Origin of the sequence: Streptomyces sp. SD31, assembly GCF_052068475.1 — a bacterium.
Lineage (GTDB): Bacteria > Actinomycetota > Actinomycetes > Streptomycetales > Streptomycetaceae > Streptomyces.
Window position 1 is genome coordinate 227,916 of sequence record NZ_JBQHCX010000002.1, and the last position, 55,293, is coordinate 283,208.

The following is a 55,293-nucleotide window of genomic DNA, read 5'->3' on the forward strand; positions in this document are numbered from 1 at the left end:
CGCAGGCAGCGGCAAGGTGACGATCTCGGCGGACGATTCCACCATCCTAGGGATCGTCAAGGACGCCATCAAAAACGGCAGGACCGCTTCGTTCTACCTGACGAAAAGTCAAGCCGAAGCGTTCAAGCTCTGGTACTGGACGCCTGAGCGGATCAAATCTGCGGGGCTCCGGGTGGTGTCGGACGACGAGAAGGAACGGATCAAGTCCGAGTTGGGCGTCGATGTGGGCACCTTCCGGTGCAGTCGCATTGAGTGCGTCTGCGGACACACATATGGAGGTTTTGAATTTCTGCAACAGGGAATTCGCCAACATGGCCCTGACGCCGTGAGGTCTGTATTTGGGCTAAAAAACTCAAAACTCCTCCAAGTGAACACCACCCTCTTGGCGATCTGCCCAAAATGCGACGAGCTACTGGGGCGTGGCATCACGTACGAGGGCGATGAATACGCAGGGTGCTCTTGCTGCCAGGAGTAAGCTCCTGCGCGGAAGAGGGTGAGAGAGAATCCATCATTCTCGTCCAGCGAACGTGACCGGCGCAGTCGGTCCGGGATGCATCACCGGTGGGTCCGAACTAGGCTGGAACCTCCCAAGTGACGCGCTGGTTGGCTGCAACGCCTTCCGCACGGCGGACTCTAGCCGAGGTGGCTTTCTCTACCTACAGACTTGGTGGCGTCGTTCACGCACTTGAAGAACCTTAGATGCCAAGATCACGAGCACCCTCTCGTCATGGTCAAGTTCAAGCCCCCCGAGGAAGTTTCTCAGGATCTGAGCTTCCTTCTGAGCTTGTGCTCAGAGCTTCAAACTTCCTTGTCTCGCGCCGCATCCAGTATTCGGAAGTCCACTAAGGCGCGGAAAGTCAAAGAAGATGGCGTGAGCCACCCACAAGCAGACTGCCAAGTCGTGGGCACACCGGAGGGTACAGTCATCTGTTGCATATTCCCTGGCGGCACCGGCACTGACTTCGAAGTAGAGTGCACGGGAATCGCGTGAAAACCTCCAGTGAGCGCTCTAGGGGAGCACGTGGTCCCGTTGCTGCCCTATCGGGCCGTCGCCTGTACGTGCTCAAGGAGTTCCACGCGACCGTCACCGCCTCGCGAACGATCGCCGTTCCGGCAGGTGAATCGCGGCGGGCGCCGCGCTCGGGGGACTGATTCTGCCGTGGGCCGACGTGCGGGACACCTTCCTGGCCGGCGGGCTGCTGAGCGTCGGGGCCTGCGCGGTGCTGCTCGGCGGGCGGTTGCAGCGTCCTGGACCGGAGCCCACCAAGTGGTAACCGGCGTCACTGCCCGGTTGGCGGCCTCTTCGTCCACTGAGCATTTTCAGCGTTGCCTCTCCAGGTGAGTGCGGCCTTGGCGATTGACGTCATGCGGTTGGGGCTGATCCGGGGCCTTCGGAAGATTCGCCAGGACTTAGAGCTCGCGCGGATAGGCGGGATAGAACGCCCCGGGAGCAGAACAGGCATAGAGCCGGGTGATCATGAGCTGCAACGCTCTGTGATCACCAGGAGACCTGTGCCTGCACTGCGATCATGGCTGATCGATCCCCTGTGGGAGCAATTCGCGGCACTACTGCCGCAGCGCACGGTCTACGATCCGGCCCATCCGCTGGGCTACCACCGCCCGCGGATCAGCGAGACCGGATCGTCTTCGACAAGCTGCTGCAGCTCCTGCGCTTCGGCTGCTCCTACGAGGCCATAGCAGACACCACTTGCTCGGCCACTACGATCCGAGGCCGCCGTGACGAGTGGATCCGCCTGGGCGTCTTCACGCAGCTCCGGCACATCGCCCTGGAGGCGTACGACCGCATCGTCGGCCTCGCCCTGGACCAGATCGCCATCGACGGGGCGATCACCAAGGCGCCCGGAGGCGGAGAAGCCGCCGGGCGCTCGCCGGTCGACCGGGGTAAACAGGGCCCCAAACGCTCAGGTATGACCGACGGATAGATACGGAATCCCGTTGGGCCGCCTCCTGGCCGGGGCGAACTGCCACGACTCTCCGCTGCTGGCCCCCACTGCCCGACGACATCACCGTGCACCTGGATGCCGGCTACGACTCAGCCAGGACCCGCACCACCCTCAGCGAACGCGGACTACGCGGTCAGATCGCACACAGAGGCGAGAGGGCACCCGTTCAGGCCACCCAGCGTTGGCACGTAGAGCGCACGCACGCCTGGCAGAACGCCTTCCACCGCCTTGCACGCTGCTATGAACGCCGCACCAGCGTCATCAACGCCTTCTTCGACTGCGCCGATGCCATCATCACCCTACGCAGCCTCATCCGCCGCGCCTGGACCACGCACCGCTGGCACGACCGGTCCATCAGGCGACCATGCCCACGCCCTTCCGCGCGAGTTCTTAGCCCGGTTGCTTGATGCTCTCGATGATTCGGGCGAAGCCTTCCTCTCCATGGCCTGCATCAATCTGACGTTGGACGAGCCGCTGGACCATGGTGACTACCTCGGTGCTGATGCCCTGGTCGGCACTGGCGGCCAGGAGGTCACTGAGGTTGGAGAACTGGAGGCTCTGTTGCCCTTCGACGGTGTAGTCCCCGCCGTCGATGACTGCGGCGAAATCTTGGAAAGCGCCGGTCATCGCGGTCAGCCAAGGTGTGGCCTGAGCAGCGAACTCGCCCGCCGTCACTCCGGCCGGGGCGACCATGGCGGCGCCGTGCATGAATCCGGCGAACATGACGTACATGCCCGCGAGTAGGGCGAGGTCGTAGAGGGACGCCAGCCCGGCATCCTCACCGAAGTAGGTACTGGTTCCCCACAGGTCGAGCAGCGGCCTGTATTGATTGAAAACATCGGCCGATCCGCTGTAGAGGATCGATGCCCCAGGCTGGCCGATCATGTGCGGTACGGCCATGATGCCGCCGTCCAGATACGCGACTCCGGCTTGGGCGGCCCAATCCGCCAACTCCCGTGACTGAGCGGGTGACGTCGTCGTCACGTTGATCAGGGTTCGTCCGGCCAGCTCATCGGAGAGCGGATCAAGCACCTCATGGACCGAGGCGTGGTCCAGCAGGCATGCGATCACCACTCGGCTGGCCCGGACCGCGTCGCCGGCCGTGTCGGCGGCCTTGGCGCCCTGCGCAACGAGGTCGTCCGCCTTCCCCGGTGAGCGGTTCCAGCATGTGGTCGCGTATCCGGCCTTCACCAGGGCACTCGCGAGAGCGCTGCCCATAGCCCCCAGCCCGAGAACACTCACCTGGACGCTGTTGTCAGTCGTCATTTTTGGCGCTCCCCCTCATGTTTGTCCTTCGGCTCGATCCTCCCCGCAGCCAGTAAAGTTGACCAGTACGGACTAATTAGTCGGGTACTCACCCGTGAGTAAGTGCCTCTTGGAGGGCGGATGGCAACTGCAGCGCGACGTGGTCCCTACTTCTGTGGCATCGATGCGGCGATGGACGTAGTCGCCGGCAAGTGGAAGTCGCTCATCCTCTGGGAGCTCCACCACCACGGGACCCGCCGGTTCGCCGAGCTTCGACGCGGTCTGCCTGGTGTCAGCGAGAAGATGCTGATTCAGCATCTGCGGGAGATGGAAGAAGACGGGCTCGTGCATCGTGAGGTGTACCGCGAGGTGCCACCGAAGGTCGAGTACTCCTTGACGGAGCACGGCGTCACACTCAACGCGGCCCTGGCCTCCTTGGGAGAATGGGGCACCGAACGCATGCGGCGGATCGGCGCCGAAAAAGTCTCCGACGACGTTGCCGCGACAGCTCGGCGATAGAAGCGGATGAGCCTGATCGTGGATACAGGTCTCCCGGTGATCACAGAGCGTCGCAACTCCGTGATCGCTAAGCCTTGAGCCTGTCCTACTCCCGGGGTCCTCCATCACACCTATCCGCGCGACCTCTTCAGCAGTGCCATGCCCCGTTCGACTGGTGCCCGGGATGTGGCCAGTGCCCGGTTGACCGTCTGCTGTGTTGGGGAAAGCTGCCCGCCGGGCGGTCGTCTGCGCCCGGTGGTGACCCAGGGGCCGGCGCCCTGGTAGGCGCGGTCGGCCAGGACGGGGACACCTTGGCGTTCGCAGGGGTGCCTCGTGCGATGCGCTCTCGCCGCCGTCATCCCATCGGTGGCCACCCTGAAAACGCTCATTGGACGTACGACGTGTTGTTCCGCAGTCCGAGGGCCGCGCAGTCGGCGACGATCCGGGCCAGCCGCAGCGCCGTACCGTCGTCGCCCTCGGCGGGGAGGCCGGGGACGAAGACGTTGAGGGCGCCGAGGAGTTGTCGCCGACGGTGCAGGGGGACCGCATAGGTGGCGGCGATGTCGTGGACGAGTGCCCGCTCGGTGACGCGCCCCACCCCGCTCATCGGAGCCGCCGCAGCGGCTGTAACTGCTCCCCGAACCGTGGCTGTAACAGCTCCCCGACAAGGCTCGGCGACCTCGTGTGCCCCACGACAGGTATGTCAGGATTGAGACTTGGAACAGTGCACCCGAGGGGGAGCTGGATGTACCTGAAGAGGGGGGCCTGGAGGGTCGCTCGCGCGCGGACGTCCGCGGTGGTGCTGGGGGCGGCACTGCTGATCGCGGGCTGTTCGTCCTCCGGGGACGGCGACGAGCCGGAGGACAAGGCCGGCGCCGGGATCAGCCAACAGCCCAAGGAGACCGATCCGTTCTGGGTGAACCCGGACGGCAACGCGGCAGAGCAACTGACGGCCTTCGAGAAGGCCGGCAAGAAGGAGGACGCCGAGCAGATCCGCAAGATAGCGGAACAGCCGACGGGCGAGTGGATCAGCCCGGAGAGCCCGGAAGAGCAGGCGCGCGGCTTCACCGAGGCCGCCGACAAGGCGGACCGTACGGCGCTGCTGGTCCTCTACAACATCCCGCACCGCGACTGCGGCCAGTTCTCGGAGGGCGGCGCCGCCGACGGCAACGCCTACCGGGCGTTCGTCGACAGCGTCGCCAAGGGCATCGGCGACCGTGCGGCGACGGTGATCCTGGAGCCGGACGCGGTGCTGCACATGGTCGACAACTGCACGGCGCAGGAGTACCACGAGGAGCGCTACGACCTCCTCAGCGGCGCCGTCGCCAAGCTCAAGGCGCTGAAGAACACCAAGGTCTACCTGGACGCGGGCAACGCCGGCTGGGGCCACCCCGACCAGATCTTCGAGCCCCTGAAGCGGGCGGGCATCGACCAGGCCGACGGCTTCTCGGTCAACGTCTCCAACTTCTACACGACCCAGGACTCGATCGCGTATGGCAAGGAACTCTCCGCCAGGGTGGGCAACAAGCCCTTCGTGATCGACACCAGCCGCAACGGCAACGGCCCCTACACCGGGGGCAACCCGGACGAGCGCTGGTGCAACCCGCCGGGCCGCGCGCTGGGGGAGACACCGACGACCAAGACGGCGGACCCGCTGGTCGACGCGTACGTGTGGGTCAAGCGCCCGGGCGAGTCGGACGGCGAGTGCAAGGGCGGCCCGAAGGCGGGCGAGTGGTGGGCGGAGTACGCCCTGAGCCTCGCGAAAGCCTCTGAGTAACGGCAGCCCCGCGCCCCCGAAGGGGCGCGGGGCTGCGAAGCCGCGGGAGCGCTACGGCACCCGAACCCACTGCGCCTTCGACGGCGTCCCCTGATCATCCGTCACGAACACCATGTACCACCCCGACGGAACCAGGTTCCGGTTCTTCGGCACGGTCACCGTGATCTTGTCCCCGGACTTCTTGAAGTCCAGCGCCACCGACCGCTGATCCACGTCCGTGACGTGCGTCGACGCGCTCGGCCGGATCAGCCGTACGTTCTGGATGGACGAGGCGTGCTGCGAGGTGAACGTGCCCGTCCCGCCGCGCTGGATGGTCTGCGGCCCGCCCGACAGCGACGGCTGCGCGTCCCGGTACAGATACGGCGGCGTGTAGATCTCGATCCGCTGCTCGAACTTGCCCGGCTTGGTGTTGGCCGCGTCGGCGTACAGCGAGTCCGAGCCGAAGAACATCACGCGGCCGTCGGGCAGCAGGATCGACCCCGAGTGGTAGTTGCGGCCCACCAGCGGGTCGGCGACCTGGTCGAGGGTGTTCGTGTCCGGGTGGTAGATCCGCGCCTGGAGGATGTTGGAGTCGCCGCGCCCCCGGTAGTCCTCGGAACCGCCCGACACCAGCACGGTGTCGTCGGGCAGCACCGACGCCTGCGGATACCGCGTGCCCTTCTCCAGCGACGGCCCGTCCACGAACTTCGGGTCGTCGTCCTTCAGATCGATGAGCCGCGTCTTCTCGCTGGACTCCTTGGACTCGCCGACGCCACCGCCGCCGATCACCATGTACTTCTCGTCCTGCGCCGGCGGCAGCAGCACCGTGCCCGAGGTCTCCAGCAGCTTGGGGTCGCTGAGCCCGGGCAGCTTGGTGAACTTGTTGGTGTCGACGTCCCAGATGCCGGGGTCTCGGCCCACGTCGTCAGGACCGTAGCCCGCGTTCGAACCCGAGTAGAAGATCTTGCCGTTCTCCAGCGGGAACAGCGCAGGGTACGTCGGGAACTGGCGCACCTTCGGCGTGTACGTCCACTTCTTGGTCTTCGGGTCGTACACCTCGTTCTTGCCGGGCACCAGCTGGCCGATGTCGTCGAGGCCGGAGACGCTGAGGATCTTGCCGTCGCTCAGGGTGGTGAGCGTCGGGTACCAGCGGGCCTCCTTCATCGGGTCGACCTTGATGTACTTCTCGGCCACCGGGTCGAACTCGTAGGCGTCCCGGATGCCCTGGAAGTCCTTCTTGTCGAGGGCGAGCTTCTGCGCGATGCCGTACGTGTTGCGCGCGTCGGCGCCGGACAGCCCCTGGACGCGGTAGTTGTCCTGGGTGCCGGTCTCGTACTGTCTGCCCTTCTTCTGCGCCTCGACGTAGATCCGGCCGAGACCGGGGTCGTTGCGCAGGAACTTGCCGGTCGCCTTGTCGAAGACCTTCTTCGCGCGCGGCACCAGCACCGGGTCCTTGGAGACGAAGGTCTTGCCGTTCTCCTTGCCGGTGAACTTGGTGCCCGCGGGCAGCGTGATCGGCTTGTCCGGGTTCTCGTTGTGGACGATCATCAGGCCGCCGGCCTTGGTGACGTCACCCTTGAGCTTCTCGTACCGCTTCGTCCCGCCCGCGATCAGCAGGTTGCCGTTGGACAGCTGGGTGTGGCCGGTGCAGAACAGGTCGTTCGGCGTCGGGACCTTCTTGATCGTGCCCTTGACCGGGTCCCAGATCCGGGTGTCGTACTTCTTCGCGTCGAAGTTGTCCTGATCGTTGCCCGAGCCCGCGATCAGCAGCACCTTGCCGGTGTGCAGGAGCGCCGCGTGGATGGTGTTCTGGCGGTACTCCTCCGGGAAGTCGACGATCTCCCACTTGCCGTTCTCGGCTTTGTACTCGGGCTTGTTGATTTGGTACTGGTGGTATTTCTCGGTGCCGACGCGGTACAGCCACGGCCCGTTCATTCCGGCCAGCGCGAGTACCACCGCCGTACCTATCGCGAGTCGACGGGCGCGGCGGCGGCCTGCACGGTCGTTCATTCCTTACGTCCCCCAAGTCCACCAAGGGCGATCTGCATCGTCTGATCGTTACCACTACTGCCCGAAGCGGCCCAACTCGGCTTGTGCTGCGGCGCGTGCGCCGCGTGCGGGGCATGGGAAGTGTGCTGCGCGGGCAGCGGTTGCGGCTCCGGCTGGTACACGGCGGGCTGAGCCGGCGTGGGTTGGGCCGGCGCCGGCTGAGCCGGAACGGTCGCCGCGGGCTTCTTCTTCTCCTGACGCAGCATGTACCGCCAGGCGAAGATCGGCGTCGCGGTGATCAGCATGGCGAACGTCGCCCAGGTGATCATCGCGGGGTGCGCGTGCCCGTACACGAACCCGGCGGCGATGGACGCGCCGAAGATCGCGATGAAGTACCAGTGGTACCGGAAGGTCCCGAACCACCGGTCGGGGCTGGCCGAATCGCCCTTCGGGGTCACCACGAACTTGCTCTTGCGGCGCAGCGCGGAGTCCATCAGCGCCTTCGCGTACAGCGGCGCCGACAGCGCGGACATCACCATGCCGGCCACGCCGCCGGAGCCCTCCGGCTCGTGCGGCGAGACGTTGTGACGGCGGTTCCAGACGTACAGGCCGATCTGGAGCGCGGAGGCGTTGCCGTAGAGCATCAGCCAGATCGTCGGGTCGATGTTCACACCCGAGGCGCCCAGGCCCAGGAACAGCGCGCAGCTCAGCGCCGCCAGGATCCAGTTGAGGGCCGACATCGGGTAGAAGATGATCATCATCGTGTAGTTGAAGAGCTTGCTCGGCGGCAGCGAGTACCAGCCCTTCCAGTACTGCTTGAGGATCGTCTCGTACGTCCCTCGCGACCAGCGCATCTGCTGGGTGAAGAAGTCGGTCCAGGCGCTCGGGCCCTCACCGACGGCGAGCACGTCCGGCGTGTACACGGACCGCCACTTCTTGCCCGTCGCCGGGTTCTTGTGGCGGTGGATCTCGAAGCCGGTCGCCATGTCCTCGGTGATCGAGTCGTACAGGCCGCCGATCTGCTTGAGCGCCTTGATGCGTACGGCGTTCGACGTACCCACGAACATCGGGGAGCCGTACTTGTTGCCGGCGCGCTGGATGAGGGCGTGGAAGAGGAACTGCTGCGACTCGGCGGCCTTGGTGACGAAGTTGTCGTAGTTGCCGTAGACCTGCGGGCCGATGACGAAGCCGACGTTCGGGTCGCGGAAGAAGCCGAGCATCCGCTCCAGGTAGTTGGGCAGCGGCACGTGGTCGGTGTCGACCGAGGCGAAGAAGTCGTAGTCGTCGCCGTGGGCGTCGAGCCAGGCGTTGTAGTTGCCGTGCTTGGTCTTGGCGCGGTGCGGGCCCTTGGCCTGGTTCCACTTGGCGATGCCCTTGCGGGAGAAGTGGTGCACGCCGAGCCGCGCGCACACCTCCTTGACCTCCGGGTCGTCGCCCTCGTCCAGCAGCCAGACATGCATCAGACCCCGGTGACGCAGCTTGACGGCCGCCTCCAGGGTCTTCGTCACCATCTCCAGCGGCTCCTTGCCGGGCACGAAGGAGGTCAGGAAGGCCACTCTCGTGCCGGTCTCCGGCACCACCGGGATCGGGTCGCGGGCGACCAGCGTGGCGTGCGCGTTGGACAGCACGTTCATGCAGCGGAAGAACTCGATCAGACCGATCGAGACGAGCATCACGACGTCGAGCGCCGGCAGGAAGTCGTAGGCGGGATAGTCGCGTTCGGTCCAGTGCTCGGGCTGCAGCAGCCAGAACAGCAGGACCAGCGAGAGCAGCGGAGCGGCCGCCAGCATCAGGGCGACCCTGATCCGGTGCGGCTCCTGCGATATCAGCGAGCGGTACTGGACCCGGTACGGCTTGTTCGGGTCGGGCTGGGTGAGGGGACCTGCCAGTCGGCTGTAGTGCTCGTAGTCGTACTTCGGCAGCGTCTTCTTGATCCGGCGGAACGCGCCGGTCCGAGTCTGCGAAGGCACCCTGAGCTGAGTTGTCTGAGACGGGTCGTAGTTCTGCCGGGCGCCCGTCGGCGTCGACGTCATGAGTCATCCCCCCACACGCAGGTCACCGCGTGTCTGTCGGTTCCTTTACGACTGCTCCGGTCCCCCTCGACCTTCCACAGCCGTATCAGTGGTGGGCCGCAGTCACCACATCTTCTCCACCATAGACATGGAACAGCGCCCTTCCGGTTGCATCATGCCCCCCTCGGCATGCGGTCATGAACGGGGCCCCCTATGCCCCGGCGAAAACCGGCAACCGGCTCCTTGCCCCCCAACTGCCGCGTATCCGCAGCATCTTGAAAAACCAATCACTAGGGTTCTACGTCGTTCCACATGATCGCAAGATGCGAAACGAGGTGTTTACCGGTCATACGCGCTCATTGTGGCACCTGTGGGGGTGTTGTGTACCCGTTGTGGATACGCGGGCGCGGATGTTGCCGAAGTGGTCTCTTATGGCCTCCTCCGCCCGTATCGCATCGCCCGACCGCACCGCGTCCACGATCTCCCGGTGCTGCCGGCAGGTGACCAGGGGATCCTGCGGGGCACCCCCGAGGTCGGTGTGGACGCGGTGGAAGGCGTCCCAGAACGCCTCCATGACCTCGCCCAGCAGCGCGTTGTCCAGCCCTCGGTAGAGAGTGGCGTGAAACGCCCGGTCGGTCTCGGCGATACCGTCGCCGCCCTGCGCCGCCTGCTCTTCCATACGGTCGACCAGCGCGTCCAGTTCAACGAGATCGGCTTCCGGTACGCGCCCCGCGAGCCGCGACACCAGCCCCGTCTCCACGGCCTCCCGGAGCTGCACCAGCTGGAGCAGGGTGTCCTCGCCCCGGTAGTGCCCGGCGACCGTCCGGAAGGCGAGGCCCTCGATCATCGGCGCCAGGGACATCGTGCCGACGTAGGTCCCGAACCCGTGCCGGATCTCCACGATGCCCATCGCCTGCAGCCCCTTGAGCGCCTCGCGCACGGAGTTCCGGCTGGCACCGAGATGCGCCATCAGCTCGGGCTCCGTCGGCAGCGGGGCCCCGGAGGGCAGCCGGCGGTCGATGATGAGCTTCTTGATCCGCTCCTGGAGGTCTCGCGCTGCCATGGCCAGAGGGTATCCGGCCAAACACGAGAACAGCCCCTCGCTTGCACGAGGGGCTGTTTCTGTCGGTGCGCCGCCAGGGACTCGAACCCCGGACCCGCTGATTAAGAGTCAGCTGCTCTAACCAACTGAGCTAGCGGCGCGTGCTGACGGTGTTAACTCTACATGACCTCCGGGGGTGCTCCGGACCGCCGGGCGGGGGCGGGGGAGGGCGGCCGAGGTGCTCGTAAACCATTCGGACCGTCAACATGCGAGTGCGGAAGACAGTTGTGAAACTGACGGGGTGTACAGCCGCGGACATTGCCAACCGGAGTGTGAGGGGAATCGCATGGAGGCTCGGACTCCGGTATTCGAGGAATTCGATCCGGCGAGTGACTGCGACTGCCCCGGATGCGTTCACTGGCGACGCGTTCTGCCGCATTCCACGACCGGCCGACACCCTGCCGCGCACCGGGCGCTGATTCTCGCCGCAGCCGCCTCCGCCACCCTCGCCGTCGGCCACACCACCCCGGCCCTCGCCGCCCCCCACGCCCCCGACCGGCCGGGCGTTCCCGCAGGTGACGAGCCCGCGACGCCCCAGGGCGGCAAGGCCCCGCTGCACGGCCCGGGCGGCAGGCCGGCCAAGCCGGGCGACGTGGTGGAGACCCCCGCGACGAGCCGCGCGGAGATCATCAGGCGGGCCAAGAAATGGGTCGCCGCGCGGGTGCCGTACAGCATGTCCAAGTACTGGTCGGACGGATACCGGCAGGACTGCTCCGGCTTCGTCTCGATGGCCTGGAAGCTGCCCGGGAACGAATGGACCGGCAGCCTCGACCAGTACGGCGTACGCATCTCGAAGGAGGACCTTCAGCCCGGTGACATTCTGCTGTTCCACAATCCGGCGGACCCCGAGAAAGGGTCGCACGTCGTTATTTTCGGCGGCTGGACGGACTACACGCACAGCTACTACATCGCCTACGAGGCGACCCGCCCGCAGGTCCGCCGGCAGGCCACCCCGTACGCCTACTGGAGCCACTCCGACCGCTATCTCGCCTACCGGTACAAGGGACTCGTGGGCGGCGCGACCGGTGGGAAACCGGACACCGGGCGACCGGAGGGCGGGCGACCGGACGGTGGACGGCCCCATGGTGGACGGCCCGACGGTGATCCGCCGGGCGCCGGGCAGCCGGACACCGCCAGACCGGTGGACTCCCAGCGCGAGGCGCCCTACCCGGGGCGGGCGTATTTCGGCCCCGGGGCCAACAACAAGTACGTCACCCAGCTGGGCCGCATGCTCGTCGAGCGCGGCGCCGGCCGGTACTACACGGCGGGGCCGGGGCCACGTTGGTCGGACACGGACCGCAGGGCCACGCAGGCCTTCCAGCTGGCACAGGGCTGGCGGGGCCGGGACGCGGACGGGTTCCCGGGGCCGCGGACCTGGGCGCTGCTGGTGACGGGCAAGGGCAAGAACATCCAGGCGACGTGGCTGGGCGGGCACGGCGCCCCCGCGTCGCCGGTATCGCACGCGTCGCCCGCATCGACGGCGTCACCCGCGTCACCCGCGTCGCACGGGGTGCCGGGCTATCCGGGTCGGGCGATGTTCCGGCCGGGCGTCAGCAACGAGTACGTCACCCGGCTCGGGGAGCAGCTGGTGAAGAAGGGGTTCGGCAAGCACTACAAGACCGGGCCGGGACCGCGCTGGGGCGAGGCGGACCGGCGCGGCGTCGAGGCGTTCCAGCGCGCCCAGGGCTGGCGGGGCGGCGCGGCGGACGGCTATCCGGGGCCGGAGACCTGGCGGCGGCTCTTCTCGTAACCCGACATCGCGACGCTCACCGTCGTGACGCATCTGGCGCGGAGGCTGGAGGCACGCATGACCACGACCACTTCACCCACGCCCGAGCCCGAGGGGCTCGCGGGGCCGCCCGAGGGGCCTGCCCCGCGGGCCCGGCTGATCCAGAACGAGGGAACCACCGAGATCCCCGTCCATCTGCTGTTCCGTGACGGCCCCGACCCGGTGTCCGTGCCGCTCAGGCCGACGGTCGTGGCGCGCCGGCAGGGCACGGGGGAGCAGCCGCGCCTGCGCCGTCCGGTGCAGCCGAAGCCGCCCCCCGCGCCGGAGGTCGACCCCGAGCTGGTGGAGCGGCCCGCGCGGGTGCTGCCCGGGGCGGCCGGGGTGTTCGCCGGGGCCTGCGGGGCGGCCGGATGCCTGGCCACCTCGTGGTGGGCCGGGGTGCTGCCGCCGCTGGTGGTGGAGGCGCTGCGGTTGCCGGCGTCCGCGGCGGGGCTGGGGCCCGTGCAGTGGGCGGCGTACACGGGGGCCGGGGCCCTCGGGCTCGTCGGCCTCGGCGGGCTGGCACGGGGACGGACCGGCCGGGCCTGGGTGCTCGGGCTGTTCGGCGGCTACCGGGGGACGGTCCGGCGCACCGGTCTGCTGTGGGTCAACCCGCTGTTGCTGCGCCGCCGGGTCGACGTACGGCTGCGGCACTGGCGGAGCGAGCCGATGCCGGCGGCCGACGGCAACGGGGTCGCGCTGCGGGTGGTCGTACTGGTGGTGTGGCGGGTGCGGGACACCGCGCGGGCGACGCTCGGGGTGGACGACCACGAGACATATCTGCGTGAGTGCGTCGAGGCGGCGCTGGCCCGGGTGCCGGTGGAGATGCCGGGTGCCTCGCGGGGGTCCGTCGAGATGGCCGGGGACGCGTTGACCAGGCTGGTGACGCGGGACGCGGAGGCGGTCGGGGTCGAGGTGTTCTCGGTGCGCCCGGTGCGGGTGGAGTACGCCCCCGAGGTCGCCGCCGCCATGCACCGCCGCCGTATCGCCGCGCTGGACGCGCAGCACCGGGCGACCATGCTCACCTCGGTCGTCGACTCGGTGGAGGACACGGTGACCCGGCTGACCGTGCGGGGCCTGGTCGAGCTCGACGACTACGAACGCAAGGCGTTGGTCAAGGACTTGACGGTGGCGTTCTGCGCGGGCCGGGGAGAGGCGACCCCCTGACGGCCCCCCGGACGGACCTGGCGGACCCCCTGACGGCCCGTCGAACAAGTTCCTTGATTGGTATGGACATGTTCAACGATCAGCAATAATCTGGCACTTGGTCTAGACCTGCAAGCTCGCCGAACTTCCCCCACGTTCCCAGGAGCAGCAGCATGCGCAGAAAGACCAAGCTGTACGCCGCCGCACTCGGACTCACCACCGCAGGGGCCCTCGTGCTCTCCGCCGGAGGTGCCAGCAGCCACGGCTACACCGACCTCCCCATCAGCCGGCAGAAGCTCTGTCAGAACGGCACCGTGACCAACTGCGGCTCCATCCAGTGGGAGCCGCAGAGCGTCGAGGGCCCGAAGGGCTTCCCGGGCTCAGGACCGGCCGACGGTCAGATATGCAACGCGGGGCTGGGGCAGTTCGCCCAGCTCAGCGCCCCGAGGACACCATCCGGCGGCGCCTGGCCCGCCACCAAGGTGACCGGCGGTCAGAGCTACACGTTCCGCTGGCAGTTCACGGCCATGCACGCCACGACCGACTTCAAGTACTACGTCACCAAGCCGGGCTGGAACCAGAACCACAACCTGGCCCGATCCGACCTCAACCTCACCCCGTTCCTGACCGTCCCGTACGGCGGCCAGCGACCCCCGTCCACGCTCTCCCACAGCGGCACCCTGCCGTCCGGGCTGAGCGGCCGTCACGTCATCCTCGCGGTGTGGACGGTCCACGACACGGGCAACGCGTTCTACGCGTGCTCGGACGTCACGTTCTGAGCGTTCCGAACGTTCTGAGCGGACTGAACGCGCTGATCCGGCTCCGGATCTCTGAGCGTTACTTGAGACAAGTGTGCTTCCCCCGCGGGTAGGTTCCCCAAGACCAGCAGTACCTGACCTCGGGGGAAGCGCCATGGATTTCTTCTTCTACGCCGTGCCCGGCCTCATCCTGGCCGTCGTCCTCTTCGGTGCGTACCGCGTGGTGCGCCGCTCGCTGCAGATCCGCCGCGCCTGGAACAGCGGGCTGACGGCCGAGGCGCGCTGTCTGCGGATGTTCACGACGACCCACGGGGGCAGCGGCGACTCGTCCGTGAGCACCACGCTGCACCACGTCTACGAGTTCACCGCGCGCGACGGTCGCCTCGTCCGCTTCGAGGAGGAGGACGGCCCGGCGACGACGATCGAGGGCGACATCGTCACCGTCCACTACGCCGAGGGGCGCGAGGTCGTCGCGACGGCCAAGTCCCCGGGCCGCGCGAAGCTGGCGGCGTCCACCATCGCCATCCTGGGGTTCCTCGGGGTGGTCGCGGTGTTCTGCGTCGGCTTCATGGTCACGTACAGCCAGATGTCCGACGGCTTCGGCTTCGGTGAAGGCACGGACGACACCACCGACACCGTCGTCGTCGACGGCGTCACGATGACCCCGTGACCCTCCACATCTGACGCGCCATCAACTACCGTGCGCCGCCATGGAGTCCAACAGGCGTACGGTCGCGGAACTCGTCGCCGGGCGGTGGGACGACCACCGCCCGGGGCTGTGGTTCGAAGGCCAGACGCTCACCCATCACCAGGTGGCGGCGGGTGCCGCGGCCCGGGCCGCACTGCTGGCCGACCTGGCGCCGCCCCGCTCGCACGTCGGGGTACTGCTCGACAACACGCCCGAGTACCCCCTGTGGCTGAGCGCGGCGGCCCTCGCCCGCGCCGCCGTCGCCGGTATCAACCCCACCCGCCGCGGCCCCGAACTCGCCCGCGACATCCTGCACACCGAGTGCCGGGTCCTGGTCACCGAGCGGGCCCACCTGCCTCTCCTGACCGGCCTCGACCTGCCCGGCGTACGCCTGCTGCCGACCGGCACGCCGGAGTACGATGCCCTGCTCGCGCCGTACGCCGACACTCGGCCCGATGCCTCCCGTGCCACCCCGCGCGACCGGCTCCTGCTCTACTTCACCTCCGGCTCGACCGGCGCCCCCAAGGCCGCGATCTGCACCCAGGGGCGGCTGGCGGCGGCCGGGCGTTCGCTGGCCGAGCAGTTCGGTGTCCGCCCCGATGACGTGCACTACGTCTGCATGCCGATGTTCCACGGCAACGCGGTGATCGCCGACTGGGCGCCCGCGCTGGCGGCCGGCGCGGGCGTGGCGCTGCGGCGGCGCTTCTCGGCGTCGGGGTTCCTGACGGACGTACGGCGCTCTCGGGCGACGTACTTCACCTACGTGGGCCGGGCGATCCAGTACCTCCTCGCCACCGAGCCGCGCCCCGAAGACCGGGACCACAGACTGCGGCTCGGGTTCGGCACCGAGGCGGGCGCCGTGGACGCCGCCGCCTTCGAGCGGCGGTTCGGGGTGCGGCTGGTGGAGGGATACGGCTCGTCGGAGGGCGGGGCGGCCGTGCAGTGGTCGCCGGGGACGCCTGCGGGGGCGGTCGGGCGGGCGGCGCCCGGGCTCGTCGTACTCGATCCGGAGACCGGTGCGGAGTGTCCGCCGGCCGTCTTCGACGCGGGTGGGCGGCTGATCAACGGGGACGAGGCCATTGGGGAGCTGGTCAATCAGGGGCCGAACCCCTTCGAGGGGTATTGGCGCAATCCGGAGGCGGAGGCGGAGCGGCGGCGGGAGGGCTGGTACTGGACGGGGGATCTGTTCTGCCGGGACGCCGACGGCTATCTGTACTTCGCGGGACGCGGCGACGACCGGCTCCGCGTCGACGGCGAGAACCTGTCCGCAGCGATGATCGAGAACATCCTCGCCCGGTACGAGGGGGCGGCGGCCGTCGCCGTGTACGCGGTGCCGGATCCGGTGACCGGGGACCAGGTCATGGCGACGATCGCGGGAGATTTCGATCCGGACGGCTTCGCCGGGTTCCTGCAGGCCCAGCCCGATCTGGGGACGAAGATGGCACCCCGGTTCGTGCGGGTGGTGGAGCGGATGCCGGTGACCGCCACGAACAAGGTCCAGCGGGCGGGGCTGAGGCGGGAGGGGCTGCGGTGTGCCGATCCGGTGTGGTGGCGACCGCCGGGGGAGCGGGCGTACCGGAGGCTGACCGAGGCGGACGTCCTGGCATACGTCGGGGGGGATAACCCCCGGACCCCCAGCAGCCTTGCAGGACCCGCTTCAAAAAGCGAAGGCCCCTCGCTCCCACGAGAGGCCTTCACTGTCTGTGCGCCGCCAGGGACTCGAACCCCGGACCCGCTGATTAAGAGTCAGCTGCTCTAACCAACTGAGCTAGCGGCGCATGACTCCCGCCGACCGCGCTCCCAGGGGGGTTCGCGGCTGGCGACGAAGAAAATACTACCTGGTCCGCGGGGGTGCTTCCGACCACCCCGGACCAGGCCCGGAAAACACCGGGAGCACCCTAGATCGCCAGCGACAGCAGCACCGGTGCCGCGTTCCGGTTCAGGGCGTCCGCCGCCTGGCGCAGCCGGTGGGCGTGCTCGACCGGGAGCGACAGGGCGAGGCAGCCGACCGACGATCCGGCCGTGATCGGGACCGCCGCGCACACCGTGCCCACCGCGTACTCCTGGAGGTCGAGGTGCGGGACCGTCGGCGGCTGGGACTCCAGGCGGGAGAGCAGGACCTTGTCGCTGGTGATCGTGCGCGAGGTGAGGCGGGCCAGCTTGTGGCGGGAGAGATGGTCGCGCCGGCCTTTGTGGTCGAGCTGCCCGAGCAGGCTCTTGCCGATCGCGGTGGCGTGGGCGGAGAAGCGGAAGTCGACCCACTCGTTGACCACGGGGGTGCCCGGGCCGGCGGCGTACTGGTCGATCCTGACCTCGCCGTCGATGTACCGGCTGATGTAGACGGCGGCACCGACCGAGTCGCGCAGCCGGTCCAGGGTGCGTTGGAGGTTCTCGCGCAGGGCCTGTTCGCGGCCCTGCGCGGAACCGAGGCGGTTCAGGGCGTCGCCGGTGACGTACGCCCCGTCGGCGACCTGCTCGACGTAGCCCTCGCGGCGCAGCATCCGCAGGAGGCTGGTCAGGCGCTCCATGCCGATGCGGGTGTGCCGGGCGAGGTCGGTGTCGGTGACTCCGGTGGTGTGCCGTGCCACGGTCTCCAGGACGCGCAGGGCGTCCTGGGCCGAGTGGTACGGCGTCGTCGGCTCGTGCTGCAGCGCCACGGTTCCCCCTGCGGTCGCACGTCGCTTCTCATTGGGGCATTCGAGTCAGCCAATCCCCTTCACGATAACGGGCAAGAGGCCTGTAGTGAGCGGTTGTTGTCGAGATTGCGACGCCCTCAGCAGGGGGACCAGCCCTCTGGCATATGCCAAAGTCATGAGCCGTTCTCGTGGAGTCACAGCACGGCGCTGAGAAACTCCCGTGTGCGGTCGTTCTCGGGGTCGTTGAAGATCTTCTCCGGCGAGCCGGACTCGATGACCCGGCCGGAGTCGAACATCAGGACCTGGTCCGAGATGTCCCGGGCGAAATTCATCTCGTGGGTCACACAGAGCATCGTGATGTCGGTGGTGCGGGCGATGTCCCGCAGCACGTCCAGGACGCCCGCGACCAGCTCCGGGTCCAGCGCCGAGGTCACCTCGTCCAGCAGCAGCACCTGCGGCCGCATCGCCAGCGCCCGCGCGATCGCCACCCGCTGCTGCTGTCCGCCGGACAGCTGGGTCGGGCGAGCGTCGCACTTGTCGGCGAGGCCCACCATGTCCAGCAGCTCACGTGCGCGGGCCTCCGCCTCGTCCTTGGACAGGCCGAGGACGGTGACCGGGGCCTCGGTGATGTTGCGCAGCACCGACATGTTCGGGAACAGGTTGAACTGCTGGAAGACCATGCCGATCTTCTTGCGGACCTCGCGGATCTGCTTCTCCGGCGCTGGGAAGAGCTGGTCCCCGGCGACGGTGATCGTGCCCTCGTCCGGCTTGAGCAGGGTCATCAGCATGCGCAGGATCGTCGTCTTGCCGGAGCCGGACGGGCCGATCAGGGTGACGTGCTTGCCGGACTCGACGGAGAAGTCGAGCCGGTCGAGGACCGTGTTGGACCCGAAGCGCTTGGTGACGTTCTCGAAGCGGATCAGTTCGCTGCCGTCCACCGGCGGGTTGGCGCTCGCGTCGGGTTCTTTCATCAAAGGCGTGTCAGCGGACAAGGCGTCGCTCCAGGGCTCGTACGAGAAGGGAGGCCGGGTAGGCGATGAAGATGAAGGCCACCCCGATGACCGTCAGGGGCTCGGTGAACTGGAAGTTCTCCTGCGCGAACAGGCGCGCCTGGCCGAGCATCTCCATGACGGTGATCGTCATCAGGATCGGGGTGTCCTTGAGCATCGCGATGACGTAGTTGCCGAGCGCCGGGACGACCCGGCGGATCGCCTGCGGCAGGATCACCACGGTCCAGGTGCGCCGCACCGGCAGGTTCAGCGCGGTCGCCGCCTCCCACTGGCCGGTGGGGACCGCCTCGATGCCGGCCCGGTAGACCTGCATCGTGTACGTCGAGTAGTGCAGCCCGATCGCGCAGATACCCGTGGTCAGCGCCGACCACGTAAGCCCCCACTCGGGCAGCACGTAGAAGAAGAAGAAAAGCTGCACCAGCAGCGGGGTGTTGCGGATGAACTCCGTGACCACCCCGACCGGCCAGCGCACCCAGCGGCTGGGCGTGCGCATCAGCAGCGCCCACACCAGGCCCAGCGCGAAGGAGATCAGCGAGCCGAACGCCAGGATCTGCAGCGTGAGCAGCAGTCCGTCCCAGAAGCGCGGCATGAAGTCGGCGACAGCGCCCCAGTCCCAGGTCATCCGAGAGCACCTCCCGCGCCCACACCGGTCGTCTCCGGACGACGCAGCTCCTGCTCGGGCGTGCGCCCGACCGGCTTGCCCAGCCCTGCCTTGAGCTTGCGTTCCAGTCCGCGCATCCCCCGCGTGAGCAGGAAGGCGATGACGAAGTAGATCAGCAGGATGTACGTGTAGATCTCCGCGCTCTCCTGCAGCGCGAGCCGCACCAGATTGGCGCTGAAGGCCAGGTCGCCCATGCCCATGACGGACACCAGCGCGGTGCCCTTGAGCAGCTCGATCAGCAGGTTGGAGAACGGCGGGATCATCTCCGGCACCGCCTGCGGCAGCAGGACCAGCCGCATCCGCTGCCAGGGCGTGAAGCTGAGCGCGATCCCGCCCTCCTTCTGCGCCGGGTCGACCGAGTTCAGCGCGCCGCGCACGATCTCGGCGCCGTACGCCCCGTAGGTCAGTCCGAGCGCGAGGGTGCCGGCCCACAGCGGGACCAGCTGCCAGCCGAACGCGACCGGCAGTACGAAGAACACCCAGAAGATCATGATCAGGGCGGAGGTCCCGCGGAACACCTCGGTGTAGAAGCCCGCGAGGAAGCGGACGATCCACAGCCGGTGCGTGCGGGCCATGCCGACCCCGAAGGCGACCGCCGCGGCCACCAGTGCGCTCAGCACCAGCAGCTGGACGGTGACCCAGATGCCTTGAAGTACGAGTTCCCAGAGTCCCGAGGTCATCCGCCCGTCCCCCCTCCGCACAGCTCCTTCGCGGTGAGGTCGGTCATCTCGGCCTTGGTGAAGCCGAAGGGCCGAAGGATGCGGAACAACTCGCCGCTCTTCTTGAGCTTGTGCAGCTCGACGTTGAAGGCGTCCCGCAGCGTGGTCTCGGTCGGCCGGAAGGCGAAGGCGCCGCCGTCGACATGCGGTTTGCCGTCGACGAGGGGCGCGAAGGCCTTGGTGGCCTCCGCCTTGGCCGACTTCTTCACGACCTCGCGGGCGGTCAGCGCCGTACCGGCGAAGACGTCCACGCGCCCCGCCTCGACGGCGTTCAGCCCCGCGACCTGGTCCGGGACGATGAGGATGTCGCTCTCCTTGTACCCCGCCTCGACGGCGTACTGGATCTCGGCATAGCCGGTCCCGGTGGCGAACTTGGCCTTCTTCTCGACGACGTCCTTGTAGTCGTGCAGGCCCTTCGGATTGCCCTTGCGCACGATGAAGGCATCGAGCATCTGATAGTCGGGGTCGGAGAAGATGACCTGCTCACAGCGCTCGGGATTGACGTACATCCCGGCGGCGACGACGTCGAACTGCTGCGAGTTCAGCCCGGGTATCAGCGACCCGAACTCGGTGGGTACCGGCTGCACCCGGTCCACGCCGAGCCGTTTGAAGATGACCTTCGCCAGCTCCGGCGCCTCCCCGGTGAGTTCACCGTTCTTGTCGATGTACCCGAAGGGAATCTCACCCGCGATCCCGAGCCGTACCACGCCGGCGGCGCGCAGCCGGTCGAGCAGCTCGCCACCCTTCTTCGTGGAGGCCGTGGCCACGCGTGAGCAGCCTGCCGCGCCCAGCGCGCCGAGCGCCGCCACCCCCGCGAGCAGCGACCGGCGTGTAGGGGTGCCCGATCTGTGTCCGACATGTGTTTCGACATGTTCCAGTGGTGGAGCCATGGCGGCGCGGCTACCCGAGACCATGCGATGTATGCACCCTGGAATGCATGACTGAACGGTTCATCGAGGTGTCACTGGTCAAGCGGGGAATCCACTGCACGGCCAAACTCCTGGACGACCGCGCCCCGCTCACCTGCGCGGCCGTCTGGGATGCCCTGCCCCTGACCAGCGACGTCTACCACGCCAAGTACGCCCGCAACGAGATCTACGCCCTCTTCCCGCCCTTCGCGGAAACGGAGCCGCCCCTGGAGAACCCGACCGTCACCCCCATCCCCGGCGATCTTTGCTATTTCGCCTTCGCGGGCACGGAACTGGGCACCAAGTCCTACGGCTACGACCGTGAGGTCCGCCCCGGCACGACGCTGGTCGACCTGGCCCTGTTCTACGAGCGCAACAACCTGCTCCTGAACGGCGACGTGGGCTGGGTGCCCGGCATCGTCTGGGGCCAGGTCGTGGAGGGCCTGGAGGAGATGGCCCAGGGCTGCAACGACCTGTGGCGGTCCGGGGCGCTGGGGGAGTCGCTCAGCTTCCGGAGGGTGTGAGCCCGGCGATCTCGGCCTCGTAGAGCGCGTGCGCCGCCCGCAGCACCAGATCGTCCCGGTGCCGGGCGGCCACGAGTTGGAGGCCGATCGGCAGACCGTCCCCGTCCGTGCCGACGGGGACGGTGGCCGCCGGCTGCTGGGTCAGGTTGAAGGGGTAGGTGAACGGCGTCCAGCCCGTCCACCTGCGATGCCCCGAGCCCTTGGGGACCTCGGCGCCCGCCTCGAAGGCCGTGAGCGGGAGGGTCGGCGTGACGAGCAGGTCGTACGTGTCGTGGAAACGGCCCATACGGCGGCCGAGCTCCATGCGGACGTCCACCGCCGCCAGATAGTCGAGCGCGGTGAGACGGGCGCCGACGTCGCAGATCTCCTTCAGGCCCGGGTCGAGCAACTCCCGCTGGTGCGGCCCCAGATGCTGGGTCACCCGGGCCGCTCCGGTGAACCACAGGGCGTGGAAGGCGTCCACCGGGTCGGTGAAGTCGGGGTCGGTCTCCTCGACGTACGCACCAAGACCCGCCAGCCGCTCCACCGCCCGCCGCACCGCCGCCGCGACCGCCGGACGCACCGCCACCTGGCCGCCGAGGGACGGGGAGTAGGCGACGCGCAGGCCGTGCACGCCGCCGGTCAGGCCCGTCACGAAGGAACCGGGTGCCGGCGGGAGCGCCGACCAGTCGCGGGAGTCAGGGCTGCCGATGACGTCGAGAAGCAGGGCCGCGTCGGCCGCGTCGCGGGTCATCGGGCCGACGTGCGCCAGGGTGCCGAAGGCGCTCGCGGGGTACAGGGGGACGCGGCCGTACGTCGGTTTCAGGCCGAAGATGCCGCAGAACGCCGCCGGGATGCGGACACTGCCGCCGCCGTCCGTGCCGAGGGCGAGCGGTCCCGCGCCGCGCGCCACCGCGGCCCCCGCGCCGCCGCTGGAGCCGCCCGCGGTGCGGGTCGGGTCGTACGGGTTGCGGGTGACGCCGGACAGGGGCGAGTCGGTGACGCCCTTCCAGCCGAACTCGGGGGTGGTCGTCTTGCCGAGGAAGACGGCGCCGTGCGCGCGCAGCCGGGCCACCGAGGGGGCGTCCTCGTCCCAGCTGCCCTTGTCGGAGATGGTTTTCGAGCCTTTCCGCGTCGGGCCGCCGCGCATCAGCAGGATGTCCTTCACCGTGACCGGAACGCCGTCGAGCAGGCCGGCCGGTTCGCCGCGCCGCCACCGCTCGGCCGACTCGCCGGCCTGCGCGAGGGCCTCGTCGGCGGTGATGCGGACGAAGGCGTTGACCTCCGGCTGGATCCGTTCGGCCCGCTCCAGGGTCGCGCGGGTGGCGTCGACGGGGCTGAACTCTCCTTTGCGGTAGCCGTCGAGGAGTTGTACGGCGGTCAGTTCGGTGAGATCCGTCATGCGTCGGCCTCCAGCCGTAGACGTCAGCGTCCCGGTACGTACCCGCGCTGCTTGTCGACCACGTTCAGCAGCGGCCTGCCCGCCTCCCATCGCTCGTACAACTCCACGAACTGACGGCCCAGTTCCTCCCGCCAGCCGATCGTGTCCCCGCTCATGTGCGGCGAGACGATCAGCCCCGGCACCTCCCACAACGCGCTGTCGGCGGTGAGGGGTTCGTGCTCGAAGACATCCAGCGCCGCCCCCGCGATCCAGCGCTTGGCGAGGGCCTCGGCCAGCGCGTCCTCGACGACAAGCTGCCCCCGCCCGACGTTGATGAACCGGGCGGACGGTTGCATGACGCCGAAGCGGCGGGCGTCGAACATGCCGTACGTCTGCTCGGTGAGCGGCGCCGCGGCGATCACCCAGTCGGCGCGGGCAATCAGCCGGTCGAGGTCGTCGGGGCCGTGGATACCGGTGCGCGGAGTCCGGCCGACCAGCGCGGTGGTGATGTCGAGGGCCTTGAGCGTGCGGGCGATCGTACGGCCGATGGGCCCGGACCCGACCACGCACGCGCGTGTGCCGGCCACGCGCTGCCCCTCCCGGTGCCGCCACTCCCGGGAGCGCTGCAACTCCAGCGTCCTCGGCAGGTCCTTCGCCATCGCCAGCACCAGTGCGGCGACGTACTCGGCGATCGGCTGGTCGAAGACCCCGCGCGCGTTCGTCACCACCGTGTCCGACGCGGTGAGCTCCGGGCACATCAGATGGTCCACACCCGCGCTCGCCGTGTGCACCCAGCGCGGCCGGGGGCCCTCCCCGGGCCAGGCGTGACGTACGGCGTGCGAGGTGAAGTCCCAGACCAGCAGGACGTCGGCGCGTGGCAGGCGCTCGGCGAGGGTCGACTCGTCCGCGTGCTCGACGCGGGCGCGGCCGGTGAGGCGGCCGAGGCGGGGGAGGGGCTCGGCGTCGAGGACCAGGAGCGTGGGCGGGGCGTCGGAGGCGGGCGGCGGACCGGGGGTGGCAGCGGTCATACGGGGTCGTCTCTCCGGGGGGTGCGGGGGATCGTCTGTCGGGGTTTTACTGGAAGGGATGGCCGTCTGACATGCGAGGTTTGACCACGCTCGCACCCGAACCTACCTTCGTCAACACGGGCGTACGTACGGTCCGTTGCTCACCTGTTTCTCGTAGTGAGGACGGTGCCATCCATGAGCGCCATGGACATCTCCTTTCTCGGCGGACCCCACCCGCAGCGCGGCGTCGGAGTCATCGCCCCCTTCGACTTCGCGCTGGACCGGGAACTGTGGCGCTGGGTGCCGGACGAGGTCTCGCTGCATCTGACCCGGACGCCGTTCGTCCCGGTCGAGGTCAGTCTGGACCTCGCCCGGCTGGTCAGCGAACACGAGACGCTCGGCGACGGCGTCCGCACCCTGACCGCGGTAGCGCCCGAGGTCGTCGCCTACGCCTGCACCTCCGGCAGCTTCGTCGGCGGTATCGCGGGCGAACGGGCGATGTGCGAGGCGATGACACGGGCGGGCGCGATACCCGCGGTCACGACGTCCGGGGCGCTGCTGGAGGCGCTGGCCGAGCTCGGCGTACGACGGGTGGCCCTCGTGACGCCGTACACCGTGTCGGTGACGCGGGCCCTCGAGGAGTACGTGGCGGAGGCGGGGACCGTCGTCACGGGATGCGCGTTCATGGGGCTGACGCGGCACATCTGGAAGGTGCCGTACCGCGATGTGGCCGACATGGCACGCAGGGCCGTGGGCCGCCGTGCCGACGCCCTGTTCATCAGCTGCACCAACCTCCCCACCTACGACGTCATCCCCCAACTGGAGGCGGAACTGCGCATCCCGGTTCTCTCGGCCAACCAGGTGACGATGTGGGCTGCGCTGCGCAGGCTGGGTACTCGCGCCGTGGGGCCTTATCAGGCGTTGATCGATCCGGCCGCGCGGATCGACCCGGCGACCCCGAGCGGGCCCGTGCTTCCGGAGGTGCCGGACGTTCCCGAGCAGGAACAGCAGTAGAAGGACAGCAGCAGAAGGGCTGACATGACCGCACTCGGATTTCTGTACCCGGGCCACTCCGCCGAGGACGACTATCCACGCATCGAGCAGCTGCTCGCCAGCGACATCCGGCTCGACCTGGTCCACACCGACATCGGCGAGGACGCGCACCGGGTGGACGCGCTGCGCCGGATGGGCGCGGCCGAGCGCCTCGCCGAGGGCGTGGAGACGCTGCGGCTGACGGGCGCCGAGGCGGTGGTGTGGGCGTGCACGTCCGGCAGCTTCGTCTACGGCTGGGAGGGCGCCCACGAGCAGGTACGCGCCCTCGCCCGCACGGCCGGAATGCCGGCGTCGTCGACGTCCTTCGCCTTCGTGCACGCGCTGCGGGAGCTCGGGCTGCGGCGGGTGGCGGTCGGGGCGACGTACCCGGACGACGTGGCGGGGCTCTTCGCGGACTTCCTGCGTGCCGCGGGCGTGGAGGTGGTGGCGGTCCGGGGTTCCGGGATCATCACGGCGGCGGAGGTCGGGACCTGGGGCGACGCGGAGCTGTTCGCCCTGGCGGAGGCGGCGGACCACCCCGACGCCGAGGCGATCCTCCTCCCGGACACGGCCCTGCACACGGCGTCCCACCTCACGGCCCTGGAACAGCGCCTTGCCAAGCCGGTCCTCACCGCCAACCAGGTCACGGTGTGGGAGGCGCTGCGGCTGACGGATCGCCGGGTGAACGCGCCGGAGCTGGGGGCGCTCTTCACGAAGGAGCCGATCGTGCAGGTGTAGGCCTTTTCCGTCCCCCGCCGCCCGCTGGGGGCTGCCGCCCCCAGACCCCCGCTTCGGCCCTGAACGGGTTCAGCCCCTCCGGCGTTTGAGGAGCGGGGTCGAAGGGGCGGAGCCCCTTCAGGATGGGACGGGTAGGGGCGGCGGGGGCGAGGGAATAAAGCGGAGCCCCCCTCCTGTTAACGCCGAACGCACAGGGCACACCGCACGGCGAACCGCAGGAGGCACACGTGGCGGCAGATGAAACCCAGGCCGACGAGATCAGGGGCACCACCCCCGGCACCGCCCCCGTCCCCCTCTCCGTCCTGGACCTGGTCACAGTCAGCTCCGGCCACACCGCCACCGACGCCCTCCGCACGAGCGTCGCCCTCGCCCGCCTCGCAGAGACCCGCGGCTTCCACCGCTACTGGGTCGCCGAGCACCACTCCATGCCGGGCGTGGCCTCCTCGTCCCCCGCCGTGATCCTCGCCCACCTGGCCGCCCACACCACCCGCATCCGCCTGGGCTCAGGCGGCGTCATGCTCCCCAACCACGCCCCCCTCGTCATCGCGGAGCAGTTCGGCACCCTGGAGGCCATGGCCCCCGGCCGCATCGACCTGGGCCTCGGCCGCGCCCCCGGCACGGACGGCGCCACAGCAGCCGCCCTCCGCCGCACCGATCACCTCAACGAGGGCGCCGACGACTTCCCGGAGCAGCTCGCCGAGCTCACCCGCTTCCTCGACGACGACTTCCCGGACGGCCACCCCTACCGCCGTATCCATGCCGTCCCAGGCCCCGTCCAGGCGACGTCACCCGGCGGTGTCCAGTCCCCGCACCGCCCGCCGATCTGGCTGCTCGGCTCCTCCGGCTTCAGCGCCCGCCTCGCCGCCGTCCTCGGCCTGCCCTTCGCCTTCGCGCACCACTTCTCGGCGCGGAACACCGTCCCGGCCCTGGACCTGTACCGGGAGTCCTTCCAGCCCTCCGCCGTCCTCGACGAGCCCTACGCCCTCATCGGCGTCTCCGCCCTCGCCACCGACGACGAGAAGGAGGCCCGCCGCCAGATCAGGGCCGCCGCCCTCAGCATGATCCGCCTGCGCACCGGCCGCCCCGGCCTCATCCCCACCCCCGAGGAGGCCGAGGCCTACGAATTCACCCCGCTGGAGCGCGAGTTCGCCGACTCCTGGAACGCCAACGTCATCCACGGCACCCCGGACGAGGTCCGCGCCGGCCTCGACGACCTCCAAAAGCGCACCGGCGCCGACGAGTTGATGATCACCAGCAACGCACCCGGCATGGACATACGCCTGCGCTCGTACGAACTCCTCGCGGATGCCTACGGATTGCCCACGGCCGCGTAGGCCCCCGGAACCTCACACCCGTACCCCCAGCAACTCGGAGATACGGTCCGGCGGCACCGGCCGTGAATACAGCCACCCCTGGCCGGTGTCGCAGCCGATCCGCTGCAGGCGCGAGGCCTGCGCCAGCGTCTCCACGCACTCCGCGGTGACCGTCAGCCCCAGCCGGTGGGCGAGCTGGATCATCGCCTCGACCACGACCTCGTCGGCGGGGTTCGGCGGCACGGCGGTGCTGTTGTCGCTCTCGTACTGGAAGCCCCGTACGAAGGAACCGTCCAGTTTCAGGACCGACACCGGCAGCCGGCTGAGGTAGGCCAGGTTCGAGTAGCCCGTGCCGAAGTCGTCGATCGCGATGCGTACGCCCATGTCGCTGAGCGCCTGGAGGGCCTGGAGCGGCCGTCCCGCCGAACCCATCACCGCCGATTCGGTGAGTTCCAACTGGAGCAGATGCGGGGCGAGTTCCGTCTCGTCGAGGATCCGCGCCACGTCCGCGACCAGGTCGGAGTCCCAGACCTGGCGCACGGCCACGTTCACGCTCACGAAGATCGGCGGCTCGTCGGGGTGCGTGACCTGCCAGGCGCGCGCCTGGCGGCAGGCGGTCGCCAGGATCCAGCGGCCGAGGGGCACGATCGAGCCGTCCTCCTCGGCCAGTCCGATGAACCGATTCGGCGCCAGTACGCCGAACTGAGGATGTTTCCAGCGGACAAGCGCCTCGACGCCGCGCAGCCGGCCGTCCCCCATGCTCACCAACGGCTGGTATTCCAGGGCGAATTCACCGCGGTCGATGGCCGGACGCAGGGTGGAGGCGAGGGCCTGGCGGGTCATGCGGTGCGCGTTGCGTTCGGGGTCGAAGAGCGTCCAGCGGTCCTTGCCGTCGGCCTTCGCCCAGTACAGCGTCGTGTCGGCGGCCTGCATCAGGGCGGTCGGGGTGGTGCCGGCCGCCTGGCGCTCCACGACACCGATCGAGGCCGACACCGACAGGCGCCGGCCGGAGAGGTCGAAGGGTGCCCGCAGGGACTCCAGTACCGACTCGGCGAGGTCGGCCAGTTGCTCGGTGCCCGTCGAGTCCTCGACGAGCAGGGCGAACTCGTCCCCGCCGAGCCGGGCCACCAGGGGCGGGATCGACCTGGCGTGCCCCGCCTCCTCGGCGCAGTGCGTGAGCCGTTCGGCCACGGCGGCCAGCAGGTTGTCGCCGACGCGGTGGCCGAGGGTGTCGTTGATCGCCTTGAATCCGTCAAGGTCCAGGTAGCACAGGCCGATTCGGCCGGTCGTGCCGTTCTCCTCGTACGACTCCGCCGCCAGCGCCGCCGACAGCCGTTCGAAGAACAGGGTGCGGTTGGGCAGCCGGGTCACCGCGTCGTGCATCTGCAAGTGCCGCAGCTTCGCCTGGAGTTCGCGGTGGTCGCTGATGTCGGCGACGGAGAGCAGGACGCCGCCCGGCTCCTCGGCGGGTAGGGGCGCGACCGTGACCTGGACCCACAGGGAGTGCCCGTCCGGGTGCTTCAGGCGGCGTGTGCAGCGCAGTTGGGCCTGGCGGCCGCGCAGCACCTCGCGGTAGGCGTGCCAGGCGCGGGCGTCGGAGGTGAGGTCCACCAGATCGGCGGCGACGCAGCCGGCCAGCTCCGCCGGCCCCTTGCCGAGCAGCTCGGCGAAGGCGGGGTTGGCGCCGGTCACCAGACCCTCGCGGTCGACCACGGCCATCGCCAGGGGGGCGGCTGAGAAGGCGGAGGAGTAGGGGGGTGTCAGAGGTGGCGCCCCGGTACGGGGCGATGTCTGTGCGTTACTCTCTGTGACGGCCGGCCGGATGAGGTCTGCCGCAGGCGTCGGCCCTTCGGACGTTCCGCTCACCGCTCGCTCCCGCAGTGCACTCGATCTCGGATGGGTCTCATCGGAATGGCCGGCCGGGGGGCGGTCGGCCGCCAGGCCGTGTCCGTGCAGGAAAGTGTCAGGAAAGTGTGCCGATCATAGAGGCTGGTCCCGGGCCCTTCCAGCCACTGTTCAGTGTTCCCATGTGACCCGACCTTCTGACAGATCGTTTCTGCCCGCACCTGGACGGCTTCTTCGGGCCCCCGACCGATTGTGACGTTCCGTGAGCGATTCGGGGGTGTTGATTCGGACGATCCCTCGGCCCGCTCACCCATCCGGTGCAGGCAAACAGGGCGTAGTACGACAATCTGACTGAGGCTGGGTGCGGTGTCCCGTGAACCGCTCCCGGAGGTCGACGTGCCGCGTCAGTTCCCCCTGCTCCCCGGCATGGGCCGGCTGTGGGAGTGGCCCCGACTGCGCAGCACCGCCGCACTGTTCACCACGATGTCGGCACTCGCCGCGACGTCCCTGGTCGCCGACCCCTCGATCGCCGAGCCGTTCGACACGACGCCCTGCGCCCTGGAGCGCACGGAGGCCCACCACTCCGAGGGTCTGGACACCTGGAACGCCGCCTATCCGCGCCCGACCCGCGAACTCGACGCGGTCATGGTGTTCCTGTCCTTCCCCGACTCGGCACCCCGGACGACACCCGCCGAACTGACGGCCGACCACTTCCCGGCCACCACCCGCTTCTTCGAACGCGCCTCCTACGGCAGATTCACCCTGCGCCCGCATCCACTGCGGCACTGGATCCCGATGCCGAAGCCGTCCACCGCGTACGCCATACAGCGTGACTGGCGCGTCGACGACCGGGCCGCCTATCTGCGCGACGCGCTCGCCGCGGCGGACCGGAAGGTGGACTTCTCCCGCTACGACGTCGTCTACTTCGTCGCCGACCCGGACGCGCCCGGCGTCGACTCGGACGCCACGAAGGTCGTCAACCTGGACACCCCGCTGCGGGCCGACGGCACGGACATCCGGCGCGTCGTCACGGTGTTCGAGGACCATCCGCCGGACCGGCTGGTCCTCGCGCACGAGACCGGCCACGTCTTCGACCTGCCGGACCTGTACCACCGCCCGGCGGACGGCAAGGGCGACTGGGACACCTATGTCGGCGACTGGGACCTGATGGGCAGCCAGTTCGGGATGGCACCGGACCTGTTCGGCTGGCACAAGTGGAAGCTGGGGTGGCTGGAGCCGCGGCAGGTGGTGTGCGTGCGGGGGAGCGGCACCAGAGGCACGCGGCTGACACTGGAGCCGCTGTCGGTGGGGCCGGGTGCCATGCCTGTGCAGACGGGGGCGGCGGGGGCGCCCTGGCCATCGCGGGCGTTCGACGGGGTCGGTGGGCTCGGCGCGGTCGGTGGGTACGGCGGGGTCGGGGCGGTGCCGGGCTTCGGGCTGGGCAACGGCGCGAAGCTCGCCGTCGTGCGCACCGGTCCCGAAAGCGCCCTCGCCTTCGAGGTGCGCGGGCCGGTGGGCAACGACGCTCAGGCCTGCCGGCAGGGGGTGCTGGTGTACCGGGTGCGCAGCCGGGCCGACTCCGGTGGCGGGCCGGTCGAGGTGATCGACGCCCACCCGCGCAGCGAGGCGTGCTGGGAGGAATCCGTGTATCCGCCGCTCGCGGACGCGCCGGTCGGGCTCGGGGAGAGCTTCACCGTGCCCGGGGACGGTGTGCGGGTGGAGGTGGAGGGGCGTACGGCTTCGGGGGCGTGGACGGTGAAGATCACGGCGGTCGGATAGCGCCTGCGCCGGATTCGGGTGACGCTCGCGCCGGGGGGAGGGGTGCGTGACGGCCGGACGGTGCGCCGGGGCGAAACGGTACGCCGGGGCGCACGCGAAAAGCCCCCCGCTTCGGCGAGGGGCTTTCACTGTTCCGTGCGCTGCCAGGGACTCGAACCCCGGACCCGCTGATGCTGCATTCTCCGGGGGCTGACCCCCGGATCCCCAGCCGCCCCTGCGGGACCGGGAGAGTCCATCTCAAAAGCGAAAGCCCCCCGCAGTTGCGAGGAGCCTTCACTGTCGGTGCGCCGCCAGGGACTCGAACCCCGGACCCGCTGATTAAGAGTCAGCTGCTCTAACCAACTGAGCTAGCGGCGCCTGCTGACGTCGTAGACCTTAGCACCCTGGTCGGCGTGGGGAAAAATCGATATCCGAACGGCCGCGCGGGCCGCCCGCACGGCTGCCCAGAGCAGTACCTCGGGGCCCGGCAACCAGGGATTACGGGTGTCGGGGGCGACCAGCCAGCGGGAGCCGGAAGGGGCGTCCGTGTCGGACCCGGCCGGGACGGTCACCGCGTCTCCCGTGCCGTGGCACAGCAGCGGCGGGACGTCGCCCGCGCGGCCGAACTCCTCCCACCGCAGCAGCGACGGCAGGCGCTGGGCGGTGCCGGGCGCGGTGAACAGCAGCATCCGGCCCCGGAACATCGCCACCGGCCCCGATCCGGGCCCGTCCTCCCACAGTTGGTCGACCATGCGGCGCCCGAAGACCGCGGGCGCGCTCACGATGTCGAACACGGAACCGCAGGCCAGGACCACGGGGGCTGTCGGCCGCTCGTCCCAGAGCGCCCGGATGCTGCGCGGATACGGTTCTGCGGAGGCGAGCCAGGCGGCGCCGTCCGCGGTGAGGGAGGCGGCGCCGTCCGCGGTGCGAGAGGGCGGGGCGTTGCGTGTGCTGCTCATGGCAGATACATCTACCGACGGTGAGCGCGCGGTTTCCCAGAGTTCCCGGAAATCGGGACAGGGTGGGGTGGCAGGGCGTATCTTGCCCGCCTGGCATATGCCCTTGGGGCACCCGCGTCGGTCCGTGGGCCGGTCCGCGACGGTCACACCGGGTCGACGTGCCCGGGCCCCTCGACCCCCCGCATGAGATCCCTGCCGAACTCCACCATCTTCTTGGCGTAGTCCTCGGTCCATTCGGCCTGCGCGGCGATGTCGGCGGGCGTCAGCCGGTCGAACCGCCGGGGGTCCGCCAGCTGGGCCGCCGCGATGGCCTGGAACTCCACCGCACGGTCCGTCGCCGCCCGGAACGCCTGCGTCAGCTCGGTCGCCCGCGCCAGCAGCGCCCGCGGGTCGTCGATCGACTCCAGGTCGAAGAAGTGCTCCGGGTCGGCGGCCACCTCCGCGGGCTCGAAGAGCAGGGGCGCGGGGCGTAGCCGCGGTTCGTTCCGACGCGGCGTGGGCTCCGCCATGTTTTCTCCTTCTCCCGCATCACCGATCTGGTACGTCACCGATCTCATTGCTCCCCGGCGACCAACCCGCGCAACCGGGCACCCCCCGGTGAACCGGTCCACAGTCCATTGTCCCGCGCCCGCGCAAGTGGACGCCGTGACAGGTCAGCCGGGCTGCCGTCACCCAGGCCGCCACACCACCCGATGCTCCGCCAGCCGCGCCAACACCGCGTGATTCGCCTCCCAACCATCCGGAAACTTCACCACCGTCCCCAGCTGCACCGGCTCCGTCGACGGATAGTCGTCCAGCAGCTCGCTCACCCCGGCCCGGCACACCACGATGCACGCGTGGCGGTGGCGGGAGGCGAGGACGCACAGGCGGCCCGTCTCCAGGTGGAAGGCGGTGGCGTCGGGGCGGCCGGAGAGGGGGTGGAGGACGACCGTGACGTCGTACTCGCGGCCCTGGAGGCGGTTCGCGGTGTCGACGGTGACGTCCCTCACGCCCAGCTCGGCGAGTGCCGCCCGGACCGCCGCCGCCTGGTCCCGGTGTGCCGTGCCGACCGCGATCCGGTCGGCGGTGAGGGGCGCGGGGTCGGGCGAGCGCTCCGACGTCGCCGCGCCGCCGCGGTCCATCAGGCGCCGTACGACCGTCGCCACCGCCCGTACCGCCTCGGGGTCCGTGCGCGGCGTGTTCCGGGCGGGTAGTTCCAGCAGGCCCCAGCCGGACTCCGCCGCCTCGTCGATCACCCGGTCGGGGCCCGAGCCGTCCGACGGGACCGCGAAGGAGAGGTGACGGTCGCCGTGGTCCGTGCCGCTGCGGAACGGCGTGTACGGGTAGAAGGCGTCGGAGACGAGGGGCGCGGCGGACGCGGGGAGCCGCCAGGACACCGGCAGGCGGTGCTGCGGCAGCTCGGGGTTGTGGGCGAGGAGGGTGGTCACGGCGGAGGCCGAGGGGTCGTACGACAGCCCCGCCCACTGTTCGCTGCCCACGATCGCGAACGGGTCCAGCTGACCCGGGTCGCCCACGAACAGCGCCCGCTCGAACAGTCCGGCCACGGCGAGCAGTGAGTCCGAGCGCATCTGGTACGCCTCGTCGACGATCGCGTGCCGCCAGGGCTCGTCGACCTTGACGTGCCCCCACTTGGCCGCCGTGGAGATGACGACCGAGAGACCGGTCAGGTCGCCCGCCTTCGCCGACTTGCGTACGTTCGGCAGCTCGTCCAGCGCCTTGTCGTACGGGTCGGCGTCGCTGCTGTGCAGCCGGCCCACCGGCAGCTCGGGGTTCTTCTCGGCGAGCCTCAGCACCAGGTCGTCGACCTGGGCGTTGGTCTGCGCGACGACCATCAGCGGGCGTCCGGCGTCGGCGAGTTCGAGGGCCGCGCGGACGACGAGCGTGGACTTGCCGGCGCCGGGCGGGGAGTCGACGACGACACCGCGCGCGGTGCCGTGCAGTGTGTCGCGCAGGATCGCGTCGGTGGCCTCGGTCGCCGCGGCACCGGGGTCGAACACGGCGGTCACAGCACATCCTCCTCGGTCAGGGGATCGGCGGCCTCGGACTCCTGCTCCCCGGGCGGCCCGCCGTGCGTCCACGGCGTCTGCTCCGGGTCGGGCAGCTTGGCCCCGCCCCGCTGCTCGTGCTCGAACAGCGTGAAGCAGATCAGGTCGCCCTTCTCCGGCACGGACCCCGCCTCCGGCTCCTTGCCGCGGCCCATCTTGTCGAGCACGCGCAGCACGATCAGCGCGCCGCCGTCCTCGCCGTTCTCGTCGGGGGCCTCCTCGTGGCCGACGAACTCCGCCGCCTGCGGCTTCCCGCCCAGCGACCGGAACACCTTGGCCCGCTCGCCCAGATGCGGCCGGTCGTCCGTGCGGACGGTGACCAGGGGCCGCGGGCTCGGTCGCTTGCCCTCGCTGTACGCCATGACGACCTCGGTGACCTCGCCCGTGAACGCCTCCCCGGCCAGCCGCCGCCCCGCCATCACCAGCGGATCGTCGAGTGCCTCCTGCGCCTCCAGGCGGGCCTGTTCGCGCTCGCGCGCGGCGAGCTTGTTGGCGGCGGTGACCGCGTCGTCGCGGCGCGGCTGCGGGGGCTCGCCGGCCAGGACGCGGTCGCGGTGTCCGGTGAACGACCAGCGGTCGCGGGTCCACCGCTCCTCGACGTGCTGCCCGGCCTCGGGCAGCTGGGACCGCAGCAGGTCCAGGCCCCGCCACACCGCGTCCCAGGTGGGCCGGGTCCGGGTCTCGACGAGGGCGCGGATGTCCCGCTCGGCGGCGGTGAGGTCACCGAGCCGGTCGTCGGCCTCCAAGCCGTCCTCGGCGGCGGCGAGGGCGGTACGGGCACGGTCGTAGCGCTCGATGGCGGGGGCGAGCAGCTTGTTGTCGAACGCCGGGTCGGTGGCGGGACCGGCCGGCGGGCACAGCAACTGGCCCTGACGGTCCCGCGCGAGCTCCGCCCGCAGCGCCGCCTCGGCGCCCGACTCGCCCTGCGGCGGGTCGATCCAGGCGAGCAGCGCGCCCAGGTGCTGGTCCTCCAGGGTGGACTGGCCGGTCGCCCAGTGCCGGGCCAGTACGTCCGTCATGGCGAGCAGCAGTGAAGAGCCGGGTACGCGGGCCCGCTCGCCGAAGTGGGTCAGCCAGCGGCCGAGCAGCGGTACGCGCGGGGGCGCGGGATAGGGGGCCTCCGGGGCCTGTTCCGCCGTACGCCGGAAGCGCATGGAGCGGCCCAGGAGCCGTACGAAGTCGATGCCCGCGCGGCTCGGCACGATCAGCTGAGGGGCGTCCGCGCACAGTTCGACCTCGACCTTGACCCGCTTGCCGGTCTCCGGGTCGGTCTCGTTGCGCTCGGCCGCCTCGACGACCTCGGCGTGAGCGTCGATGTACGGCAGGACGACGTCCGCCAGCTCGGACAGGAACGCGAATCTGAGGTCGCGGTCGCGGGGCTGCGGTACGACCAGCAGGTGCGGGGCGTCCCGGTCGGTGCCGACCAGCGCGCCGAGCGGGGCGCCGGCCTCACCGGCGGTGGTGAGGGGCACGAAGACCAGGGGTCGGTCGGACAGGTGCCGGTGTCGGACGGTGGCGGCGGGCTGGGCGCGGCCGGTGCTGACGGCTTCGAGGCGGGCGAGGGTGGAGATCAGTGACACGGGGCCACCGCCTGCGTGCCGATGGCTTCCGGCTCATGGCCGAGGGTTTCCGCCGCACGGCCGAGCGCCCCGGCTTCCCGGCCGAGGGCCTCGGCCCGCAGCCGCGCCGCCCGGCGCAGGGCCGCCACCGCCGGGTCGTCCGGGTCGCCGGACTCGCCGCGGGCCGCCGACAGGACGTCCTCGACCGTCGTCAGGCCGCCCAGCTCGGCCCGCACGGAACGGCCCAGCGACGTCACCGCGCCGGACGCGCGGGAGCGGGCGCGGCAGTGGAAGGCCAGCTCGCAGGCGGACAGGCACTCGGGCGCGTAGGTCGCCGGGACCGACTCGACGGCTTCCGTCAGGTCGGCGGTGGGCAGGTCGGGGGAGAAGCAGGTGCCGGCGGGGAGCGTGTCGGCGATGTCCTCGATGCGGGTGAGCCGGGCCAGTTGGCGGGAGGTCACCGCGCGCTGCTTGCGGACGTCGACGGCCGAGGCGGTGGGGAGGTTGGAGAAGTCCTTGGGGCAGACCAGGAGGACGCGGTGGCGCACGCGCGGAGGTGGGTCCAGCCGGGCGGCGATCTGCTCCAACGCCAGCACGTACACCGCCGACTGCCGCGCGGCCGCGCCGACCTTCGCCGGGTCCGCCGAACCGTCCAGCATCGGGAAGGACTTGATCTCCACGACCGTCCAGCTGCCGTCCGGGTGCACGACCACCGCGTCCGGCTCCAGGAAGGCGGGCGAGCCGGCGACGTCCAGCGCGAGCATCGGATGGTCGAGCAGGGTCCACTCGCCGCGCGCCTCGGTGGCCTCCCGCAGCGCCAGTGCCGTACGGGCGGTGCGGCCCTCGGGGCCGGTCGCGGTGAGCTCGGGCACCCGCGCGTGGACGGGCGGCTCGGCCGTGCGGTCCAGTCTCTCGTGCACCAGCCGCAGCAGCTCCGCGCCGCCGTCCGCCTTGACCTTGGCCTCGAAGGCGTTGCCGCGCGTGAAGGCGAACTGCGACTGCCCGAACACCGACGGCGAGCCCAGCGCGCTCGCCAGTGCCGCCTTGTTCACCCCGGCGCCGTCCAGGATCGCGCGCCGCTTGCAGCCGGGATTGGCGGCGAGGGCGGCCAGGGCGCGCGCGTCCAGCGCCTTGGCCGGTACGTCGGGACCGCGCAGCTCAGCGAGCCGGTGCCGGAGCGCCGTCCCCCGCGTCCTGGGGAGAGGCACTCGGCTCGGCTCCCGATCCGAACCGGGACTCGCGCTGCCGTGGAATTCGCTCACCCGCGGAAGTCTGGCATCCGCCACTGACAATTGAGGAAGATGCGTCACCAGAGCCCACCGGGACGGGGTCGCCGGAGCCCGCCGGGATGGTGCCCGTGCCCGTGCCCGAGCCCGTCGCGACCGTGTCGCGGGAGGCCGTCGCGACCGGCACGACCTCCGCCCCGAACCGCGCCCGGACCCGGTCCGCGGTCCGCATGACGTACGGCGCCAGCAGCAGCCCGGCGCCCATCACGGCGGCGCCCGCGGCCGCGTCGAGGAAGTAGTGGTTGGCGGTGCCCATCACGACGATCGTGGTGATCAGCGGGTAGGCGACGGCCGCCACCTTCGTCAGGCGCGTCCCGCCGTACCGCCACAGCATCACCCCGCACCACAGCGCCCAGCCGACATGCAGACTCGGCATGGCCGCGTACTGGTTCGTCATGCCGCCCATGCCCTTCGGCGCGCTCGCCGCGCCGCCCCACCAGCCGTACGAGCTGTACTGGGCCATCGTGTCCACGAAGCCGTAGCTCTCGGCGAGCAGCCGGGGCGGGCAGGTGGGCAGCAGGGTGAAGCCGATCAGGCCGATGAAGGTCGACGTCATCAGCCAGGTGCGGGCCGCGCGGTAGTGCACGGTGCGGGACCTGAAGAGCCAGACCAGGAGCGCGGGCGTGACCAGGTAGTGCAGCGACGCGTACCAGAAGTCGGCCGGGACGCCGAGCCAGGGCTCGCGCGTGAAGAGCCGGTTGAGGGGATGCTCCGCGTTGAGGTACAGGGCCTTCTCGATGTCCAGGATCGCCAGGCCGTGGTCGACGGCCGTGCTGACATCACCCCGGGCCAGGAGTCGGCCCGCCGAGTAGCAGGCGTAGACCAGCAGTATCAGCGGCAGCTCGGTCCACCAGCGCAGGCGGGTCCGCGGCGTCGCCTCCACGCCAGCTGTCTCGGCGTGTGGCATCCGATCGCCTCCCCCTTCTTGTCGCGGCGCCCGGTGGACCGGTCGAACCACTTTACGGTGTACGCGTGCGCCTCCTTCGGGCGCCCCCGGCCCTCAAGACGCAAAGATCGCCCCCCGGGTTGCCCGCGCACAGCGTGCGCGATGATGGACGGGTTCCGCCTCTCATTTCTTCCGGAAGGTCGCTCCATGGCACCGCGCATCCTGCTGGCCCGGCACGGACAGACGGCATGGTCGCTGGCCGGCAAGCACACGGGCAGGACCGATGTGCCGCTCCTGGAGGAGGGCCGCGGCGGCGCGAAGCTGCTGGGCGAACGCCTGCACCGGGCGCCGTTCGACGGGCTGGCAGGGGTGGAGGTCCGCACCAGCCCCCTGTCACGCGCGCGTGAGACGTGCGAACTCGCCGGCTTCGGCGAACGCGCGCGTACCTGGGACACGCTCATGGAGTGGGACTACGGCGCGTACGAGGGCATGACCCCGGCGGACATCCAGGCCGTACGGCCCGGCTGGCTCATCTGGCGCGACGGCGTGCCCGAGGGCGAGAGCCTGGCCGAGGTGACCGCCCGCGCCGACGAGGTGGTGACGTGGGCGCGCGCGGCGGACCGGGACGTGCTGGTGTTCGCGCACGGTCACATACTCCGCTCCATAGGCGCGCGCTGGCTGGGCCTGCCGCTCGACTTCGCGGCCCGGATCCGGCTCAACCCGACGTCGCTGTCGGTGCTGGGATGGGCGTACGGGGAGCCGGCGATCGAGAGCTGGAACGACCTGGGGCACTTGACGGCGTAAGGGAGGGCCGAACGCCCGCAGGTTGTCGTCGGCTAGGCCGTGCGCGGCACGCTCGCGTGCCTCTCCAGGAACACCGACACTCCACTCGCCCGACGGTGCGGCAGCAGCACCCGTGCCGTTCCCGCAAGCATCGTCTGCACCCGCGAGGACTGCACCTGGTCCAGCAGGTCCAGCACCCGCATCCCGGCCGCGGCGGCCTCGTCGGGAAGGCCCCCGCGGGCCAGGTCGTCCGCCAGTTCCGCCGTGTACAGCGCGATGTTGCGCGTGAAATGCGGATCCTGCAGCTCGGCCGCGCGGCCGGCGTGCCGCGCCGCCCGCCGCCAGTTGCCCAGCGTCGACCAGCACTGCGCCTCCAGGGCCTCCAGCTCGGCCTCTCCGTAGAAGCTCATCCACTCGGGGTCGGCGTCCGAGCGGCCCCGCCCGAAGAACGCCACCGCGCGCGCGAGGGCCTGTTCGCAGCCGGTGCGGTCGGCGAGCCCCGCCCAGCCACCCGCCTCGCGCAGCGCGAGCAGCGACATCAGACGGGGGGAGCCCAGGGGACGCGCGACGCGTTGCGCGGCCTGCGCCGCCCGGACCGCCTCGCGCGGCCGGCCCGCGTCGCGCGCGAGGAACGACGTGTTGCAGAAGGCGTGCGCCTCCAGCGCCGGGTCGCCCGCCATACGGGCTGTCGCCAACGCCTCCGCGTAGTGCGAGCGCGCGTCGTCGAACCGCCCCGAGTCGTGCGCCAGCCACCCCACCGAGATGGCCAGTTCACCCGCGCCCGAGTGCAGCCGGTCGCCGGTCGCCTGCCGGGTCGTACTGGCGTCGAGCAGTGCGTAGGCGGCGCGCAGCGGGGCGGCCGCCCGTCGGTAGAGGCCGTCGGCGCCGTGCCGGTCGTCGAGCACCCGGATGCGGCGTACGGCTTCCTCGAGCGCGTCCGCCTCGTGCCCCCCGGCACGCCTGACGGGACGCGCCGCGGCCGCGGCGTCAAAGGTGAGCCCCAGGGGGCCCAGCGAGGCGGCGGCCACCGTGGCGCCCCCGCCGGTCATGAATGCGCGACGCAGCACGTCGCTCTCCTCGTGGATCTCGTCGTTCTCGTGGTTCTGCTGTGCGCCGTACGACTCGTACGGGTCCTGCGGGTCTCGTGGGACATACGGCTCGTCGGCCCCCCACGTCTCACTCGTGGTGTGCGCCGGGCTCGTGGTGTGCACGAGGGGCGCGTTCTCATCGGTGCGCGCCCGGCGTCCGCGTACGGACGAGCGGGGCGCGAAGCCGAGGTCGGTGAGCGTGCGGCCGGGGAACATGTGCAGGAACACCCGTTCGTACGCATAGTTGGGACACCGGATCTCGCCGGCCTCGACTCGTCCGACGTAACGCGCGTCACAGCTGACCCGCTCGCCGATCTCGCGGGCGGCCCGTCGTACCGCCGCGGCGAACTCGGCCGGCGAGCGCTGTCCGCGCAACTGCCGGAACGCGAGGTTCGGCCGCGGTGGTCTGGGGTACTGCTGGGACGAGGTCAGCTCTGACGACGCCATGGCCGGGTCCTCCCGTGCGAACCGTCGAACCATGCCGGAACGAGGACGAGTTGAACCGAATATTCGTGTGGTGCCCTTGTCTCCGGCGGGCAAGAACGTACCTGCTGTAGCGGAGTCGACACGCAGGGTTTAGCTACAAACCGGATATCTCATACGTGATCTGCCATGAACTGCCATCCTTTGCGGCTGACTTCCGCCGTAGCCGTTGACGTCGCGACGCGTTGAACTCTTCGGACTGCACAAGGGGTTCCGTGGTGGAGGTCGAGATGGAGACCAGCCAGAGCGTCGTTCCTCGTACGCCGTCGACAACGGTGGGGCACGCGCCGACAGCAGAGTTCAGCGAGCCGGCGGAGGTGGGCTGCGACGTGGTCACGGTTCCGGCGCGGCAGGGCCTGGAGGCGGTCGACATCCTGCGGCGGGGTGCCGGCGACGGGGTCGGGCCCGTGCTGCACGACGACGGCAGCGACACCCTTGGCTTCGTGGTCCCGCCGGGCACGGCGGCCGCCTGGGACGTGCCGGGCAGCACCTGCACCGAGACCGACGGCCGGGGACTCAGCCTGAACCTGAACCCCGAGCCGCCCGTCGAGGGCTCGGACTGGCTCCTGCCGCCCGGGGAAGCGGACCTGGCGACCGATCCCGCGGTCCTGCGGGAGGCGCTGGGAGAGGCGGCGCGGCTGATCGAGGCGGCCGACAACTGTCGGTGACGTGTGGTCGCCGGTGAGGCACGGCCGGACGGCGGGTGGGAGCGCCCGTACCCCCTGATAATGGCCTCGTGGGAAAGTCCAGGAACCCCCGGCGCTCCGGCGCGGCCGTCGCCTCCGTCGTCGAGACCGTCGACGGCGGGCTCGCCGAGCTCATACCCGACCGGGACCGGGCGCGAGCCTGGACGCTGCTGATCGACGGCGCCCCGCAGTCGCACGTCGACCTCGACGACCCCTCCTATCTCTCCTTCGAGTACCAGCGCCGCCTCGGCCACGTCATCGACCTCGTCGCCCCGCCCGGCAAACCCGTACAGGCCGTACACCTCGGCGGTGGTGCCCTCACCCTCGCCCGTTACGCGGCCGCCACCCGCCCCCGCTCCACCCAGCAGGTCGTCGAGCGCGACGCGCCCCTCGTCCAACTGGTCCGCCGCGAGCTGCCGTTGGACCGAGGCGCCCGTATCCGGGTGCGGTCCGTCGACGCGCGCGAAGGGCTCGCCAAGGTGCCCGACCGATGGGCCGACCTCGTCATCGCCGACGTGTTCAGCGGGGCCCGCACCCCGGCCCACCTCACCTCGACCGAGTTCCTCGACGAGGTCCGCCGGGCGCTGAAACCCGGTGGCTGGTACGCCGCCAACCTCGCCGACGGGCCGCCGCTGGCGCATCTGCGCGGTCAGATCGCCACCGCCGCCGCCCGGTTCGCCGAGCTGGCACTGGTCGCCGACCCGACCGTGCTGCGCGGCAAACGCTTCGGCAACGCTGTCCTGCTCGCCGCCGACGTGCCGCTCCCGGTCGCGGAACTGACCCGCCGTGCCGCGTCCGACCCGCACCCCGGCCGGGTCGAGCACGGCAGGTCCCTCACCGACTTCACGGGTGGTGCCGTACCGGTCACGGACGCGGCCGCGGTCGCGTCACCGGCGCCGCCGCCTTCAGTTTTCAGGTAGTTCGGCGTCCTTCGGGTGAGTCAGTAGTTCCCGATCTCCACCCGCGGCGGCCCGTCGTGCCATGTGCAGAACACCGACACCCGGTCCGCGCCCGAGCCGAACTCCACCCGGATCCACGTCTCCGTCTTCCACACCTGCATCGACCAGCCTGCGCCCGGAGTGGCGGAGACGAGGGTCGCGGAGGTCTCGCCGATGTCGAAGACGACGCGGCCGCCGTCGGTGTCGTAGCCCTTGACCTGGCCGGAGGCGGTGGGGGTCGGGGAGGGACTGGGGGTTCTCGGGGGTGTCTTCGAGGGGGTCGGGGTGGTCCGCGGCGTCTTGCCCGGCTTCGGTGCGGGACTCCCCGGCGGGGTCGGCCGTTGCGTCGACGAGGCCAGTGGCTTGGACTCCTGCGTGGTCGCGTCGGCCGCCGTGATGGGCAGGGCGCGCGGCCGGTCGTACACCGTGCCCGCCATCACGGTGTGGACACCCCACCATGACAGCGTGACCGCCGCGCCCGTGGCGAGCGACCAAGCCAGTACGTGTACGAGACCTCTGCGCATCGCGGGCCATACTGCCTCACGCGTCCCGGGCGTGTCGCGCGGTTGTGCGCGGGGGTGGAGTTGCCCACACGGTGCGGTTGTCCACAGCCCGCGAGTCATCCAGTCATCCAGTTATCCACAGGCCCGGACCCGGCTCGCTCGCATGGCGTAGGTTGCGGCGCATGGCAAGTGTGCTCGTGGTCGAGGACGACCAGTTCGTACGCTCGGCGCTCATCCGGCACCTGACCGACGCCGCCCACACGGTGCGCAGTGTCGGTACGGCACTGGAGGCGCTGCGCGAGGTCGCCCATTTCCGTTTCGACGTGGTGATCCTGGACCTCGGACTGCCCGACCTGGACGGCTCCGAGGCCCTGAAGATGCTGCGCGGCATCACGGACGTGCCGGTGATCATCGCCACGGCCCGGGACGACGAGGCGGAGATCGTCCGGTTGCTGAACGCCGGGGCGGACGACTATCTGACCAAGCCGTTCTCGGTCGAGCACCTGTCGGCCCGGATGGCCGCCGTCCTGCGCCGGGCCCGTTCGGGCAGCGGGGAGGCCGCCCCCTCCAGCGTGCTCCGCGTCGGCGGCCTGACCGTCGACCCGTTGCGCCGCCAGGCCGAGTTGGACGGCGTGAGCCTGGACCTCACCCGCCGCGAGTTCGATCTGCTCGCCTTCCTGGCCGGGCGGCCCGGGGTCGTCGTCCCGCGCAAGGAACTGCTCGCCGAGGTATGGCAGCAGTCGTACGGCGACGATCAGACCATCGACGTCCATCTGTCCTGGCTGCGCCGCAAACTGGGCGAAACGGCTGCCAACCCGCGCTATCTGCACACCCTTCGGGGCGTCGGCGTGAAGCTGGAACCACCCAGCGGGGAGCCGCCGCGATGAGGTGGGCACTGGTCAAGGTCTGTCTGGCGGTCACCACCATGGTCGTGGTCGCCTTCGCCGTCCCGCTCGGACTCGTCATCCGCGAGATGGCCCGCGACCGCGCCTTCTCCAACGCCGAGCGGGAGGCCGCGGCCGTCGCCCCGGCGCTGTCCATCACCACCGACCGGGACCAGTTGGAGCGGGTCGTCGCCTCGGCCGGCTCGGACGCGGGCATGGCCGTGCACATACCGGCCTCCGGTGACACGGCCGCCGTCGACCTCGGCCGCCGGCGCGCCGCCGCCGACGACATCGCCACGGTACGGCGGCTGGGGCGTGCCTCGACCAGCGAGGTGCCGGGTGGGTCCACGCTGCTCCAGCCGGTCGCGCTGAGCTCCGGCGAGATCGCCGTCGTCGAGGTGTACGTCCCCGACTCCGAGGTCACCAGCGGCCTCACCACGGCCTGGGCGGTGCTCGCCGGGGTCGGCCTCGCGCTGATCATCGGCTCGGTCGCGGTCGCCGACCGGCTGGGGGTGCGGATGGTGCGGCCCGCGCAACGCCTGGTCGAGGGCGCGCATGAGCTGGGGGAGGGCAAGCTGGGCGCCCGGGTGCCCGAGGAGGGGCCCAACGAACTGCGGCTGGCGGCGGTGGCGTTCAACTCGATGGCCGACCAGGTCGTACAACTCCTCGCGAACGAGCGCGAGTTGGCGGCCGACCTGTCCCACCGCCTCCGTACACCGCTGACCGTGCTGCGGCTGAACGCGGCCTCGCTCGGGGACGGTCCGGCCGCCGAGCAGACCCGGGCCGCCGTCGCCCAGCTGGAGCGCGAGGTCGACACCATCATCCGTACGGCCCGGGATGCCAAGCCGCAGACGGTGGCGGCCGGTCCCGGCGCCGGGTGCGACGCGGCCGAGGTGGTGCGCGAGCGCATGGCGTTCTGGTCGGCGCTGGCGGAGGACGAGGACCGCAAGGTGCGGGTGGCCGGCGTCGACCGGCCGGTGCGGATACCGGTGGCCCGGGCGGATCTGGCTGCCGCGCTGGACGCCCTGCTGGGCAACGTCTTCCGGCACACGCCCGAGGGCACGGCCTTCGCGGTCGACGTGCACAACGGCGAGGACGCGGTGATCGTGCTCGTCTCGGACGCGGGGCCCGGCATATCCGACCCCGAGGCGGCGATGGCGCGCGGGCGGGGTTCGGGCAACGCCGGCTCGACCGGCCTCGGGCTCGACATCGTGCGGCGGCTCGCGGAGTCGACGGGCGGCGACGTGCGGATCGGGTCTTCGGTGCTCGGCGGGACCGAGGTGCGGATCTGGATCCAGCTGGGCGGGGCGCCTGTGCGCAGAGGGCATCGCGGGGCGGTGCGAAGACGCCGACCCGGCAGATTGGTCTCTACCTTTAACCGTCCCCGATCCCTTCCTTAAGCGCACCCTAAGGTCCCCCATCGCCGTCCGGATCAGGCGCTTTGCCCGATTCCGAATCGCTAGCGTGCTGCCGCACCCCACCCCTGAACAGTGAAGGCAGGCACGCGAATGAGCTCCCACCGGCGCAAGCTCAGTGGCAGGAACAAGGCGATAGGCGGCCTGGTGGCCGCGGCCGTGGTCGGCGGTGGCGCGATCCTGTTCACGGGTACTGCCCAGGCGGCCGGGATCGGGGCGGCGTACACGAAGACCAGTGACTGGTCGACGGGTTACACCGCGCAGTACGTCGTCACCAACAACAGCGGCGGGGCCGAGAAGGGCTGGACGCTGGAGTTCGACCTGCCGTCGGGCTCGAAGCTGAGCTCCCTGTGGAACGCCGAGTCGAGTGTGAGCGGGCAGCACGTCACGGTCACGCCGCCGAAGTGGGACACGGACGGGCTGGCCGCCGGGGAGTCGGTCACGGTCGGCTTCGTGGTCAACGGCACGGGCGCGCCGACGGGTTGTCTCATCGACGACGTGAAGTGCTCCACGGACGACAGTGCGACGCCCGAGCCGAGCGGCCGCCCGACGTCCACCGAATCCGCCACACCGACACCGACGTCGCCGCCGAAGCCGACGGCCACGCCCACCCAGAGCGCGACCCCGACCGCCAAGCCCTCGGAGACCCCCGGCGCCGGAACGGGAACCACCGCCGGCTTCGCCCCGTACATCGACACCTCCCTCTACCCGGCCTTCGACCTGTCGGCGAGCGTCGAGGCGACCGGTGTGAAGGACTACAACCTCGCCTTCATCACAGACGGCGGCGGCTGCACCCCGAAGTGGGGCGGTGTCACGGACCTCGGCGGTGACGCGGTGGCCGCGCAGATCGGTGGCCTGCGTGCCAAGGGCGGCGACGTCCGGGTCTCCTTCGGCGGCGCGGCCGGCAGCGAGCTGGCGACGACCTGCTCCTCGGCCGACACGCTGGCGGCGGCGTACGGCAAGGTCGTGGACGCGTACAAGCTGACCAAGGTCGACTTCGACGTCGAGGGCGGTGCGCTGCCGGACAAGGCGGCCAACGCCCGCCGCGCCCAGGCGATAGCCAAGCTCCAGGCGGCCCATCCCGACCTGGACGTCTCCTTCACCCTCCCCGTCATGCCGGAGGGCCTCACCCAGCCGGGCGTCGACCTCCTCGCCGACGCCAAGCGGAACGGCGCGAAGATCGCCACCGTCAACATCATGGCGATGGACTACGGCCCCGCGTACAGCGGCGACATGGGCACCTACGCCGAGCAGGCGGCCACTGCCACCCAGGCGCAGGTCAAGAGCGTGCTCGGCCTCTCCGACAGCGCGGCCTGGAAGACGGTCGCCGTCACCCCGATGATCGGCGTCAATGACGTCACGACCGAGATCTTCAAGGTCGACGACGCCACCCAGCTGGTGAAGTTCGCCCAGTCCAAGGGCCTCGGCTGGCTGTCGATGTGGTCGGCGACCCGCGACAAGCAGTGCGCGGGAGGCGAGAAGCCGGCGGCGGACGCGACGTGCAGCTCGATCCTCCAGGAGAAGTTCGCGTTCTCGAAGGCGTTCGCGGCGTACGGCAAGTAACGCCGAGCCGCCCACGGGCAACCACGACACGGGGGTCCGCGCGCCCCGGCCGGTCTTCCCCCATCCGGCCGGGGCGCCCACGACCGTCGCCCCCGGGTCAGTTCTTCTGCAAGGCCCGCGTCACGCCCGCGATGACCGCCGTGGTCAGCACCCAGCCGAAGGCGATCAGGGCATAGGCAAGCCCCTGCACCTCGCCGTCCGTCCAGTACCAGGCGGTGCGCTGGCCCAGGCCACCGATGGGGATCAGCAGATCGAGCGTGTAGACGAGTGGCGCGAACGGCGCTCCCTCGCCCGGCTTCACCGGGGTCGGCGTATGGGCGCCGAAGACCAGGGCACCCAGCAGGGTCAGTGCCAGCAGCCAGACACCGGCCAGCCAGGGGCGGTAGCCGTAGCCGACGGTCGCGTCGAGCAGATGGCCCCAGGCTCGCGCGGCCGGGTGCAGGGTGCGGCGGCGATGGCGCTGTTTGGCCAGCAGGACGCGCCGGGCGTCGTCGTCATGGCCGACCCTCCGGTACCAGCTCGCCAACTGCTCGTACGGCTGCGGACCGTAGCCCGGACTGCGCCGTATCCAGGCCACACGGTGGGCGACCGACCCCCGCGCCCCCACTGCTTCCCGGCGCTCACCGCCGTCGTCCCCGTCGGCCACTTTGATGGAGCCGTAGACGAAGCCGTCCAGCTCCACCACGTCCGGCCAGCTGTGCCGGTTCTCGTGAAGGTACGACACCTGGGCGCCCCGCAGGTCCACGGGGCCGGACGGCGTCCGGGCGACGGTGAAGTCGAAGTCGACGGCCTGCATCAGCATGCCGACCAGGGCGGGACCGTCGCTGTCGGGAGGCCCGTTCAGGACGGCTCCTTCGAAGCTCAGGTTGTCCGAGACCCGGGTGCCGCGCAGCCGTACGGTCCCGTTCGCGGTGAACCCTCCGGAGAGGTCGAGCGTCGCCGCCACGGCGTTGTCCAGTGCGAGGGCCACGCCGCGGGGCCCGGACTGCTCCAGATGCGCACCCTTCATGAACAGCCCGCCCGACAACTGCGCCCCCAGGAAACGGACCTCACCCCGCGCGACGAATCCGCCTTTGCAGAAGAAGCCCCCCTCCATGACCAGGCCACCGGCGGAAACGGCCCAGCCGCCGGGCGCGTTGATCTCGGCCCCGTTGAGGATCACGCCACCGTTGACCCGGGCGTTGGTGAGCGACAGAGCGGTGACGCCGTGGTGGAAGGGCGAGGAGGCACCGCTTTCCAGGACGGAGCGCCGCAGGTCGAGATGCCCTTCGACAGCGGCCGACCCGGCCTCGAGGCCGGGCACTCGGCACGCCCTGATCAAGATGGTCTGCGTCGACGCCCCCAGCAAGTTCACCGACTCCTCGAACCAGCACTCCTCGAGCCAGAGGGTATGACCGATCTGCGCACCGGTCAGATTGAGATGCCCGGAAATCCGCGCCCCGGCCAGCCGCAGACCCGCGACGGCGCCCGGTTGCGCGGTGTTCGCGCCCAGGAGAAGCGCCGCGATCACGGCGGCCCGCACCGTACGCGCGGGCCCCCACTGCCCACCTCCGGCGACGCGGTCGTCCTCGGGTACACCCGTGCGCAGGTCCACGGGGCGCCCCTCGGGGAACGCGTCCCACAGCTCACGCTCCGGTGGCGTCAGGTCGTCGTATGAGAGCACCCGGTCAGCGTAGTGATCTCCACTCGTTCCGGGAGAACCGCGAGGCGCGGCACGTCCCCTCCGCGTGCCGCGCCCCGTCCGCCGGACAGGACCCGCCGGCTCCGGCAGCTCGCCGCCGGAGCCGGGCTAGATCTCCGTCTCCACCGCCGGCAGCACCCCCGTCCGCGCCGCCTTCCCGTACCAGTACGCGCTCGACTTCGGCGTCCGGGCGAGCGTCGAGTAGTCGACGTACACCGCCCCGAACCGCTTCTCGTAGCCGTACGCCCACTCGAAGTTGTCCATCAGGGACCACAGGTAGTAGCCCCGGACATCGGCGCCGTCGGCGATCGCTCGACGGACCGCCGAGAGGTGGCCGTGCAGGTACGAGATGCGCTCCGGGTCGTGGACGCGGCCATCGGGGTCGGGCTTGTCGTCGTAGGCCGCGCCGTTCTCGGTGATGTACAGCGGCAGGCCCGGCGCCTCCCGCGTGTAGCGCATGATCAGCTCGTGCAGGCCGGTCGGGTCGATCGTCCAGCCCATCTCCGTGCGGTCGCCCGGAGTCTGGTGGAACAACACGTCGTCCGCGCTGGGCCACGGCGAGTGCTCGCTCGCCCCGTGGCCGTCCGCGCGCGGGCCGTTGACCCCGGTCTCGGCCGCCGAGACGAGCGTCGGGGTGTAGTAGTTCAACCCCAGCGCGTCCAACGGCTGGTTGATCGCCGCCAGGTCGCCCTCCAGGACGTACGACCAGTCGGTCACCGGCTCCGTCGCCGCGTACAGGCTCTCCGGGTACGCGCCGTGCAGGATCGGACCGTGGAAGATCCCGTTGGCCAGGTCGTCGATCTTCCGGGCCGCCGCCAGGTCCGCGGGATCCTGCGAAACCGGCCGCACCACCGAGGAGTTGAGGCTGAGCGCCACCGAGTTGCGGGCCGGCATCACCGAGCGCAGGGCCGACGTGCCCAGCCCGTGCGCCAGGTTGAGGTGGTGGGAGGCCCGCAGCGTCGCCACCGGCTCGGTGCGGCCCGGTGCGTGCACCCCCGACCCGTAGCCCAGGAACGCGCTGCACCACGGCTCGTTGAGCGTGATCCACTGCTCCACGCGGTCGCCGAGCGCCTCGCCGACGATCTGCGCGTACTCGGCGAACCGGTACGCGGTGTCGCGCTCCGGCCAGCCGCCCGCGTCCTCCAACTCCTGGGGGAGGTCCCAGTGGTAGAGGGTGACGGCGGGCTTGATGCCGTGCGCCAGCAGCTCGTCCACCAGGCGGCGGTAGAAGTCCAGGCCCCGCTGCACCGCAGGGCCCCGGCCCGTCGGCTGCACCCGTGACCAGGAGACCGAGAAGCGGTACGCGGTCAGGCCGAGCTCGGCCATCAGCGCCACGTCCTCGCGGTAGCGGTGGTAGTGGTCGACAGCGATGTCACCGTGCTCGCCGCCGGCGGTCCGGCCCGGCGTATGGCTGAAGGTGTCCCAGATGGACGGCGTACGGCCGTCCTCCCGCACCGCCCCCTCGATCTGGTACGCGGACGTCGCCGCGCCCCAGAGGAAGGCGGGGGGAAAGGACACGGAGGACATGGGCTCAGGCATGGAAGCGCTCCCATAGGGGGTCGTGGAGACCGACGGGTGTAGTGGCGGAGGGGGGAAGGTGGTGCACGGGGCCGGGGCGGCGGTGACCCGGCCCCCGCGGACGTACGACTGAGACGACCGAGGCGAAGGAGTGGGCGTCAACCCTTGATCGCGCCCTGCATGATGCCGCCCACGATCTGCTTGCCGAACAGCAGGAACGCGATCAGCAGCGGCAGCGTGCCGAGCAGGGCGCCCGCCATGATCACCGCTTGGTCGGGGACATAGCCGGTGCCGAGGGAGTTGAGGGCGACCTGCACGGTCGGGTTCTCCTGGTTGAGGGCGATGATCGGCCACAGGAAGTCGTTCCAGGCGAACACGAACGTCAGCAGGCCGAGTACGGCCATCGCGGGCCGCGCCGCCGGGAAGACCACGTGCCAGACGACCCGCAGACTGCTCGCACCGTCCACCCGCGCCGCCTCGATCAGCTCGCTCGGCAGCGCCTGCAACAGGTACTGCCGCATGAAGAACGTACCGAAGGCCGTGCACAGCGTCGGCAGGATGACCGTCTGGAGCTGGTTCGACCAGCCGAGGTCCGCCATCCACAGATACAGCGGTACGACCGCCAGCTGCGGCGGGATCATCATCGTGCCGATCGTCAGCATCAGCAGGACACCGGAGAACCGGAACCGCAGCTTGGCGAAGGCGAAACCGGCCAGCGTGGCGAACAGCACCGTGCTGATGGTGATCGTGCCCGCCACGAACATGGTGTTGAACATCGCCTTCCCGAGCCCGGCCTCCTCCCACGCCCGGTCCATGTTCTTGAACAGGTTCCCGCCGAACCACAGCGGCGGCGGGGTCTCCGCGAGCCGCCGGTCCGTGCGCGAGGCCGCGATCGCCGTCCACACCAGCGGGGCCAGCGAGACCAGGGCGAAGACGGACAGGACGACGTAGGTGAGCGGGCCGGCGTGCAGCTGCTTGCCGGCGCCCATGACCCGGGGGCGCTCGCGCCGGGGCTTCTTGTCCCGCTCGGCCTGAGGGAGTGTCAGTTCACTTGCGGTCATTGGGACTTCCTCAGCCGTCGGGACACCAGCAGTTGGATCACGGCGACGATCAGCAGGATCAGGAACATCGACCAGGCGATCGCGGACGCCTTGCCGAGGTTGCCGATGATCCAGCCCTGGTCGTACATGTACAGGCCGAGCGTCTGGTACTGGTGCTCGGAGCCGCCCTTCGAACCGCTCACCCCGCCGAACAGCAGGGGCTCACCGAAGAGCTGGGTCGCGCCGATCGTCGAGACGACCACCGTGAACAGGATCGTCGGCCGCAGCTGCGGGACCGTCACATGGAGGAACTGCTGCCAGCGGTTGGCACCGTCGATCGCCGCGGACTCGTAGAGGTCGGCCGGGATCGCCTGCATCGCGGCCAGATAGATCAGCGCGTTGTAGCCGGTCCAGCGCCAGATCACGATCGACGACACCGCGAACTGCGAACCCCAGTCGGACTCACGCCAGTTGACCGGGTCGATGCCGACGAACTCCAGCAGCCAGTTGATCATGCCGCCGTCCCACGAGTACAGCAGCACGAACACCAGCGTCGCCGCCGCCACCGACGTGGCGTACGGGGTGAGCATCACGACCCGCCACACGGTGGAGCCGCGCAGCTTGTAGTTGAGCAGGTGCGCCAGGCCGATCGCCATCAGCAGCTGCGGCACCGTGGAGATCACCCCGATGGTGAACGTGTTCCACAGCGCGTTCCAGAAGAAGTCCGAGGACAGCAGGTTCTGGTAGTTGTCCAGGCCGGTCCAGGTCTGCCCGTCGAGGTTGGCCAGCTGCACGTTGTGCAGCGAGTACCAGGCCGTGTACAGCAGCGGGACCAGCGAGAACGCCCCGAAGACGATGAAGAAGGGGGCGATGAACGCGTACGGCGACGCCTTCATGTCCCAGCGGTACAGCCGGCTGCGCCAGGAACCGTTGCCCGGCGGCGGCGTACCGCGACCGTGAGCGCGGCCGGCCGCGCCCGGCTGGTCACCGGGCGCGGCGTCGGCGCTCGACGCGGGATGCGCGAGGGCCTGCTTGGAGCTGCTCACTGGCCGAGCACGTCCTTGATCTCTTCGGAGGCCGCGTCCCAGCCCTCGTCAGGGCTCTTGCCCTTCTGCTCGACCTGGAGGATGCCGACGTCGGTCAGCGCGGTGTTGATCGCCTGGTCCTTGATGCCGAAGTACTGCGACGGGATGGTCTTCGCCGAGTCGGAGAAGATCTGTGTGATCGGCGCGTTCGAGAAGTACTCCGTGGTGGCGGCCGCCGGCTTCAGGGTCGAGTACGCCGCCGGGGTCGACGGGAAGCTCGCCTGCTTGGCGAACACCTTCGCCTGCTGCTCGGGCGCGGTCAGCCACTTCGCCAGCGCGATGGCCTCCTTCTGGTGCTTGCTCGACGTCGGCACACCGAGGAACGAACCGCCCCAGTTGGCCGCGGTCGGCGCGGCCGCCACGTCCCACTTGCCCTTGCCGGACTCACCGGACTTCTCCAGGATGTAGCCGATCATCCAGGCCGGGCAGGCCACCGTGGCGAAGGTGCCGTTGGCGTAGCCCTGGTCCCACGGCTTGTCGAACTGCTTCAGCTTCGCCGACATGTCGCTGGTCGCCACGTCCATGGCGACGTCCCAGGCCTTCTTGACGCTGTCCGACTTGTCCCAGGTGACGGTGCCGTCCGTCTGGTAGTAGCGCTCGGGTTCGCCGCCGAGGGCCGCGTTGTAGACCGAGGAGGCCGAGTCCACGAACTTGGTGCCGCTCGGCGCCTTCTTCATGTACTCCTTGCCCAGCTCGACGTACTTGCCCCAGTCGCCCTTCCACTGCGCGGCGAGCTTGGTGCGGTCCGTCTCCAGACCGGCCTTCTCGAACAGGTCCTTGCGGTAGCAGATCGCCATCGGGCCGACGTCGGTGCCGAGTCCGATCAGCTTGCCGTCCTTGCTGGTGGCCTGGGCGTTCTTCCACTCCAGCCACTGCGACTTGTCGACCTCCTTGCCGAGGTCCACGAACTTGTCGGCCTGGGTCTGCACGGCCTCGGTGATGTTCATGACCTCGATCGCCTGGATGTCGTCGGCCCCCGCGCCGGCCTGGAGCCGGGTGAGGACCTTCGGCCAGTAGACGTCGGTACGGGTGGTGACGTTCTCCTTGATCGTGATGTCGGGGTTGAGCTTCATGTACTCGTCGTAGAGGCCGGCCTGCTTGTAGCCGAAGGTGCCGAAGGTGCCGACGGTGAGGGTGGTCTTGCCACCGCCGCCGTTGCCACCGCCCTCGTCCGAAGCGTCGTCCGAGTCCTCGGCGCAGCCGGCGAGCAGCCCTGTCGTCAGCGCGGCGACGACCGCGAGGGTCGTCAGCCTGCGGGACCCGCGGGTACTCGTGCGCATTGCGTCCTCCTGTTGCCTGACGTGCCGACCCCCCGGCCAACTGCACTGTTGGGCCCGTTCGTTGTACTCGCTGCGGCTCGGGCGGGGAACGTGCGGGATGTGTATGTGTCAGGTACTGTGGGAGCGCTCCCACAAGTGATGAGTTGAAGGTTCGTCGGTCCGAGCGGGGGTGTCAAGGGCGTGGGAGCGGAGAGATGCGTTCAGTTATCGGGCCGTTAACTGGACCCACCTGAGCCCGTCCGGCGTTCGAGGACGAGGCCGTTCAGGCCGAAGCGGGGGTCTGGGGCGGCAGCCCCCAGGTGGGGTCAGTGCAGCAGACGGGACTGTTAGATTCCAGGCCGGCGTAAGGATCGGCGGGAAGGCGGAGCCCATGGCAACCCACGGAGCGCGGGGCCGAAGTGGCGGTCGGCCCACCCTCGAAGAGGTGGCGGCCCGCGCGGGCGTGGGCCGGGGCACCGTCTCCCGGGTGATCAACGGCTCGCCCCGGGTCAGTGACGCGACCCGCGCGGCGGTGGAAGCGGCGGTGGCGGAGCTCGGCTACGTCCCGAACACGGCGGCCCGCGCCCTGGCGGCGAACCGGACGGACGCGATCGCGCTGGTCGTGCCCGAGCCGGAGACGCGGTTCTTCGCGGAACCGTACTTCTCGGACATGCTGAAAGGCGTGGGCGCCGAGCTCTCCGAGACGGAGATGCAACTGCTGCTGATCTTCGCGGGCAGCGACCGGGAACGGCGCCGCCTGGCCCAGTACCTGGCGGCCCACCGCGTCGACGGCGTCCTGCTGGTCTCGGTCCACGCCGACGACCCCCTGCCGGACCTGCTGGCCCAGCTGGAGATCCCGGCGGTGATCAGCGGCCCTCGCTCCGCCGCGGAGACCCTGACCTCGGTGGACTCCGACAACTACGGCGGCGCCCGCTCGGCCGTCGAGCACCTGCTGTCCCGAGGCCGCACGCGGATCGCCCACATCACCGGCCGCCTCGACGTCTACGGCGCCCAGCGCCGTGTCGACGGCTACCGCGCCGCCCTGCGCGACGCGGGGCACGAGGTGGACGAGGGGCTGATGGAGGCGGGCGACTTCACGGAGGAGGGCGGCGCTCGGGCGATGAAGGTACTCCTGGAGCGCTGCCCCGACCTGGACGCGGTCTTCGCCGCGTCGGACGTGACGGCGGCGGGCGCCCGCCAGGCGCTGCGCGAGGCGGGTCGCCGTATCCCCGACGACGTGGCGCTCGTCGGCTACGACGACTCGGCCATCGCCCGCCACATGGACCCGCCGCTGACCAGCGTCCGCCAGCCGATCGAGGACATGGGCCGCATGATGCTGGACCTCCTCCTCGCCGAGATCGCGGATCGCCGGCCGGCGGTCTCGCGGGGACTGGAACGCCCGCAGATGGTGCTGGCGACGGAACTGGTGGTGCGGGCGTCGTCGTGAGCGGCCACGCCCTGCTGGACCTCGCCGAGGTCGGCGAGGTCGAGCCGTACCTGCGTTCCGTGGGCGAGGTGCTGCCTGCCTTCCGCGACTAGGACTCCGGCTGTGCCCGCCATCCGGTGATCGTCCCGCAGCCGCACCGGTAGGGCGACGACCCCCCCTGATCGACCGCGGCGCGCTGATCGACATCCGCACCACGGTCCACGCCCTCGGCCGAGCCACCCGCCTCCTGATGGACGTCGGCGACGAGGAGCGCGCCTGGCGGGGGACGCCGGCCCAGCCGGCGGTGCTCGACCGGGCCACCGCGCCGACCCCGGCGAACGCTTCGGGAGCGTACGGGAGTTGGTGCCGGCGTGGGGAGGCGACGTCAGCGGGGTAGCACCAGCCGCCACCGCCTCTCCCCGTCCTGCTCCTCCTCGGTCGGGATGAGCCCGGCCGCCGTGGCGACCGCCGCCGAGGCCAGGTGGTCGGGGTGGATGTGTGCGACGACCGTACGCACGGCCCGTCGCCCGAGCCAGGCGACCAGCCCCCGCGCTGCCTCGGACGCGAACCCCCGCCCCTGCCACGGTGTGCCGACCACCCAGGCGATCTCGGCGCTGTGGTCCCCGGTGACCGTGGCCTGGACCGTGCCCACGAGACGGGACTCCGCGCGCAGCCGCAGTACCCAGTTGACCCAGGAGACGCCCGGGTCGGGGGATCCGACGACGAGCCGCTCGTAGCGGGCGCGCAGGTCGGCGGGGGAGTGGGGCGTGCCGCCGATGAAGGTGTGCAGCGCCGGGTCCGACAGGACGACGGCCATCTCCTCGGCGTGCTCGACGCGCAGCGGGAGGAGGTCGAGGCGGGCGGTGGAGATGGGCTCGGCGGGTACGCGGGGCTCCGACATCGTGCGCAGCCTATGGCCTGCCCCGGGAACGATCGTGAAAAAGCTTCAGCCGGTGACTTCTTCGCGAAGTCACCGGCTGAAGGCCTGGGGTGAGTGACGGGACTCGAACCCGCGGCATCCTGGACCACAACCAGGTGCTCTACCAGCTGAGCTACACCCACCATGACCGGCGATCGACTTCCGGGAAGTCCCCGACCGGCCGAGAAAAAGTGTACAGGGTCCGAAGGGGTGCTCGCGCACAGCTTTTGCGGCGCCCCTCGGTGACCCCTCGCGCCCGCCTACTGAGCAGGCAGAACGTGCTTCGCGGCGATCGACTTCGCGGTGTCCGAGTCGGGGCCGGGCTGCGGTACGAAGATGGCCTCGCGGTAGTAGCGGAGTTCGGCGATGGACTCGCGGATGTCGGCGAGGGCGCGGTGGTTGCCGTTCTTCTCGGGGCTGTTGAAGTAGGCGCGCGGGTACCAGCGGCGGGCCAGCTCCTTGACCGACGAGACGTCGACGATGCGGTAGTGGAGGTAGTCCTCCAGTGTCGGCATGTCGCGCAGCAGGAAGCCGCGGTCCGTGCCGACGGAGTTGCCGCACAGCGGGGCCTTGCCGGGTTCCTTCACGTGCTCGCGTACGTACGCCAGGACCTGCTCCTCGGCGTCCGCCAGCGTCGTGCCGCCGGCGAGCTCGGCGAGCAGTCCGGACGCGGTGTGCATCTGACGCACCACCTCCGGCATCGTCTCCAGCGCCGCCTCGGGCGGGCGGATGACGATGTCCACTCCTTCGCCGAGTACGTTCAGCTCGGAGTCGGTGACGAGGGCGGCAACCTCGATGAGCGCGTCGTCGGACAGCGAGAGGCCGGTCATCTCGCAGTCGATCCACACCA

47 protein-coding genes, 4 tRNA genes and 4 pseudogenes (2 of these 55 running past the window's edge) are annotated in these 55,293 nt (G+C 70.4%); 21 read left to right on the forward strand and 34 right to left on the reverse strand.

Going from position 1 to position 55,293, the window contains the following annotated elements; translation table 11 throughout:
* Nucleotides 1–475, forward strand: partial view of a hypothetical protein gene (locus ACTMVF_RS04995; protein ID WP_441269718.1) — the 3' portion only. The gene continues 35 nt to the left of window position 1, outside the view; 475 of the gene's 510 nt are visible here — the last part of the coding sequence; its start codon lies beyond the left edge, outside the window; it ends in the stop codon at nucleotides 473–475.
* A gap of 845 nt (nucleotides 476–1,320) precedes the next feature.
* Here ACTMVF_RS04995 and ACTMVF_RS05000 read toward each other — a convergent pair.
* Nucleotides 1,321–1,421 (reverse strand): annotated as a pseudogene (locus ACTMVF_RS05000) (IS5/IS1182 family transposase); the annotation flags it as partial.
* A gap of 91 nt (nucleotides 1,422–1,512) precedes the next feature.
* On the opposite strand from ACTMVF_RS05000, the pseudogene ACTMVF_RS05005 reads away from it, so the two are divergent.
* Nucleotides 1,513–2,371 (forward strand): annotated as a pseudogene (locus tag ACTMVF_RS05005) (IS5 family transposase).
* Here the strand turns inward: ACTMVF_RS05005 and ACTMVF_RS05010 are convergent.
* On the reverse strand, nucleotides 2,355–3,230 hold the full coding sequence (locus tag ACTMVF_RS05010) for an NAD(P)-dependent oxidoreductase (protein WP_441269719.1): 876 nt from the start codon (nucleotides 3,228–3,230) through the stop codon (nucleotides 2,355–2,357). The pseudogene ACTMVF_RS05005 and the gene ACTMVF_RS05010 sit on opposite strands and share 17 nt — an antisense overlap.
* A 120-nt stretch (nucleotides 3,231–3,350) precedes the next feature.
* On the opposite strand from ACTMVF_RS05010, the gene ACTMVF_RS05015 reads away from it, so the two are divergent.
* Nucleotides 3,351–3,728, forward strand: coding sequence for a winged helix-turn-helix transcriptional regulator (locus ACTMVF_RS05015; RefSeq protein ID WP_441269720.1), 378 nt, complete (start codon nucleotides 3,351–3,353; stop codon nucleotides 3,726–3,728).
* Between the two features lie 125 nt (nucleotides 3,729–3,853).
* Here ACTMVF_RS05015 and ACTMVF_RS05020 read toward each other — a convergent pair.
* Together ACTMVF_RS05020 and ACTMVF_RS05025 are read right to left on the reverse strand one after the other, a co-directional pair.
* Nucleotides 3,854–4,075: pseudogene (locus ACTMVF_RS05020) on the reverse strand (transposase family protein); the annotation flags it as partial.
* Between the two features lie 17 nt (nucleotides 4,076–4,092).
* Nucleotides 4,093–4,305: a hypothetical protein gene (locus ACTMVF_RS05025; protein ID WP_441269721.1), complete on the reverse strand. Its 213-nt coding sequence runs from the start codon at nucleotides 4,303–4,305 to the stop codon at nucleotides 4,093–4,095.
* Between the two features lie 147 nt (nucleotides 4,306–4,452).
* Here ACTMVF_RS05025 and ACTMVF_RS05030 point away from each other — a divergent pair, with 147 nt between their 5' ends.
* Complete coding sequence (locus ACTMVF_RS05030; RefSeq protein ID WP_441269722.1) at nucleotides 4,453–5,484, forward strand: glycoside hydrolase family 6 protein; 1,032 nt, start codon at nucleotides 4,453–4,455, stop codon at nucleotides 5,482–5,484.
* Nucleotides 5,485–5,535: 51 nt separating this feature from the next.
* Here the strand turns inward: ACTMVF_RS05030 and ACTMVF_RS05035 are convergent, their stop codons facing one another.
* The 4 genes from ACTMVF_RS05035 to ACTMVF_RS05050 form a co-directional block, all read right to left on the reverse strand.
* Nucleotides 5,536–7,473 carry a galactose oxidase-like domain-containing protein gene (locus ACTMVF_RS05035; protein WP_441269723.1) on the reverse strand — a complete coding sequence of 646 codons (1,938 nt, stop codon included), beginning with the start codon at nucleotides 7,471–7,473 and terminating at the stop codon, nucleotides 5,536–5,538.
* On the reverse strand, nucleotides 7,470–9,485 hold the full coding sequence (locus ACTMVF_RS05040) for a glycosyltransferase family 2 protein (protein WP_441269724.1): 2,016 nt from the start codon (nucleotides 9,483–9,485) through the stop codon (nucleotides 7,470–7,472). The genes ACTMVF_RS05035 and ACTMVF_RS05040 overlap by 4 nt, the downstream gene beginning before the upstream one ends.
* A 325-nt stretch (nucleotides 9,486–9,810) precedes the next feature.
* Nucleotides 9,811–10,527, reverse strand: a complete 717-nt coding sequence (locus ACTMVF_RS05045; protein ID WP_441269725.1) for a FadR/GntR family transcriptional regulator — start codon at nucleotides 10,525–10,527, stop codon at nucleotides 9,811–9,813.
* Between the two features lie 66 nt (nucleotides 10,528–10,593).
* Nucleotides 10,594–10,667, reverse strand: a tRNA-Lys gene (locus ACTMVF_RS05050).
* A gap of 185 nt (nucleotides 10,668–10,852) precedes the next feature.
* On the opposite strand from ACTMVF_RS05050, the gene ACTMVF_RS05055 reads away from it, so the two are divergent.
* The 5 genes and pseudogenes from ACTMVF_RS05055 (at nucleotide 10,853) to ACTMVF_RS05075 (ending at nucleotide 16,665) form a co-directional block, all read left to right on the forward strand.
* Complete coding sequence (locus ACTMVF_RS05055; protein WP_441269726.1) at nucleotides 10,853–12,316, forward strand: peptidoglycan-binding protein; 1,464 nt, start codon at nucleotides 10,853–10,855, stop codon at nucleotides 12,314–12,316.
* A gap of 57 nt (nucleotides 12,317–12,373) precedes the next feature.
* Entirely contained in the window at nucleotides 12,374–13,501 is a 1,128-nt protein-coding gene (locus ACTMVF_RS05060) for an SPFH domain-containing protein (protein WP_441269727.1), read from the forward strand.
* Nucleotides 13,502–13,653: 152 nt separating this feature from the next.
* On the forward strand, nucleotides 13,654–14,259 hold the full coding sequence (locus ACTMVF_RS05065; protein ID WP_441269728.1) for a lytic polysaccharide monooxygenase auxiliary activity family 9 protein: 606 nt from the start codon (nucleotides 13,654–13,656) through the stop codon (nucleotides 14,257–14,259).
* A gap of 133 nt (nucleotides 14,260–14,392) precedes the next feature.
* Complete coding sequence (locus tag ACTMVF_RS05070; RefSeq protein WP_441269729.1) at nucleotides 14,393–14,908, forward strand: hypothetical protein; 516 nt, start codon at nucleotides 14,393–14,395, stop codon at nucleotides 14,906–14,908.
* A gap of 40 nt (nucleotides 14,909–14,948) precedes the next feature.
* Nucleotides 14,949–16,665: pseudogene (locus ACTMVF_RS05075) on the forward strand (AMP-binding protein).
* Here ACTMVF_RS05075 and ACTMVF_RS05080 read toward each other — a convergent pair.
* From ACTMVF_RS05080 to ehuB, 6 genes are all read right to left on the reverse strand, one after another.
* A tRNA-Lys gene (locus tag ACTMVF_RS05080) sits at nucleotides 16,631–16,704 on the reverse strand. The pseudogene ACTMVF_RS05075 and the gene ACTMVF_RS05080 overlap by 35 nt on opposite strands.
* Before the next feature lie 120 nt (nucleotides 16,705–16,824).
* A complete protein-coding gene (locus ACTMVF_RS05085) occupies nucleotides 16,825–17,583 on the reverse strand; it encodes an IclR family transcriptional regulator (protein ID WP_441269730.1) in 759 nt (252 codons plus the stop codon).
* Nucleotides 17,584–17,756: 173 nt separating this feature from the next.
* Nucleotides 17,757–18,533, reverse strand: coding sequence for an ectoine/hydroxyectoine ABC transporter ATP-binding protein EhuA (ehuA, locus tag ACTMVF_RS05090; RefSeq protein ID WP_441269731.1), 777 nt, complete (start codon nucleotides 18,531–18,533; stop codon nucleotides 17,757–17,759).
* 10 nt (nucleotides 18,534–18,543) lie between these two features.
* Entirely contained in the window at nucleotides 18,544–19,194 is a 651-nt protein-coding gene (gene ehuD, locus ACTMVF_RS05095; protein ID WP_441269732.1) for an ectoine/hydroxyectoine ABC transporter permease subunit EhuD, read from the reverse strand.
* Nucleotides 19,191–19,913, reverse strand: coding sequence for an ectoine/hydroxyectoine ABC transporter permease subunit EhuC (gene ehuC, locus ACTMVF_RS05100; protein WP_441269733.1), 723 nt, complete (start codon nucleotides 19,911–19,913; stop codon nucleotides 19,191–19,193). The genes ehuD and ehuC overlap by 4 nt, the downstream gene beginning before the upstream one ends.
* Entirely contained in the window at nucleotides 19,910–20,842 is a 933-nt protein-coding gene (gene ehuB / locus ACTMVF_RS05105; RefSeq protein WP_441270132.1) for an ectoine/hydroxyectoine ABC transporter substrate-binding protein EhuB, read from the reverse strand. The genes ehuC and ehuB overlap by 4 nt, the downstream gene beginning before the upstream one ends.
* Before the next feature lie 47 nt (nucleotides 20,843–20,889).
* Here ehuB and ACTMVF_RS05110 point away from each other — a divergent pair, with 47 nt between their 5' ends.
* Complete coding sequence (locus ACTMVF_RS05110) at nucleotides 20,890–21,384, forward strand: DUF3830 family protein (RefSeq protein ID WP_441269734.1); 495 nt, start codon at nucleotides 20,890–20,892, stop codon at nucleotides 21,382–21,384.
* Here ACTMVF_RS05110 and ACTMVF_RS05115 read toward each other — a convergent pair.
* Both ACTMVF_RS05115 and ACTMVF_RS05120 read right to left on the reverse strand, forming a co-directional pair.
* Nucleotides 21,365–22,765, reverse strand: a complete 1,401-nt coding sequence (locus tag ACTMVF_RS05115; protein WP_441269735.1) for an amidase — start codon at nucleotides 22,763–22,765, stop codon at nucleotides 21,365–21,367. The two genes, ACTMVF_RS05110 and ACTMVF_RS05115, sit on opposite strands and share 20 nt — an antisense overlap.
* A 23-nt stretch (nucleotides 22,766–22,788) precedes the next feature.
* On the reverse strand, nucleotides 22,789–23,772 hold the full coding sequence (locus ACTMVF_RS05120; protein ID WP_441269736.1) for a D-2-hydroxyacid dehydrogenase: 984 nt from the start codon (nucleotides 23,770–23,772) through the stop codon (nucleotides 22,789–22,791).
* 183 nt (nucleotides 23,773–23,955) lie between these two features.
* On the opposite strand from ACTMVF_RS05120, the gene ACTMVF_RS05125 reads away from it, so the two are divergent.
* The 3 genes from ACTMVF_RS05125 (at nucleotide 23,956) to ACTMVF_RS05135 (ending at nucleotide 26,855) form a co-directional block, all read left to right on the forward strand.
* A complete protein-coding gene (locus ACTMVF_RS05125) occupies nucleotides 23,956–24,765 on the forward strand; it encodes a maleate cis-trans isomerase family protein (RefSeq protein ID WP_441270133.1) in 810 nt (269 codons plus the stop codon).
* 24 nt (nucleotides 24,766–24,789) lie between these two features.
* Nucleotides 24,790–25,521 (forward strand): maleate cis-trans isomerase family protein, encoded by a 732-nt coding sequence (locus tag ACTMVF_RS05130; RefSeq protein ID WP_441269737.1) that lies wholly within the window; start codon nucleotides 24,790–24,792, stop codon nucleotides 25,519–25,521.
* A 227-nt stretch (nucleotides 25,522–25,748) separates the two neighbouring features.
* Nucleotides 25,749–26,855 (forward strand): LLM class flavin-dependent oxidoreductase, encoded by a 1,107-nt coding sequence (locus ACTMVF_RS05135; RefSeq protein WP_441269738.1) that lies wholly within the window; start codon nucleotides 25,749–25,751, stop codon nucleotides 26,853–26,855.
* Between the two features lie 12 nt (nucleotides 26,856–26,867).
* On the opposite strand, the gene ACTMVF_RS05140 is transcribed toward ACTMVF_RS05135, so the two are convergent.
* Nucleotides 26,868–28,700, reverse strand: coding sequence for a putative bifunctional diguanylate cyclase/phosphodiesterase (locus tag ACTMVF_RS05140; protein WP_441269739.1), 1,833 nt, complete (start codon nucleotides 28,698–28,700; stop codon nucleotides 26,868–26,870).
* Between the two features lie 345 nt (nucleotides 28,701–29,045).
* On the opposite strand from ACTMVF_RS05140, the gene ACTMVF_RS05145 reads away from it, so the two are divergent.
* Complete coding sequence (locus ACTMVF_RS05145) at nucleotides 29,046–30,458, forward strand: M6 family metalloprotease domain-containing protein (RefSeq protein ID WP_441269740.1); 1,413 nt, start codon at nucleotides 29,046–29,048, stop codon at nucleotides 30,456–30,458.
* Nucleotides 30,459–30,741: 283 nt separating this feature from the next.
* On the opposite strand, the gene ACTMVF_RS05150 is transcribed toward ACTMVF_RS05145, so the two are convergent.
* The 7 genes from ACTMVF_RS05150 to ACTMVF_RS05180 all read right to left on the reverse strand — a co-directional run bounded on the left by ACTMVF_RS05150 (nucleotide 30,742) and on the right by ACTMVF_RS05180 (nucleotide 37,193).
* Nucleotides 30,742–30,815: transfer RNA gene (locus ACTMVF_RS05150), tRNA-Lys, on the reverse strand.
* On the reverse strand, nucleotides 30,806–31,396 hold the full coding sequence (locus tag ACTMVF_RS05155; RefSeq protein WP_441269741.1) for a bifunctional DNA primase/polymerase: 591 nt from the start codon (nucleotides 31,394–31,396) through the stop codon (nucleotides 30,806–30,808). The genes ACTMVF_RS05150 and ACTMVF_RS05155 overlap by 10 nt, the downstream gene beginning before the upstream one ends.
* A 143-nt stretch (nucleotides 31,397–31,539) precedes the next feature.
* Nucleotides 31,540–31,905 carry a hypothetical protein gene (locus tag ACTMVF_RS05160; RefSeq protein ID WP_302000501.1) on the reverse strand — a complete coding sequence of 122 codons (366 nt, stop codon included), beginning with the start codon at nucleotides 31,903–31,905 and terminating at the stop codon, nucleotides 31,540–31,542.
* A 159-nt stretch (nucleotides 31,906–32,064) separates the two neighbouring features.
* Nucleotides 32,065–33,402, reverse strand: a complete 1,338-nt coding sequence (locus ACTMVF_RS05165) for an AAA domain-containing protein (protein WP_441269742.1) — start codon at nucleotides 33,400–33,402, stop codon at nucleotides 32,065–32,067.
* Nucleotides 33,399–35,021, reverse strand: a complete 1,623-nt coding sequence (locus tag ACTMVF_RS05170; protein WP_441269743.1) for a hypothetical protein — start codon at nucleotides 35,019–35,021, stop codon at nucleotides 33,399–33,401. Before ACTMVF_RS05170 ends, ACTMVF_RS05165 begins: the two co-directional genes overlap by 4 nt.
* Nucleotides 35,012–36,208, reverse strand: coding sequence for a hypothetical protein (locus ACTMVF_RS05175; RefSeq protein WP_441269744.1), 1,197 nt, complete (start codon nucleotides 36,206–36,208; stop codon nucleotides 35,012–35,014). Before ACTMVF_RS05175 ends, ACTMVF_RS05170 begins: the two co-directional genes overlap by 10 nt.
* On the reverse strand, nucleotides 36,159–37,193 hold the full coding sequence (locus ACTMVF_RS05180) for a phosphatase PAP2 family protein (protein WP_441269745.1): 1,035 nt from the start codon (nucleotides 37,191–37,193) through the stop codon (nucleotides 36,159–36,161). The genes ACTMVF_RS05175 and ACTMVF_RS05180 overlap by 50 nt, the downstream gene beginning before the upstream one ends.
* Before the next feature lie 186 nt (nucleotides 37,194–37,379).
* Here ACTMVF_RS05180 and ACTMVF_RS05185 point away from each other — a divergent pair, with 186 nt between their 5' ends.
* On the forward strand, nucleotides 37,380–37,976 hold the full coding sequence (locus tag ACTMVF_RS05185; protein WP_441269746.1) for a histidine phosphatase family protein: 597 nt from the start codon (nucleotides 37,380–37,382) through the stop codon (nucleotides 37,974–37,976).
* Between the two features lie 32 nt (nucleotides 37,977–38,008).
* Here the strand turns inward: ACTMVF_RS05185 and ACTMVF_RS05190 are convergent, their stop codons facing one another.
* The gene (locus tag ACTMVF_RS05190) at nucleotides 38,009–39,490 is read right to left on the reverse strand and encodes a hypothetical protein (protein ID WP_441269747.1); all 1,482 of its coding nucleotides are present in this window, start codon (nucleotides 39,488–39,490) and stop codon (nucleotides 38,009–38,011) included.
* A 266-nt stretch (nucleotides 39,491–39,756) separates the two neighbouring features.
* Here ACTMVF_RS05190 and ACTMVF_RS05195 point away from each other — a divergent pair, with 266 nt between their 5' ends.
* Together ACTMVF_RS05195 and ACTMVF_RS05200 are read left to right on the forward strand one after the other, a co-directional pair.
* On the forward strand, nucleotides 39,757–40,194 hold the full coding sequence (locus tag ACTMVF_RS05195; RefSeq protein ID WP_441270134.1) for a hypothetical protein: 438 nt from the start codon (nucleotides 39,757–39,759) through the stop codon (nucleotides 40,192–40,194).
* Between the two features lie 68 nt (nucleotides 40,195–40,262).
* A complete protein-coding gene (locus ACTMVF_RS05200; protein ID WP_441269748.1) occupies nucleotides 40,263–41,132 on the forward strand; it encodes a spermidine synthase in 870 nt (289 codons plus the stop codon).
* Between the two features lie 20 nt (nucleotides 41,133–41,152).
* Here the strand turns inward: ACTMVF_RS05200 and ACTMVF_RS05205 are convergent, their stop codons facing one another.
* Nucleotides 41,153–41,674 carry a hypothetical protein gene (locus tag ACTMVF_RS05205; RefSeq protein WP_441269749.1) on the reverse strand — a complete coding sequence of 174 codons (522 nt, stop codon included), beginning with the start codon at nucleotides 41,672–41,674 and terminating at the stop codon, nucleotides 41,153–41,155.
* A 161-nt stretch (nucleotides 41,675–41,835) separates the two neighbouring features.
* Between ACTMVF_RS05205 and ACTMVF_RS05210 the strand changes: the two genes are divergently transcribed.
* The 3 genes from ACTMVF_RS05210 to ACTMVF_RS05220 all read left to right on the forward strand — a co-directional run bounded on the left by ACTMVF_RS05210 (nucleotide 41,836) and on the right by ACTMVF_RS05220 (nucleotide 45,515).
* Nucleotides 41,836–42,540: a response regulator transcription factor gene (locus ACTMVF_RS05210; RefSeq protein WP_441269750.1), complete on the forward strand. Its 705-nt coding sequence runs from the start codon at nucleotides 41,836–41,838 to the stop codon at nucleotides 42,538–42,540.
* Complete coding sequence (locus ACTMVF_RS05215; RefSeq protein WP_441269751.1) at nucleotides 42,537–43,937, forward strand: ATP-binding protein; 1,401 nt, start codon at nucleotides 42,537–42,539, stop codon at nucleotides 43,935–43,937. The genes ACTMVF_RS05210 and ACTMVF_RS05215 overlap by 4 nt, the downstream gene beginning before the upstream one ends.
* A 108-nt stretch (nucleotides 43,938–44,045) precedes the next feature.
* Nucleotides 44,046–45,515 (forward strand): glycoside hydrolase family 18 protein, encoded by a 1,470-nt coding sequence (locus tag ACTMVF_RS05220; protein WP_441269752.1) that lies wholly within the window; start codon nucleotides 44,046–44,048, stop codon nucleotides 45,513–45,515.
* A gap of 97 nt (nucleotides 45,516–45,612) precedes the next feature.
* On the opposite strand, the gene ACTMVF_RS05225 is transcribed toward ACTMVF_RS05220, so the two are convergent.
* The 5 genes from ACTMVF_RS05225 to ACTMVF_RS05245 form a co-directional block, all read right to left on the reverse strand.
* Nucleotides 45,613–47,178, reverse strand: a complete 1,566-nt coding sequence (locus tag ACTMVF_RS05225) for an oxidoreductase (protein ID WP_441269753.1) — start codon at nucleotides 47,176–47,178, stop codon at nucleotides 45,613–45,615.
* A 126-nt stretch (nucleotides 47,179–47,304) separates the two neighbouring features.
* Nucleotides 47,305–48,735 carry a GH1 family beta-glucosidase gene (locus ACTMVF_RS05230; protein ID WP_441269754.1) on the reverse strand — a complete coding sequence of 477 codons (1,431 nt, stop codon included), beginning with the start codon at nucleotides 48,733–48,735 and terminating at the stop codon, nucleotides 47,305–47,307.
* Nucleotides 48,736–48,872: 137 nt separating this feature from the next.
* Entirely contained in the window at nucleotides 48,873–49,775 is a 903-nt protein-coding gene (locus tag ACTMVF_RS05235; protein ID WP_441269755.1) for a carbohydrate ABC transporter permease, read from the reverse strand.
* Nucleotides 49,772–50,800: a carbohydrate ABC transporter permease gene (locus ACTMVF_RS05240; protein ID WP_441269756.1), complete on the reverse strand. Its 1,029-nt coding sequence runs from the start codon at nucleotides 50,798–50,800 to the stop codon at nucleotides 49,772–49,774. The genes ACTMVF_RS05235 and ACTMVF_RS05240 overlap by 4 nt, the downstream gene beginning before the upstream one ends.
* The gene (locus ACTMVF_RS05245) at nucleotides 50,797–52,119 is read right to left on the reverse strand and encodes an ABC transporter substrate-binding protein (protein WP_441269757.1); all 1,323 of its coding nucleotides are present in this window, start codon (nucleotides 52,117–52,119) and stop codon (nucleotides 50,797–50,799) included. The genes ACTMVF_RS05240 and ACTMVF_RS05245 overlap by 4 nt, the downstream gene beginning before the upstream one ends.
* A 370-nt stretch (nucleotides 52,120–52,489) precedes the next feature.
* Between ACTMVF_RS05245 and ACTMVF_RS05250 the strand changes: the two genes are divergently transcribed.
* A complete protein-coding gene (locus tag ACTMVF_RS05250; protein WP_441269758.1) occupies nucleotides 52,490–53,545 on the forward strand; it encodes a LacI family DNA-binding transcriptional regulator in 1,056 nt (351 codons plus the stop codon).
* 364 nt (nucleotides 53,546–53,909) lie between these two features.
* Here the strand turns inward: ACTMVF_RS05250 and ACTMVF_RS05255 are convergent, their stop codons facing one another.
* The 3 genes from ACTMVF_RS05255 to orn form a co-directional block, all read right to left on the reverse strand.
* The gene (locus ACTMVF_RS05255; RefSeq protein WP_441269759.1) at nucleotides 53,910–54,425 is read right to left on the reverse strand and encodes a GNAT family N-acetyltransferase; all 516 of its coding nucleotides are present in this window, start codon (nucleotides 54,423–54,425) and stop codon (nucleotides 53,910–53,912) included.
* An 85-nt stretch (nucleotides 54,426–54,510) separates the two neighbouring features.
* Nucleotides 54,511–54,586: transfer RNA gene (locus ACTMVF_RS05260), tRNA-His, on the reverse strand.
* Between the two features lie 117 nt (nucleotides 54,587–54,703).
* Nucleotides 54,704–55,293, reverse strand: partial view of an oligoribonuclease gene (gene orn / locus ACTMVF_RS05265; protein ID WP_441269760.1) — the 3' portion only. Its footprint extends 13 nt past the window's final position; the window shows 590 of its 603 coding nt (coding positions 14–603); the start codon falls outside the window, past its right edge; its stop codon occupies nucleotides 54,704–54,706.

What these genes read in the sequence shown, in the direction of transcription:
- ACTMVF_RS05235 (WP_441269755.1), bottom strand. Translation starts at nt 49,775, where the DNA reads ATGACCGCAAGTGAACTGACACTCCCTCAGGCCGAGCGGGACAAGAAG.
- ACTMVF_RS05065 (WP_441269728.1), top strand. Translation starts at nt 13,654, where the DNA reads ATGCGCAGAAAGACCAAGCTGTACGCCGCCGCACTCGGACTCACCACC.
- ACTMVF_RS05115 (WP_441269735.1), bottom strand. Translation starts at nt 22,765, where the DNA reads ATGACGGATCTCACCGAACTGACCGCCGTACAACTCCTCGACGGCTAC.
- ACTMVF_RS05255 (WP_441269759.1), bottom strand. Translation starts at nt 54,425, where the DNA reads ATGTCGGAGCCCCGCGTACCCGCCGAGCCCATCTCCACCGCCCGCCTC.
- ehuB (WP_441270132.1), bottom strand. Translation starts at nt 20,842, where the DNA reads ATGGCTCCACCACTGGAACATGTCGAAACACATGTCGGACACAGATCG.
- ACTMVF_RS05155 (WP_441269741.1), bottom strand. Translation starts at nt 31,396, where the DNA reads ATGAGCAGCACACGCAACGCCCCGCCCTCTCGCACCGCGGACGGCGCC.
- ACTMVF_RS05220 (WP_441269752.1), top strand. Translation starts at nt 44,046, where the DNA reads ATGAGCTCCCACCGGCGCAAGCTCAGTGGCAGGAACAAGGCGATAGGC.
- ehuC (WP_441269733.1), bottom strand. Translation starts at nt 19,913, where the DNA reads ATGACCTCGGGACTCTGGGAACTCGTACTTCAAGGCATCTGGGTCACC.
- ACTMVF_RS05110 (WP_441269734.1), top strand. Translation starts at nt 20,890, where the DNA reads ATGACTGAACGGTTCATCGAGGTGTCACTGGTCAAGCGGGGAATCCAC.
- ACTMVF_RS05215 (WP_441269751.1), top strand. Translation starts at nt 42,537, where the DNA reads ATGAGGTGGGCACTGGTCAAGGTCTGTCTGGCGGTCACCACCATGGTC.
- ACTMVF_RS05195 (WP_441270134.1), top strand. Translation starts at nt 39,757, where the DNA reads ATGGAGACCAGCCAGAGCGTCGTTCCTCGTACGCCGTCGACAACGGTG.
- ACTMVF_RS05180 (WP_441269745.1), bottom strand. Translation starts at nt 37,193, where the DNA reads ATGCCACACGCCGAGACAGCTGGCGTGGAGGCGACGCCGCGGACCCGC.
- ACTMVF_RS05030 (WP_441269722.1), top strand. Translation starts at nt 4,453, where the DNA reads ATGTACCTGAAGAGGGGGGCCTGGAGGGTCGCTCGCGCGCGGACGTCC.
- ACTMVF_RS05055 (WP_441269726.1), top strand. Translation starts at nt 10,853, where the DNA reads ATGGAGGCTCGGACTCCGGTATTCGAGGAATTCGATCCGGCGAGTGAC.
- ACTMVF_RS05190 (WP_441269747.1), bottom strand. Translation starts at nt 39,490, where the DNA reads ATGGCGTCGTCAGAGCTGACCTCGTCCCAGCAGTACCCCAGACCACCG.
- ACTMVF_RS05245 (WP_441269757.1), bottom strand. Translation starts at nt 52,119, where the DNA reads ATGCGCACGAGTACCCGCGGGTCCCGCAGGCTGACGACCCTCGCGGTC.
- ACTMVF_RS05015 (WP_441269720.1), top strand. Translation starts at nt 3,351, where the DNA reads ATGGCAACTGCAGCGCGACGTGGTCCCTACTTCTGTGGCATCGATGCG.
- ACTMVF_RS05125 (WP_441270133.1), top strand. Translation starts at nt 23,956, where the DNA reads ATGGACATCTCCTTTCTCGGCGGACCCCACCCGCAGCGCGGCGTCGGA.
- ACTMVF_RS05045 (WP_441269725.1), bottom strand. Translation starts at nt 10,527, where the DNA reads ATGGCAGCGCGAGACCTCCAGGAGCGGATCAAGAAGCTCATCATCGAC.
- ehuD (WP_441269732.1), bottom strand. Translation starts at nt 19,194, where the DNA reads ATGACCTGGGACTGGGGCGCTGTCGCCGACTTCATGCCGCGCTTCTGG.
- ACTMVF_RS05205 (WP_441269749.1), bottom strand. Translation starts at nt 41,674, where the DNA reads ATGCGCAGAGGTCTCGTACACGTACTGGCTTGGTCGCTCGCCACGGGC.
- ACTMVF_RS05230 (WP_441269754.1), bottom strand. Translation starts at nt 48,735, where the DNA reads ATGCCTGAGCCCATGTCCTCCGTGTCCTTTCCCCCCGCCTTCCTCTGG.
- ACTMVF_RS05130 (WP_441269737.1), top strand. Translation starts at nt 24,790, where the DNA reads ATGACCGCACTCGGATTTCTGTACCCGGGCCACTCCGCCGAGGACGAC.
- ACTMVF_RS05010 (WP_441269719.1), bottom strand. Translation starts at nt 3,230, where the DNA reads ATGACGACTGACAACAGCGTCCAGGTGAGTGTTCTCGGGCTGGGGGCT.
- ACTMVF_RS05060 (WP_441269727.1), top strand. Translation starts at nt 12,374, where the DNA reads ATGACCACGACCACTTCACCCACGCCCGAGCCCGAGGGGCTCGCGGGG.
- ACTMVF_RS05160 (WP_302000501.1), bottom strand. Translation starts at nt 31,905, where the DNA reads ATGGCGGAGCCCACGCCGCGTCGGAACGAACCGCGGCTACGCCCCGCG.
- ACTMVF_RS05210 (WP_441269750.1), top strand. Translation starts at nt 41,836, where the DNA reads ATGGCAAGTGTGCTCGTGGTCGAGGACGACCAGTTCGTACGCTCGGCG.
- ehuA (WP_441269731.1), bottom strand. Translation starts at nt 18,533, where the DNA reads ATGAAAGAACCCGACGCGAGCGCCAACCCGCCGGTGGACGGCAGCGAA.
- ACTMVF_RS05185 (WP_441269746.1), top strand. Translation starts at nt 37,380, where the DNA reads ATGGCACCGCGCATCCTGCTGGCCCGGCACGGACAGACGGCATGGTCG.
- ACTMVF_RS05035 (WP_441269723.1), bottom strand. Translation starts at nt 7,473, where the DNA reads ATGAACGACCGTGCAGGCCGCCGCCGCGCCCGTCGACTCGCGATAGGT.
- ACTMVF_RS05070 (WP_441269729.1), top strand. Translation starts at nt 14,393, where the DNA reads ATGGATTTCTTCTTCTACGCCGTGCCCGGCCTCATCCTGGCCGTCGTC.
- ACTMVF_RS05120 (WP_441269736.1), bottom strand. Translation starts at nt 23,772, where the DNA reads ATGACCGCTGCCACCCCCGGTCCGCCGCCCGCCTCCGACGCCCCGCCC.
- ACTMVF_RS05250 (WP_441269758.1), top strand. Translation starts at nt 52,490, where the DNA reads ATGGCAACCCACGGAGCGCGGGGCCGAAGTGGCGGTCGGCCCACCCTC.
- ACTMVF_RS05040 (WP_441269724.1), bottom strand. Translation starts at nt 9,485, where the DNA reads ATGACGTCGACGCCGACGGGCGCCCGGCAGAACTACGACCCGTCTCAG.